Raw genomic sequence first — 41,791 nt, forward strand, 5'->3', positions numbered from 1 at the left:
TAGGCAAGACTTGCTCAAGAGCGCGCTCACCTAGAGCACCGTGACCAATCTCACGACGACCTGGTGCACCGTAACGACCAGTTGAGCCAACTGAGTATTGTGGGAAGTTATAGTGGTGCAAGAAGCGTTTCTTGTACTCATCATCCAAACCGTCGATGATTTGAGTTTCGCCCATTGGGGCCAAGGTCAAAACAGAAAGTGCCTGGGTTTGACCACGGGTAAAGAGGCCTGAGCCATGAACGTTTGGTAAGAAGTCCACTTCTGCATCTAGCGGTCGAATCTCATCGACACGGCGACCGTCTGGGCGGACCTTGTCCTCTGTAATCAAACGACGAACCTCTGCGTGCTCCATGAGCTCCAAGATTTCATGAACGTCACGCATGATGCGGTCAAATTCTTCGTGTTCAGCGTATTTTTCTTCGTAAGCTGCGATGACGGTTTCACGCACGGCATTGGTCGCATCTTCACGGGCCAATTTTTCTTCAACCTGCACCGCTTTTTTCAAATCATCATTGTATGCTGCAACAATCTCAGCCTGCAATTCTGGATCCACTTGAAGAAGTTCCACATCTGCTTTTTCCTTGCCGACTGCTGCCACGATTTGATTTTGGAAGTCAAGGAGCTCTTGAATGGCCGCATGACCTTTCAAGAGGGCTTCCAACATGATGTCTTCGGATAATTCTTTGGCACCAGACTCAACCATGTTGATAGCGTCCTTGTTACCAGCCACTGTCAAGTCAAGGAGGGACTCTTTCATCTGAGCCTTGTCAGGATTGATGATGAGTTCACCGTTGACATAGCCGACCTGCACACCTGCGATTGGGCCGTTGAATGGAATGTCTGAGATTGCCAATGCCAATGAAGAACCAAACATAGCTGCCATTGGAGCTGAAGCATCTGGATCGTAAGAAAGCACTGTGTTAATGACTTGGACTTCATTTCGGAAGCCTTCCGCAAACATTGGGCGAATCGGGCGGTCAATCAAACGAGCTGTCAAGGTCGCATCAGTTGACGGACGGCCTTCACGCTTCATCCAGCCACCTGGGAATTTCCCAGCAGCGTACATTTTCTCTTCATAGTTGACTTGGAGGGGGAAGAAGTCTCCCGTCGCCATTTTTTTGGACATAACCGCCGCAGTCAAGACTGTGGAGTCCCCATAGCGAACGACAACCGCACCGTTAGCTTGTTTGGCAACTTGACCTGTTTCAACGAACAATTTTTTGCCAGCAAAAACCGTTTCAAATACTTGTTTTGACATGAATTGTCTCCTATTTTTTCTGAAATTTTTCTTGCGTGTTTTCTACAAAAGACAATCAAACAAGCTTGTTTCACTCTCTTTTGCACAAAACCACGCATACCTCATATTTTATCATATTTGAAGGAAAATGTGGGAAATTGAGAAAGTAATTTCTGCTAAAATAAGTTGAAAAACGAATGAGTAACTCAAAAAAGAGAAACAGAACTAAAAATCAATACCTTACACAACCTAAAAACGCGGAAAAATGAGAAAACGGGAAAACAAAAAAGAACCTGAAAAACAGGCTCTTTCTGAATTGTTGACACGAACTTTGTTCGCTTCATCTCCAACCTCCAACAGTCTATCCCAAGACTGTATTGACACGAACTACGTTCGCTCCATCTCCAACCTCCAACAGTCTATCCCAAGACTGTGTTGACACGAACTACGTTCGCTTCATTTCCAACCTCCAACAGTCTATCCCAAGACTGTTGGAGCGAGCTAAAATCCTAGCGAAGAAGAAAAACTGCCAATGTCCGAAGACATGGCAGTTTCCTATTTTTCAGTCGTTTTTGACGGCTTTTGTATCCTATCTTAACGACGGAGTCCGAGTGAGTGAATCAATTCACGGTAACGGTTTACGTCTGTGCGGCGTAGGTATGCTAACAAGTTACGACGGCGACCGATTTTTTTCATCAAACCACGGTAAGTTGCGTGGTCTTTTTTGTGTTGTTTGATGTGGTCGTTAAGGTGGTTGATTTCCCAAGTAAGTACTGCTACTTGTACTTCAACTGAACCTGTGTCGCCTTCATGACGAGCATATTGTGCCATGATTTCATTTTTTTTCTCTTTTGAGATTGCCATGATATGTTCTCCTTTGTTTTTGAGCCTAAACCGAGTGACAGGTTGGCGACCTGTAACCAAGAAAAAGCTAGATTTGTCCTTTTGGACCTCATTTATTCTATCAAGGATTGTCCTTTTTGTCAACTGATTTGAAAACTAGCTGAGTAGCTCTGCTATTTTCAAAAAAAGCCAGCTTTCGCTGACTGTTACTTTAACTTATTCTGCTTTTGGCAAGATGAGGTTGAGGACGATACCTACAATGGCTGAGAGGGCTGTTCCTGAAAGGGTAATGGCACCGATGTTAAGAACTGCTCCACCAAGACCCAATACCAGCATTGAGCTTGCAATAATCAGGTTACGTACTTGACCGAAATCAACACGGCTCTCAATTAATACTTTCAAACCGTTTGAGGCGATAACCCCGTAAAGCAAGATAGACATCCCACCAAGTACGGCACTTGGAATAGTTGAGATAAGTGCAGTAAATTTACCCAGGAAGGAGAAGGCAATGGCAATCAAGGCTGCGTTACGGATAACAGATACTGATGCGATACGGGTCATACCGATAACCCCTGTGTTCTCACCGTAAGTCGTGTTAGCAGGTCCGCCGATAAAGGCTGATACAGCAGTAGCCACACCGTCACCAATCAAGGTACGGCTGAGACCTGGGTCTTTCAAGAACTGGCGACCACAGATTTGGCTAAGAACGGTGTGGTCTCCGATGTGTTCTGCGATGGTCACCACTGCAATTGGTAAAATGGCAATCATCTCTGGACCGAAGTAGAAATTGTAGGTTTTGAAGGTCCCTGTTTCAAATGGTAGGTAGAAACCTGGTAATTCAAACCAAGCTGCTTCGAGCACAGGTGTGAAATCCACCAGACCAAGCAAGAGAGCTATGATATAACCACCGATGATGGCAATCAAGAAGGGAATAATCTTGGCGAAGCCTTTCCCTTTGGTATTGACAAAAGCAGCAATCAAGAAGGTTGCGATCGCCACAACGACGTTTTTCCAGTCGCCGTCTGTGACAAAGCCTGCTGAAGTCACGGCAGAGTTGGCAAGACCCAGACCGATAACGATAATCATAGGGCCGATAACAATCGGTGGCAAGAGGGTATCAATCCACTTAGTTCCGATAACTTTGACAAGTGCTGCGATCAACACATAAATCAAGCCGACGAAGAGAATACCAGTCTGAGCTGCTGACACATCGCCGCCCATTTCCTTAATAGCGAGGGCCATAGCTGAGATGTAGGCAAAGGATGAACCCAAGTAAACAGGCACCTTAAACTGGGTCGCTACTTGATAAATCAAGGTTCCGACACCTGAGGCGAAGAGGGCAACCGATACAGGCATACCGAGAATCAGTGGCACCAAGATCGTCGCACCAAACATGGCGAATACATGTTGGAAACTCAACAAAATCCCTTGCAAGGGTGCTGGCTTCTCATGGACATCAAACAAAAGATTGGCTTTTGTACTCATAAATCTCCCTTCTGGGTACACAAAAAGACCCAGACTTTCTAAATATACATAGTCATAGGCCCTTAATTGATTTTTCCTGTTGTCTTTCTCACCTCACGGGATGAGTTTAAAAACCTACGCTTTTGGTATTGTAACACAAAGAGGAAGTTTTTGGCAAGGAATTTTCGAGACTTTTTAGTATTATTCGGGAAAATAGCAGAGCAGTAAACTTAGCTATCACCTGCATCTCTTATCCGTTTCTTAATCTTCTGACTAAACTCAATCATCCTCCGCTTTTCTTCTGGCCAGATTTTAGTCACACGGTCCACGGCAATAATAAACACAATGACCACCGCATAGTCTTTGGCACTATCAATCACACCTAGGTTTTCCAAAATAGTCAAGAGCAGGTAAAAGCTAAACAAGATGGTCCGTTTGGGCAGAGCCATCAGGAATTCAACTCCAGCCTTGTAGCCCAAATAAATCTGCCGATTGAGCCCTCTGGCTTTTTCCAAACGACGATTTAGAAAGGAACGGATACGACTATAAAACCAATCGGACGTAAAAAAGAGGGACTGAATGGCGATGGCAATAAGCGACAGATTGTTAGCATGTTTCTCCGTCATACCAGACACTCTGGCAAAAATGTAAGTCCAATCCCCATTATCAATCCACATCCAAATTGAAAGATATACAACAGCACCTGCCACCACAATCAAGGGAAGAGCACGAAGGTATTTAAGCATGAACAACTACTCCACTATCTTTTTTTCTATTATCAACCGAAAAACCAAACAAGTCAAGAGAAAAGAAGGAGACATCCCCTCTTAAAACTTCCCTAGATTGGTCAAGTCTTTTTTCTCTGGCATGACTTCCTTGTTATCCCAGTGTTCCACAATCTTGCCGTCTTTGAGGCGGTAGATGTCAAAGTGGGCGTAGTCCTGACCTGCAATCCAGACTTTCGAGTAAGCCACCACATAGTCACCTTGTCCCATCACCTTGAAGACAAAGTCGTAGTTGACTTGATTGTCGACAAGATAGTCCTTATAGGCTACACCGCCTTGGGTGATTTCTTGGTTGTGCTGAATCAGGTCCGCTGCCACATAGTCGTCAAACTTCTCGATTTCCCCATTTTGAAGGACATCGACCAAGAAACGACGGACGATTTTCTTGTTGTCCTCGGTCTTGTCTAGGTCAGTCAGTTCAAAGTCTGCGTAAATCGGGTCTGTTTGGCCAATGGTTTTTGGATAGGCATCGATGACATCCCAATGCTCGACGATACGGCCGTTTTCATCTGAACGGAAAATGTCCGCCGTCACCCATTCAGCCTCACCGTCATTGAGTTTCTGGTGGACATGGACAAAGACGAAATTTCCGTCTTCAATGGCACGAACAATATTTATTTCCCGCTTGGGATTGCGTTTGAAAAAATCCGCAAAGAAAGCCGCAAAGCCCTCTTTCTCATCAGGAACACCCGTACTGTGCTGAGTGTAAGTGGCTCCCATATAGTTTTCATGAACTTCCTTGATTTCCCCGTCGCGAATGCCACGAAGGTAAAGATTTTTAGCATTTTCTAGTTGATGTGACATAGTATTTTCTCCTATTTTAGTAGATTTTCTTTCTCGAGGTACTCCCTAGCCACTTGCTCTGCCGACTCGCCTTCCACATCGACCGCATAGTTCATCTGAGTCATTTCCTCGGTCGAGATTTTGCCCGCCAAAGCCCCCAAAACTTGCTCCAACTCAGGATAGTTCTCTAAGGTTTCTTTGGTCAATAGCGGAGCGGCCTGATAGGGTGGGAAGAGCTCTTTGTCGTCTTCCAGGATTTTCAGTTTGTAAGTGACCACCTTGCTATCTGTCGAGAAGGCTTCGACAATTTGCACATCTCCATTTTTAATAGCTTCGTAGCGAAGGGCAGGCTCCATGGTTTTGACACTAAGGTTGAGCCCATAAAGATTGGTCAGACCGACATTCCCATCCCCTCGGTCGTTAAACTCTAATGAGAATCCTGCGACAGCTGTCTGCTGCACTTTTGCCAAATCCGAAATCTTTTCAAGACCATGATCTTGAGCGTAGTCTTCCGTCACTGCCACAGCATAGGTATTTTGAAAGTCTGTCGGAGCTAGGTAGACCAAGCCGTCCTGCTCCAAAATCGCTTCCTTGGCGTAAGTGTAAACCTCCTCAGGGTTATTGGACAGATTAGACGGCGGATTGGTCAAGAGGGTGGTCGTAATGGTACCAGTGAACTCAGGATAGATATCAATCGAGCCAGACTTAAGGGCTTCGTAGAGGAAGCTGGTCTTGCCAAAGTTTGGCTCCAGCTCCACCTCGATATCCGTCTGGTCTTCAATCAAGAGCTTGTACATATTGATGAGGATTTCAGGCTCTGCCCCCAATTTCCCAGCGATGACTAGCTTTTTCGATGAAGACTGGTTGAGCGGAACATAGCTGGCTCCGACTGCCAAGAGAGTCACCAGGAGAGCCGCCAGAATAGTGCGAGGCTTCTTGTCCTGCAAGAACTTGATGACCGAGCCAAAGAGGACAGCCAAGACTGCCGACGACACCGCCCCAATCAAAATCAGAGCCGAGTCATTGCGGTCAATTCCCAAGAGGATAAAAGAGCCTAAACCGCCCGCACCGACCAAGGCAGCAAGCGTTGCCGTCCCGATAATCATAATGGACGCCGTCCGAATGCCAGACATGAGAATGGGCATGGCCAGAGCCAGCTGGAACTTACGCAGTTTTTCCAGCTTGGTCATCCCAAAGGCTGTCGCAGCCTCTTCCAGTGAAGGATCGATTTCCGAAAGTCCGGTCAAAGTCCCCTGCAAAATGGGAAAAATGGCGTAGATGACTAAAGCCACTACCGCAGGCAGCGTTCCGATACCCATAAAGGGAATGAAAAGTCCCAGCAGTGCCAAGGAGGGAATAGTCTGAAATACTCCTGTCACCTGCAAGCTCCACTCGGTCAGCTTTTTCTTGTTAGACAAGACCAAGCCCAGTGGCACCGCAATGGCAATAGCAATAATCAAGGCCAGAAGGGAAATCCGCAGGTGCTCAAAGAGGGCTGTCAGCCAGTCTGCCTTGCGTTCCAGAAAGGTTGTTACCAACTGATCCATTAGGCACCTCCCCGATTTTTCATAAATTCAACAACAAAGTCATTAGCAGGCTGGTTACGAAGTTCATCAGGCGTACCCAATTGAACCACTTCTCCTGCCCTCATCAAGCAGATACGGTCTGCCAGCTTAACCGCTTCGTTCATATCATGCGTGACGAAAACCGTTGTCATCTTGAACTCTTCATGCAAGTCCTTGATCAAGTCCTGCAACTGCCCTTTACTAATAGGGTCTAGGGCTGAGAAAGGCTCATCCATCAGCAAGACCTTGGGATTGGCAATGATGGCCCGCAGAATCCCAATCCGCTGTTTTTCTCCCCCAGACAAGTCCTTGGGCAGACGGTCCAAATAGCTGTCCGGCTCCAGACCTACCTTGGTCAAAAGCTCTCTGGATTTTTTTAGAATATCTTGCTTGCTCATCCCCTTCATCTCAGGAATAAGAGCAATATTTTCAGCCACTGTCATATTTGGAAATAAAGCAATCTGTTGCAGGACGTAGCCAGTTTCCAAGCGTAGCTCACGCAGGTCAAAGTCTTTCAGCCGCTTGCCCTGAATCCGAATATCTCCATCTGTCTGCTCAATCAGGCGGTTGATCAGTTTCAGCGTCGTTGTTTTTCCGCTCCCGCTTGGTCCAATCAGGACAAAGAATTCTCCCTCTTGAATGTCAAAGGTCAAATTCTTCAAGATTGGTCCGTTGACCTGATAGGTCAAGGACACATTTTGGTACTCAATCATTGGTTTCTCCTCCTAAGATTTCCGTCAAGACCTGTCCATAGCGACCAAAGAGGTCCAGTAACTGCTCCTGTTCTTCCAAGCTGAACTGGGACAGGGCTGTTTTTTCCGCTTCTTCCAAGGGGTCCAAAATCCGACAGGCATAGACACGGCCAGCCTCGGTCAATTTGACCTTCTTATGCCGTTTGTCTGCTGGATTTTCCTCAAAAAAAACATAGCCCTTATCCAGAAATTTCTTAATGGTGGCATTGACCACCTGCTTACTAGAGTAAGTCTTCTTACTGACCAAATTCTGTGTCACACCTCCGGGATGATAATAGAGCCACATAAGGATCGATAGGCACTTGCCGTTTAGCCCCTGTCGCCGTGCATAACCCTCGTAGAGCCCGACCTGCTGGTCAAAGATACGGGCCAAGTCTTTACTCCGCTGTCTCAATTCTGTCATCGTCGCTCTGCTCCTGTAATTAGTCATTTTTTTTTACTATTTTACCAGAAAAAGTAAGATAGTCAATATTATTGACCATCTTTTCTCCTCACATATACCCGTAAAATTCCCTGCGGACCACTGCCGAATGCACCCAGTTAATCAAGGTGGTGAAATCGAAGACTGGCAGGCCAGTTGCTCGGTGGAGAGCCGCCGCATAGGGAGGCAGGTCACTACATTCCAGCAAAATCGCCCCAATTTCTGGATGATTGGCACGTAATTCCTGCACAACTGCGATTAGATCCGCCTTCAAGCGACCGTTGTCCAGATAAGGCTTGTTGTAGCGGATAGGAGCAAAGCTCTCCAAGCTACCAATTTCCTTGACAATACAGTCTGAAATAGAGGCATTGGCCTTGGCGAAGAAATCTGCATTGGCCCCCTCTCCGTCTGCTACCAGAACCGCAATCTTCTGGTCTGGCTTGAGCCCCATTTTAATCAAGGGAATCTGAAGAACGCTGGACAGATAGACAGGAACCGCTACCGCATCCCGCACCTGCTCCTGAAAATGATTGAAATAGCCACAGGCACCGACAATAGCCCGCACACCCTTTTTCTCCAGCTTCTTAGCAGCCTCAATGACCATGTCCAACAATTTCTCCTCACCATTGAAGAGGTCTTCTATTTCCAAAACAATGTCCTCATAGACGACCGGGAAGGAGAAGGTGGTCGCATTGGCGACATTACCTGGCAACTTGACATAGTTAAAGTCAATGGTAATAATTCCAATGGAAAATCCTGCCACAGAAGCATCCTGCACCTGATAAAACTGGTCCAGCTGCCCTGCACTCTCAATACTGGCTCTGAAATGTGTCATTTATACCTCCCGCTCTCGAAAGAGTCCTGTTTCCAAGTAAGCCAAGGTCTCCTCCTTGGTCAAATGGGCCAAATCCAAGTCTTCCAAGGTCAAGCCTTCTTCAAAAAATTTTCGACCTGTCATGACGGAGCCCAAGACAATCATACTATCAATAACTGGAGTGGCCACCCCGTATTTCTTACCTAATTCATGATAGATATGGCAACCAACAGGCACATCCTCTGTCACATAGCGGTCCTGAATGGTGAAGGGGCCAGTCCCATAAGCCATCGGAAACTGCTGGTCGAAGGGAACAATGCAGTCATCACCCATATACTCTGGACCCAAAATACTGGTCCGCGACAAAAAATTCTCCTTGGGATAACGAAGCAAATCAACACCAATCGCCTCCGCCAGCTGCACCTGTTCTAGATAGAAGGCATATTGCACTTCTGCCACGGATTCACTGTAAGCGTGCGAATAGATCGAGTACTGGAGCGGATCATTTCCACCGAAAATCCGACCAAAATTCTCCATCACGCTAGCTCCCAAAATCGTACCAGGACAATGCAGGACTGGATTGACATTGCTAAAACCAACATCCAAAACGGTCTGTCCGCCCGTCACACCATCCCCTTCCGTAATGGCATCAAAAGCTCCAATCGCCTGCGAACTTTCTAGGAAGAGTTCTTGGTCGGTCATGGGCAGAGCTGCACCCCGAAGCGTAATGGCCCGATATTTTAACTCGATTTTAGGCGTCATGACCCCGCCCTCCCTGACAATTCGGGCTCCATAAGGGGCACTGGTCCAGCCACCGACAATCACCTGCTTCTGACAACCCAACTCTCTCATCTTCTTACGAAGTTTCAAACTGCCAAAATTATCTGGAATGATATGAACAATCATCCCATCTTCTAAGACAGGCACCAAGGCTTCAAAAAATTGGTCATGGGCAATGGACGGCACCGCCACAATGACAATTTTAGCTCCCGCAACAGCCTCTTCAATGCGGTCTGTCACCAGATCAAAAAAGGCACGGCCGCTACGTTCAAAACCGTAAAGACTATTTTGTCCTCCTGTCAAGGTAATCCCTGTTTTTTCTATATTCTTTAGTGTATCTTTTGCAAATTCCGGCAAGTCAAATAAATGCACACGATTCCCAGCCAATTTAGAATCCGCTCCTACAGCCTTTCCAACCGCACCTGCTCCCAAAATCGCAATCGGTGCTTGTTTCCATTCTTCTACTGACATAAATTCCTCCAATAGTCGTTTCTTCCTAGTATACCAAAACCAAATTCTCTCGGCCAATAGCAAAAAATTATAACTATCTATAAGAATAGACTATCACGAGGATAGCCTATTTCATCTTATTTTTCTTTCAAAACAACATTAAGTAAGAGAGCTGCCAAGGTTCCTGTTGAAATACCAGATGAGAAGACCATTTGAAGAGCTGATGGCAGATGACTCAATAATTCTGGACGAACGGTCACTCCAATCCCAAGCGCAAAGGCAATGGAAATAATCAAGAGCTCACGGTCCCCAATTTTAATCGTTGCAAGAGTCTTAATTCCTTGGGCAGCTACCAAACCAAACATGATAATGCCAACACCACCAAGAACAGGTTGGGGCATGATGGAAATCAAGGCAGATAATTTTGGAAAGACACCAAGTAAAGTAAGAATAATACCCGCAAGAATCATAACATGACGACTAGCAACTTTTGTCAAAGTAATGAGGCCAACGTTTTGTGAGAAGGCTGTATTTGGACCAGCCCCAAAAACACCAGCAATCAAGGAACCAACTCCGTCTGCCAGAACACCATTTGCTGCCCGCTCAGAAGAAATCTTTTGATTTGAGGCTTCTCCAATGGCCATCATAATTCCGACTGTACCAATCAAGGATACGACATAGGCTGGAATGAAGGCTAGAATGGAAGATAGGTCAAATTTTACACCGTAATGGAAAATTTTAGGAAGAGCAAACCAGGCTGCTTCTCCAACAGCCGATAAATCAACTTTTCCAAGAAAAATACACAAGATGTAACCAAAAACCATCCCAAAGAAAACAGAGGCTGTTTTCAGCATTCCTTTACCATAATGATTTAAAGCCAAGGTAAAGACCAAGACGGTAAAGGCAATACTGATATTTTCAACAGAAGCATAGTCTGAAGCGCCAGCTCCACCAGCTGCCCAGTCCATACTAACTGGCATGAGGGTAATACCAATGAGGGAAACAACAGTTCCTGTAATCAATGGCGGAAAGAAACGCATCAAGGGTTTCACAAAACGACTCAAAATGATTTCTACAAATGAACCAGCAATGGTTGCACCCACGATACCAGCAATTCCCAACTGACTACCAACGCTGATCGCTGGATTGGCAAAGGTAAAGTCCGTCCCCATCATACCAGAGACACGTGAACCTACTGGGCCAATACCTTTCGATTGCAAAATGGTGGCAATACCAGCAACAAAGATTGAAGCCGATACCATAATAGACGTATCTTCTACCGATAATCCCAAGGCACTTGCAACGACAAGAGGCACTGCGATGATTCCTGCAAAAGCTGCTAAAATATGCTGAAAAGCAAGCAAAACAGCCATCCCTTTTGGTGGTTGTTGATCAATTCCGTATAGCATTTCGGAAGACTGCTCCGTTCTTGTTTTCTGAGACATGATTTCTCCTTCATCATTCCTAAATAATGGTTTTAGTTTATCAGAAAAAGAAATCCATTTCAATACGTTTTTATAATTTTTAATAATAATATTCGTTTTTTATCCATTTAAAAAGAATACATACAAATATTTGAGTTAAATGTTCGTTTTTTTGTTTGTAATTAGGTGAAAAAATGTTATAATACACCAAAGTATAGCGAAAAGGATAGAATAGCCATGAAAACATTAGAAGAACGTATTTTAAAAGATGGTCAGATATTAGGAGAAAACATCTTAAAAGTTGACTCATTCTTGACCCATCAGGTTGATTTTCGCTTGATGAAAGAAATGGGGCAGGTCTTGGCAGATGCCTATCGCTCCAAGGACATTACTAAGGTCGTCACCATCGAAGCCTCTGGAATTGCACCGGCGGTCTACGTCGCAGAAAGTCTGGATGTTCCTATGATTTTCGCTAAAAAACACAAAAATATCACTATGACAGAAGGGATTTTGACTGCTGAAGTCTATTCCTTTACCAAGCAAGTCACCAGCACGGTCTCCATCGCTAGCAAATTCCTCAGTCCAGAGGACAAGGTGCTGATTGTCGATGATTTCTTGGCCAACGGACAGGCAGCCAAGGGCTTGATTGACATTATCCAGCAAGCGGGCGCTACCGTGGTCGGTGTCGGCATTGTCATCGAAAAATCCTTCCAAGACGGGCGTCAACTGCTCATTGATGCCGGCGTTCCTGTCACATCTTTGGCTAGAATTGACCGTTTTGAAAATGGACAGGTCGTCTTTGCACCAGCAGATATTTAAACTAGAAATCGGTTGTTCTGACCGATTTTTTTCTTTTGTTTTGGCAAATGGCAGAGCTTCCTAGACGACTTGCTCTGTTTATTTTTTATCCTTTTTTAATAAAAATATATCATTTTTCATTATTTTTTTATTGAAATTCGATAAATTCTGTGGTATGCTAGAGAAAAATCACAAAGGAGTTTTTATGTCACAACCACATCCGACCTATGAAGACTGGAGTATCAGTCTGACCAAAACTTGTTTAATCCTTCTTTTCTTGGCCTCCATCCTGCTCATGTGCACGGGTACATGGGTAGTTGATTTGGTTATCATCTACCCTTCTCCTTTGCTCCAAGGAGACACGCGCTACTTGACCCTGCTGATTTTCGGTTATCTTTTGGGTTTTTTGGCGCTGATTTTTCTCTTCCATCTCCACCAATTGGTGGCGCGCATCGGGAAAAATCAAGTATTCGTCGCAGAAAATGTCCGCAGTTTACAAGTCTTGGGCTGGGAAATGGCGCTTGCTACCCTGATTTCATTCGGTCTGGGGGTCACTTGCTACGTGCCCATGCTCTTAATTACAGTTGCTGGTCTCGCCTTGACCTTGGTCATTCGCGTTGTTCGCAATGCCTTTGGTAAAGCCGTCGAACTGCAAGATGAAGTCGACTATACGATTTAAGGAGGGCTTATGATACAAATCAATTTAGATATTATTATGGCTCAAAAGCGGATTAGCGCCGGTCGTCTGGCAGAATTGATTGAGCTGACGCCTGCCAACCTGTCGATTTTGAAAAATAACAAGGCCAAGGCCATCCGTTTTTCGACCTTAAATGCCCTCTGCCGTGAATTGGGCTGCCAACCGGGGGATATTTTAGAATATGTCCCCGATGAGGAGGATGAACATGAAGGTTAAAAGCATTTCTGACCAGACCATTTCCCCAATCAATCCCGCTCTTTCCCCGACAAAGAACCGGATTGCCCAGCTGACTCCGGCTGAAAGACAGGTCTTTAACACTGGACGCTGGCTCAGCTACCTACTGGCCTATCTCTATATCTATATTTTCTTCGATTACCAGCCTCGACTTCTCCTTCTCTTTAGCTTGGGAATGATAGCGCTGGTGGAGCTCGGACAATTTTTATCCACGGAAAAAAGATTAAACAAGCCTAACTTAGAAAGTATCATCTTTGCCAGCTCCTGCCTGCTGCAAGCCTTAGCCCTATCGATTTGGGACTTTCGCGAATCGATTGAGATGTTACAACTGCTAGCTCTCCACACCAGTTTCGTCTGTTATGTTCTCGCACGAAATGGTTGGCTGGCACAAGGACGAATTGGTGTTCTCTTCTGGTATGATGTGCTACAAGGTTTTATCCTCTTGCCCTTCAAACACTTCTTACTTCGCCTGCATTTTGCGACTTTTAAAGAAGATAAACCAGAACAGACCGGACAATCACTTGCCCGCTTCCGCTTTATCCTTCTCTTAACTGTCAGCTCCATTCTCACCTTTTTCCTTGTTTACTTTGTTTGGCAGCAGCTGTCGCAGGTATCACAAACCTTCTCTCTAGCAACTAGCGACCTCGGGAAATGGATTGACAATTTCATTCAAGGTTTGCTTTCTGGCTGGGATTTCAATCTCCTTTTCGGACGCTTTATCTTCTCTCTACCTGTCGGTGCTTGGTTATTCGGCTTGGTAGCTGGCAGCTTGCTCTATTATCCGAAAAAATCACTGACCTATTCGCAATTTCAGGACCAACTGAAACCGCTACGTATCTTTCCTACCCTGTCTGTCTATCTCCTACTGGGCAGTTTATTGACCATCTACCTGCTCTTTTTCGTCACCAGTTTGACCGAAATTGGGGATTTGCTGGCACTCAATGGCATTTCTCCTCAGACTGCCTCGACAGTTGCCGTTACAGGTTTTTGGCAATTGGTCCGGGTCTGCTTGGTCAACTTTGCAGTCTTAGCAGGGGCCTATATCTTTGCGGACAAACCACTCTGGGAGCGAAAAAGCACCCGCTTGCTCCTGACCTTGGTCTTTATCAGCGCCAGTCTCTTTGCCCTATTAGCCGCTTGGAAATTGTTTGGCATCTATATCTACCTCTACGGACCAACACCCCTGCGACTCCTATCAGGTTGGTTCATTACCGTTCTGATTGTTTGGTGCGCTTTGGCTCTCATCCGTTTCCACAAACCTATCCAAGCCATCCGCTACGCCATCTTCTATGCCCTCATCAGTTTTACCCTCTTGACCTATCTCCATCCCATTATTTTGGGATAAAGAAAAATCTGCCAGTGAGCAGATTTTTTTCATTTACTTCAAAGTAGGCATAGAAGCCACAGAGTTTACAGCTCCACTCCGAATCCTTCCAAACTGGTCAACTCCTCCACTGTCAACCTTCTGTAATCTCCCAGAGCCAATTGCGAATCCAAGCGTAAGGGTCCCATGGACAAGCGTTGTAAATCCGTAACCGTCTTACCACGCGCCTGCACCATACGTTTGACCTGGTGAAATTTGCCCTCTCGAATCGTGATGCGGACGGTAGATTGATTTTTTTCCTCATCTAGGGCAAGAATCTCCAGCTTGGCTGGTTGACAGGAAAAATCTTTCAGCTCAATCCCATTTTCAAAAGCAAGCCTATCTGCCTCATCCATGATTCCGTCAACCTGAGCTTGATAGATCTTATCCACGTGTTTCTTGGGCGACAACATGACATGAGCCAAGGGACCATTATTGGTCAAGAGCAGGAGTCCGTGGGTGTCAATGTCTAGTCGCCCAACTGGAAAAACTTCCTTGCGGCGATCCGTGTCATCCAGCAAATCCAAAACCGTCCGATGCTTGTCGTCATCTGTCGCCGAAATGACACCCTTAGGCTTGTTGAGTAGATAGTAGACATATTTTTCATGCGTCAATCCTTGACCTGCAACTGCTATCTGGTCAGCCTGCTCATCGATCTGAGCCTTGGGCGACGTCTCCACTTGTCCGTTGACCGTGACTTGCTTGCTTTTCAAGATTTTTTTGACCTCGGTCCGACTGCCGACACCGCAGTCCACCAAAAATTTATCTAATCGCATGACATTTCCTATTTCTATTTACGAATTTGTTTATAAATCAAACCAGCACTAATCAAAGCACAGCCGATGGCGTAAATCCCAAAGGCACCTGTTGGGGTTGGATTGAGTTTTTCCAGATAGGTCGGCAAGATGGCAGATGTCGCCCCACCTATATTGCAACCCATGAGAACGATGGTCATGACCGCATTGAGCAAAGCCTTGGGCGCCCGGTCTGTTACCTGACTAAAGACAATGGTTAGGATGATGCTGTAGAAAAATCCTGACACCATGCCACCGAGTCCCAGCACCCAGAGATTATCCGCAAAGGCAATGCCGACAACCGCTAGTCCAAAGACCACGTAGGAAACAGCTAAAAGCCAGCCCTTCAAACGACCAACCAAGCTACTAAAGACCGTCCCTGCCACAATCCCCATGACCTGCATAAGACTGAGAATCAGACTGGCTTGCTGAGCAGTACCGATGCCCTTGGCTAAAACAATCTGAGGAATACGAATGGTCAGGAAGGTATTGACATTGATAACAAAGAAGGCTAAGAATGCCAGATAAATGCCCATCATCCACATGGGCTTGTCCAGTTTGACCTTGGGCGCGTTCTCCTCAATCTTTACCTCCATGCGAGCCAGCAATTCCTCCTTGGGAACAAAGAGAAGGAAGAGAGCCAAGATGACCAAGGCAAAAAGGTAGACCAAGAAGGCAGGTTGCCAACCAAACTGGGTCAACCAACCGACAAGAAGGGTAAGCCCTGCGCTTCCCAAAACCTCTGCTGAACCACGCAAGCCCATCATCTGCACCCGTTCCTGACCGGTGAAAAAATTACCGATGATATTAATAGCACGCGCATTGATCAAGCCAATCCCCAAACCAAGCAAGATACGAGCCAATAAAATCAGAGGATAGGCGGTTAGAAACATGGGCAAAGCTCCGCCGATGGCCATAAGCAAAAGCCCTGCAATGATAATGTTTCGTTCAGACAAAAAACGGACAACTAGACCGTTTGCCAATAGAGTAACCATAATAGCAAAAGAGGTCACCGTAATTAAGTTTTCCACCTGGGCCGCTGCAATTCCCTGCTGGGCAAAATGCTCAATCATCTGTGGAATAGCTGGCGAGACAGCAAATGTCGAAACCAGCATGGTGGACAGGGCCAGCAAACTGGCTTTTTCTAAAATTCTTTTCATTTTTCTCCCTTTCAACGTTCGTCTTTTACTAGTATAGCAGATTCGAGACAGAATAGATAGGTGACTGAGACTTTTATTCTCCTAGATTTCATGCTATACTTAATTTATCGATATCCAAAGGAGAGAATCATGTCTGTTATTGAACGATTGACAAAAGCTGCCCATTTGATTGACATGGATGACATCATCCGTGAAGGGCACCCAACCCTACGCCAGGTCGCTGAAGAAGTTGCATTTCCTCTATCTGATCAGGAAATTATTTTAGGCGAAAAAATGATGCAATTCCTCAAACATTCCCAGGATCCAGTCATGGCGGAGAAGATGAAACTCCGTGGCGGAGTTGGTCTAGCAGCACCTCAGATTGACGTTTCCAAGCGCATCATCGCTGTCTTGGTCCCAAATCCAGAAGATGAGGAAGGCAATCCACCTGCCCAAGCCTACTCTCTTCAAGAGGTTATGTACAACCCTAAAATCGTGGCACATTCTGTCCAAGAAGCGGCTATGGAAGGGGGCGAGGGCTGCCTATCCGTTGACCGCGAAGTCCAAGGTTACGTAGTCCGCCACGCGCGCGTGACTGTTGACTACATGGACAAAAATGGAGAAACACACCGTATCAAACTCAAAGGCTTTAATGCCATCGTGGTCCAACACGAAATCGACCACCTCAACGGTGTCATGTTCTACGACCGCATTGATCCGGAACACCCATTTGCCGTTAAAGAAGGCATGCTGGTGATTGAATAAAGATAAGAAACTGACTGAATCTTTTTCAGCCAGTTTTTCTTTTTCACGAAAATAGCAGAGCTAACTGCCTAAAGACCTCCTGCCCATCCAAAATCAGATCTTGAAAGAGGAGGTAGTCCAGCAGAGCCAGCAAACCAGCTAGTAGAATGAAAACCACTAGGCGATTTGAAAACCGAACTTGCAAAAGATGATTGAGACTGACTAGAACAATTTCCAAGACAAGCAAGCCAAGCACCATCCACAAGAGATAAGGAGCATTGGGAAGGAAGTAAGCCCAGAGTTCTTGCCCCCTCAGGAGTTCAAGAAAAATACCCCTCTCCGAATGCGAAAGCAAGATAAGGCCATCTTCCAGATAACCGATTCCTCCGACCAGACTATTGACTAGGAAAAGACTAACTAGAAAGAACAGCGTAAAACCTAGTGCCTGACCCAGTCCCAGCAACCACTTGGTAAGCAGAACCTTGCGCAAATCCACAGGCTGGGTCTGATAGAGACGCCAGTTTTTTCCAGCGACTTCCACCGCCTTGCCCCGACTGCCAATCCAAATCGCCAGCAATAGCACCACCAAATAGGCCGGACCATCAAAAAGAGAGCGCAGGCTGCCGATACCTGACAAATCTCTGGAACGGTCCCAGGAGGGATCGTCTACTGGAACCAAGGCATCATTGGTATCAAAACGATTTTCCAAGCTAGTCAAAATGACATCCTTGCCCCGCTTAGTTGCAGGCACCCCATCCTCCATCAGCTGCTGCCAGTAATACTGACTGACCTGATTGCGGGTCTGGTAGCGACGAAGATTATCCACCGTCTGGCTGGCCCCAATATCACCATTGGCAAATGCCTTCTCCTCTCTAGCCCAGAGATAGACCTGCTCTGCCTCCAGCAAAGCAAGGTGACTAGCCGGCAGAGCCTTAGGATTGTCCTGATAAACCTGCCACTGCTTGACATAGAGGTCCTTATAGACACGATATTCTTGCAAGAGACCAAGCCTCAGCTCCAACTCCTCCTGATAGCTCACGTCCTCTTTGACCAACTGCCTCAGACGGTTGATTTCCGACTGCAAAACCTCCACATATGCCCCATCCTGCTCATAGGACTGGGCAACCAACTCCATCGAAACTCTCTCCTCCTGGGCAACCTCTTGCTTTTCTAGTCCCGTCAGTAGGGAAAATAGCAGAGCTAATAGCAAGTTGCCCAAGACGAGCCCTTTCCAAGAATTGAGCCGACTAAGGATGAGAACATCAAAAGACCAAACCTTGTCCAAACGCCCTGTGTCTAACTCCTTCTGATGCCCCACGGTCAGGACCAGCCTTTTCTTTTCTGTCAGCAGATAATAAGCAAAGAAAAGCCCAATGGTCAGCAGGAGCAAGACATCCACCTCTACAAAGACCTGTGAAAATCCAGCTGTGTCTAAAAAACTAGGAAAGGCCAGCAAGGGAAATACTTGACCTGACCAACCAGCTACTGCACCTGCCTGATAGGAAAGCCCCAGAGCCAATAGTAACCCCGTCACCACAAAAGTTAGCCGACTGGCTAACAAGTGGTCCAAAAATCCAAAAAGTAGGCGAATAGCTAGGAGTAAGATTAGCCAAAAACCAATCAAGATAAGCCCGTAAAGCCAAGAGCCAACCAACTGACTCTGACCCAAAATCTCAACAGGAGCTTGAACACTAGATACAGCCAACTGACCTGTCAGCCCATCATAGACCAGGATAAAGAGCAAACCTATCCCCACAGCCAGCAAAAGCGAAAGCAAGGAAGCAACCAAACGCCTCATCCCCTGCAAACTCAGACTATCCCATTGCCGCAACTGCCAAACTTGATGCGCCAGTGTCTTTTCTGCCAGCTGATTGGCAAGCAGAAAACCAAGCACCAAAAATACAGGAAGAAAACCAAACAAACTTTCTAAGTAGGCTTGAACAATACGCCCTGTTGACCAAGCTTGATTTTCAGGACCATCAGGCAATTGGTAGGCAAGCAACCAATCATTCCATCTGGCCAAACGCTCGACTTCACTAAGCGTCAAGGATTGCCGCGTTTGAAAAAGCTGTCGATTGCGACTGATAAAATAGTCCAAATCCTGATACATGAGCTTTCGATAGTTGGGGATAGCTTCAAACTTTCCCTCATCCAAGGCCTGAACGACACTTTCTATATCGGATTTCAAACCCAGCATTCGTGGTGCTTCTTCAGAATCCTCCTCAATTTTTATATCTGCCAAGACACTGGCCAATTCACTCAGTTCTTTTTTATAGGTTTCCACATAGGTCGCTTGGTGGACTTGGCGCTGAGAAATAGGAAGGTAAGCCAGACCCAGAAAACCCAGCACGAGCAGGCAGTAAAGAGGCGACCTGAGGATTTTCTTGATTTCAAAGTTCAGCCTCATGTCTCCTCACCACCTTCCTCCACGTAGAGATCACGATAGAGGGACTCCATATAGTCGCTGGCTTTTGTAAGACCTACCAACTGCTGGATTGGAATACGATCCAAACAATCCAGTAAATCTCGCTCAGGCAAGAAGATTTCCACCAGACCCTGCTCTGCCTTTTTCCACAAGAGTTGAGGATAATCCCGTAAAAATTCCTGAACCTGCTTGGAGTTTTCCACAGCAAGATGGTAATCATAATCAGCAGTCAACTCCACTTCTGTGGCAATCAACTTGCTGGCCTTGAGGAAATAAACCTGATTGGTCAGCTTCTCAATCTCCGACAGATGGTGAGAAGAAAGCAAAATCGCAACCCCTTCTGCTTGTAGGTTTAGAAGAAATTCCCGCTGCTGGATGATATTGGTCGGATCCAAGCCGATATGGGGTTCATCCAGCAACAAGAGCTTAGGCTTGGGAAGGACAGCCATGGCAAAGAGAAGTTTCTGCTTCATGCCCATGGAATAGCCAGCCACCCGTTTTTTGACATAGTAGCCCATCCCCAACTCTTCCACCAGGACATCCACTTCCTTCTTCCCCATCTTATGGGTCGCAGCCACATAGGTCAGATGGTCGTAACCCGTCAACTGCGGATAAAGGGCTTGGGCGTCCAACATGACAGACATATCTTGAAAAATCGCTCGGTCATTATTGGGTCTACCATTGATGGTTACTGACCCACGGTCAGCTGTTTCTGTATTGCTGATGATATTCAGGAGGGTGGATTTTCCCACACCATTGGGACCGACTAGGGCAACCAAGTCCCCCGCTTGTAGCTCAAAGGACACATAGGACAAGACCTGATGGCTACCATAGCATTTACAGATATCACGAACTTTTAGCATAGAAACTCCTTTCTTGGGAAATGGCAGAGCGGTACAGCAGACTTTCATCAGCTTAGTTAGCTCGACTACTTCTTGAGAGCCTTGTATAGCAGGTAAAGCCCCACAAGAAAGCCTAGACTAGCAACAGGTTTTAAAAATAGCACATGAATAAATGAATTTATCTAGAGCCAAATCTCTCTATCTACAATCCGAATCGGGTCCATATGAAATAATAGGACACTACACGAAAGAACAATAACTGCACTTAAAAATAAGGTGTTTTTATCAATCTGTTTCATTATGTTACACACCGTAAAATAAGTTTATGGGGATGTTTCAATCCCAAATTTTTAATAATTGTTATAACCTATTGCAAGTTTTCCAGAACAATAGAGTCATGGAATGGACTCATGGTGGTGTCTTTTCCTCCTTGTCATAACTGACTGATTCCAATTCAAGTCTACACCCTTGTAAGCTATTGATACAATGATAACACTTTTTATTTGAGTAAGCAAGGAAAAAAAAGGATTGCTATAGCAAAAGAGAGGACTGTAACAATCTTCTCTATCTGGATATTGCATTTTCTATTCTTATTAAAACTACATTTTCTCTACAGGTCTTCCATACGAACTACTACATCTGCTTTTTCCCAAACAGCAGGATTATGTGTAGCGATAATAATGATTTTATTCTCTGTTTTGAGCGAGGTCAAGAGTTCTATAACTTCTTGAGAATTGACAGGATCTAAGGAAGCCGTCGGTTCGTCTGCTAAGATTAAAGGAGGATTTTTTAAAAAGATTTTTGCCAAGGCAACCCGTTGTGCTTCACCACCTGAAAGTTCATATATTTTCTGATTTAAGGTTAGATGGGAGAGATTTACCTTCTCTAAAACTTCCAATTTGCGAGCTAGCTTATCCTTTTTGGAAAGTTTTTGACCAATAAATCCTAATTCCAAATTCTGACCAATTGATTCATTTTCAATTAAACCAAAATGTTGAAATAAATAGCCTAAGTAATCACGATAAAATATATGCTCATTAATCTTTTTGATGTCTTTACCATCATATTCAACTGATCCATCATCAAAAGGGATTAGCTTGGCAATGATATTCAGTAGTGTTGACTTCCCACTCCCGCTTTTGCCAATAAGAGCATAAATTTTTCCCTCCTCAAAAGTCAAATTGATTTTTTCCAATATCACTCGATTGGAAAATTGCTTCTGTAAATTTCTAATTTCAATCATATTATCCTCCTTGCAAGACTGTATAGGCTACCATACTTTCTTTTCTTTCTTGTAGAAACAAAATCAAGAATAAATTGGTTAGGAAAATAGATCCAGTTCCAACACTCAATCCCAGCTCACTTGTTACGAAAAGCAAACCGAGCATTCCGACTCCAAGCACTAAAAGCTGAGTAATTAGATAGATAAAATGAAGTTCTATGAACGTCATACCTGCTAGACGACGAATAAAAATTTCCCTACGAAATTGTTCAAAATATACCAAATTCATTGTATTAAATAACAGTATGGAGGTAGCAATACCAATCAAGGCTCCCAACAAAAGAAAGAGAAACTGATTCCGAATAGTATTCAAGTTTTCATAGTATGTAGACTTACTATTTAGCAAATAGGAAACCCACTGATAAACACCCTGCTCTTTCAGTAGCTGGACACTCTGCTGATAATCTAACAAGAAAAGGGATTGGAGGGAAGTTCCCCAGAGTATTTGCGATGCCGGAGTATCCCCTGTTGATTCTGGTGTTATGACTACAATAATCGGGTCTATCAGATGTTGTTCTAATATATAGGGTACTGTATTGTAGAGAAATCTACTCTGATTACTTTCTACATAGCTTATATAAGGTTTAAATTCAAATAATTGTGAACTCTCTATATCAAGATTCTCACGACCAAATGAATTCAAGTAGTCTACATAAAGTTGAACCAGCGTTTCTTCTTGTCCTTTCAATTTATCAGGAATAATCAACCCAAACTCCCCTTGTTGTAAGGAGGACATTTTGCTCTTAAATTCTTCTGAAACCTGTATATTCTGAAGTTCTAAATAGTTGGGAGTAACAAAGATTGTATGACCAGAAGGAGCGTAATCAAATTTGTTGATTCCATCCGATTCATCACCTTGTAAATATCTGTTCAAATTATTCTTAACAAATAAGGCACCGTGGTTTTGTATAGCCACCTTAGCAAACTGATACCAACGACTATCTTGCTCTTCTTTGCTCATTTCTCCATTAAAAGCAGCACCATAGCTGTAAGAAGCTTGGTAGTAGTCCTTATTCTTATCCCATGCTTCCACACCTTTCTCCACCGTCTGTAATTCATTAAAGTGTATGAGTGTTCGATTTACCGTCCAGCCAACAACTAAAATCGAAGCTAATTGACCTAACAACATGAGAGCCAGCAAGCGTTTTAACGGAAGTTTCCCTTTTAAAACTTCAACTAAAGTTATAACCTTTAAGCCTAGAACATATACTAAACTCAAGGAAAGAGATAAGATAAACAATGTCACCACAAACAGAGCAATACTTAGTAAAATTATTGAGAGAGTTAAATCATTTAGCAACTGTAGATAAAAAAGAATTGATACTGCTAGACTAGCATTGATAAGATAAGTCAATCCCAGTATCACTCCGTCTGTCGTTAAGGGCAAAAATATAATTTTTGCAAAACTCTGTCCGGACACTCTTCGGATTCCTGCGCTTCTTAAGTCTTTGATGCGATAAATTAGGGTCAATGAAACAAAGGTCAAGAGACAAAGAGCAATACTGACGAGAAATTCTTCGCTCATCAAGAGTGAATAAATAGAATAATAAATAGAATAGCCTGACGAAATCCAGGGGCTATAACCTTCCTGTTTGATTACCTCAGCTAATTTGTCACTTGTCAGAGAACCAGATACAATCAAATAACTATTTACTAGGTCACTTGTCTCCACACTGACTTTAGAAGCACGCTCCCAACCTTTTGGTAAACTTCCTTCTCCGTACACTTCGTATACAAACTTGACCTTTCCATTTTCTTGTGGCTCGACAATACGCCTTGCAATAACGCTATCTGTCTGAATTGCTAAGCCGTTTAAAGCATCTGTAAATTCTTCGCGACTGGATAATTCTGAATTGCCACTACGACCGACAATATCAACAGCATTGTAGCTTAAAAATTGTAATTGTTGATTTTCCTGCTGGATTCTGATCACTATAAATACAGATAGCAACACTGTTGATAGGAAAATAAACCACTTCCTCATCTCTATCTCCTTACTTAAAAAAAAACAGCTAGGCTAAGAACTACTCAACCTAGCTGTTGCTAATAATATCACCAGTAATTGTAATAAAATGCAGCGGGTTCCCCAAATTCGGTTCGAATATAGGCACGAGAAGTTTTACCAGGATCTGCGAACGCTTTCGCTGAGTTAGAATTTTTACGGCTAACTACTGTCGAACTATGGTGCTTACTGCCGTGATAGTAATTAGAAAAAGCTCCATTATTTGTAGCTCCATAGGTCCAAACACCACCATCAGGATACTGTACCGCTGCAGCTACTGTTGGAATCACTGTAAACATTGTCAAAATAGCACCGAATAAAGCGAATGATTTTTTCATAATAGTCCCTTCTTTCTATTTCTACCAATTTAAGTATATAGTTACCCCACCAGATGAGTTGTCGATTGGGTTTCTAATGGATTTTCTTCTGGCAGACCAAAAATACGAATGACCGAGATAAGTAAGACCAATATAGCAATTGTCATATATGCAACCTTCTTTTTCATCCTTCCCCTCCTCCTCTCTGATGGGATCTTTTCTTGTATACCTCAACTCCTACCAAGAATATCGTTTCCGCTCTTCTTTTTCCTTCCTACTTGATAGAAATCTCTGTATATTTTCTATCAATATGATATACTATTTTTATAAAGCTTATTCATTTTGTTGCATATAATCACATTTTTTCAAGGAGTATATTATGCGGTGGGATTACGGAAGTGTTTATAAGAGCATTCGGAAAAGCAAGCATTTGAGTCAAGAGCAGGTTTGTGGTGATTATCTCAATCGGACTACTTTGGTTCGTTTTGAGAAAAATCAAACCATTCCTAGCTATGAGCTCATGCGTTTTTTACTCAAGCAAGTAGATATGACCTTCGAGGAATTTGAATACCTCTGTAACTACTACCAACCCAGCCAACGCCAACAATTGCTCTATGATATAGATAATCTCAGAAATCCAACCACTAAGACCATGGAGGATTTGATAAACCGTTGCCAGGACCACTTGAAAAAAGAGCCCAATGATGTTCCTATCCGTCGAAAATGTCAACTTTTAGAAACTGTAGTAGCCGTTCGAAACAGTACTTCTGTCAATCAACTTTCCGACGAGGCTGAAGCCCTGTCCAAACTCCTCTGGTCCCAACTAGAACGATATGACAACTGGTACCATAACGATATTATCTTAGTAGGCACTCTTTTGTCCAAGATTTCTTCACTTGATACCCTTGAAGAAACTGCCAATCTTCTTCTAAAACGATTGGAGAAATACAAGGATTACAAGAGAATCCAGCCGACCATACTCTCACACTATCAATCTCTTTCTTATTTTTTCTTGGAACAAAAACAGTACAACAAGTCTACTTTTTTTGCCACCAAACTCATGAACCTAGCCAAGAAAGAAAAACGCTATGACCAACTAGCCCGTGCCTATGTCTATCTAGGTATAGCCCAAAACAAGCAAGAACTAATGGAAAAAGGGTTACAAATCTTAGAACTGACAGACGAGAAAAGGCTAGTCGACAACCTCCAATTTCTTATCAAACAGCACAAAACTGACTGAAATATCGGTCAGTTTTTTCTGTTAGAAAAAACGACCCTTTCGGATCGTTCCTATTTATAGTTTATAGTCTTCAGTTTGTTTTTAGTACTTGCTCTAACTGTCTGGGAGACAGTTAGAGGTTGGAAATAAAACGAACACTGTTCGTGTCAACGAGCTGCAGACAGCTTCAACAGTCAGAGTAGTGACTGTTGAAGTTTAGAAATCATACTTACGATAGTAAGTAACGCTTGTAAAGTACGGCAAGGTGAGTTCAAATAATGATGAAATTATTTGAAGTTGGAAATAAGGAAACGGAGTTTCCTCGTTCGTCGAAGTAATAAAAGATAAACTAAATGACGATATCCTAGTAATATTCCCCTTGTCTGTAGTCCCAAGAGTTGAAATGGTCAGACAAGTGCATCATGATTTTATCGATGTCCAGACCCTTACGGATGACAACTGGACATGGGCTGATAGAACGGCTATCTGCACCTTGTTCTGGAATCAGTTTACCATCTTTGTCTACCATAGACACCATAACCCCTTGCTCATAGCGGGTTTCAATGGTCTTGTCTGGCTGGATAGATGCCACATAGTCATCCGCCTCGATAATCAAGTCTACTTTAGACGCGATACGCTCACCGATACCTTCTACCTTACCACGATTTCCCTTACCTGATGGATTGGCAGATGAAGCGTAGACCATACGGCCTTCTTTTTCCCACATTTCCTTAGCAATCTGCTCGCCTGCCACCCCAAACTTGATAACAAAGCATGAAGTACCGCGCACGTCAGTCATCAACTCTTCACGACCATCGCCATAAGCCTGCAACTTAGCGTAAGCTTCTGGTTTCCAAGGCAGGATACAGCCCAACAAAATGTCCTCATCCCAATGTTTTTGGTAGAAGGCATCAATCTCAGGAGTCAACTGAGCCAACTCACGAAGCTCCTCCATGCTTCCACAAAGGACCACGCCCGGCTTATTACGCTTGCGCTCTTTGGCATCAAACTTACGCTCCAAGCCAGCCTTGTCAGCAGTCATGATGATGTAACCAACCTTCGTCGGGCAGACAATCACGCCTCCCTCACCCTTAATAATGTCAAATCCTTCTTGTGAAAGTGCGCCATCCCAGTGAATTTGTTTCGTCATAATAGTTTCCTCTTTTCTTTTGTTTCATAGCAGAGCGATCTGCTTGTTTTTTTCATATTTCGTAGGAGTCTTTCAGTTTGCTTTTAGTACTAGCTCTAACTGTCTGGGAGACAGTTAGAGGTTGGAGATAAAACGAACATTGTTCGTGTCAACGAGCTGCAGACAGTACTAAAGTACGGCAAAGCGAGTTCAAATAATGATGAAATTATTTGAAGTTGGAAATAGGGAAACGGAGTTTCCTCGTTCGTCGAAGTAATAAAAGATAAAATGAAAGACTCTATTCTTGCCAGTAGCTTGGGCGATTCCCCTCATACTCCTCAATCAAATCCTGATACTGAAGGGTAATCCCAATATCATCTAGACCGTTGAGTAATTTGTGTTTCCAATCTGCATCGATTTCAAAATCAAATTCTCCGACTGGTGAGATAATCTTTTGCTGGTAGAGATCCACAGTCACCTCATCAGTTGATGCCAGCGCAGCCAATTTCTCCCGAACCTCACGGGGCTGAACGATTGGCAAGATGCCATTGTTGAGGTCATTGTTATAATGAATATCCCCGAAGGAGCCTGCAATGATAACCTTGAAGCCATAGTCAGCTAGTGCCCAAGCGGCGTGCTCCCTAGACGAACCTGCCCCAAAGTTATCCCCTGTAATCAAGATCGTTGCCTGACGATATGGGGCCGTATTGAAGATAAAATCAGGATCCTCAGTGTACTTGTTATCCAAATAACGCCACTCATACATGAGGTACTTGCCAAAACCCTTCTTGTCAATCAGCTTGAGAAACTGCTTGGGTAAAATCTGATCGGTATCAATGTTGTCATTCATGAGTGGAACGGTCGTCCCAGAGTAGATTGTAAACTTTTCCATCAGACCACCTCCAAATCACGAACATCTACAAAGCGTCCTGCAATAGCTGCCGCTGCTGCCATGGCTGGACTGCAAAGGTGGGTTCGCGATCCAACACCCTGTCGATCCTCAAAGTTTCTGTTACTGGTTGATGCGCAGTGGACACCTGTCGGCACCTTGTCTGGGTTCATCCCCAGACACATGGAGCAACCAGGATCCCGCCATTCAAAACCAGCTTCCAAGAAAATCTTATCTAAGCCTAGTGCTTCTGCAGCCGACTTAACCGGTCTCGAACCAGGAACCACAATTGCAGTCACATGATCTGCTACACGTTTGCCTTCAACAATCTTTGCGGCCACCTGCAAGTCAGAAAGACGGGCATTGGTACAGGACCCCAGGAAAACATAGCCAATTTCAATATCCTTTGGACTTTGTCCAGGCTGTAAGTTCATGTACTTATACGCTCGTTCATCATTCATATCGCGAACTTCAGGAAAGGTCTCATCAAAGGATACCCCCATGGAAGGGTTGGTTCCCCATGTTACCATCGGTGCTAGATTCGAAACATCCATTTCGATAACCTTGTCATAAACTGCATCCGGGTCGGATACCAATGTCTTCCAATCAGCCACCGCTGCCTCAAAGTCTTTGGGGCGTTTTTCCTTGTCCGCTAGATAATCAAAAGTGGTTTGATCAGGGTTCATAATCCCCATCTTGGATCCGAACTCGATGGACATGTTACAAATCGTCATCCGTTCTTCCATGGTCAGAGCATCAATAGCCTCACCCACATACTCGACTATATAACCAACCCCTAGTGCCACACCATACTTAGCAATCAATGCTAAGACATAATCCTTGGAGTATATCCCCTTTTTCGGCTTACCAGTAAACCGTACTAAGAGCTTTTTGGGTTTGACTTGCCACAGGGTTTGAGTTGCAAAGACATGCTCTACTTCTGTTGTCCCAATCCCAAAGGCAATGGCGCCGAAAGCCCCGTGGGTTGCCGTATGGCTATCTCCACAGACGATGAGTTTCCCTGGCTGAGTCAAGCCAGTCTCTGGCCCCACCATATGGACAATGCCTTGATTGGCAGACCCATGTGGCGCATGTGGAATACCGAATTCCACCACATTGCGAGCTAAGGCATCCATCTGAGCCTTGGAAATGACATCACGAATATCATAGATATTAACCGTTGGAACATTGTGGTCAAATGTACCAAAGGTCAACTCTGGCCGACGGACCTGACGTCCAGCCTCTCGCAAACCATCAAAAGCCTGGGGACTGGTCACCTCATGGATATAGTGTTGGTCCACATAAAGGAGCTGGGGCTGACCTTCCTGCCCTGTAATCACATGGCGGTCCCAGAGCTTATCAAAAATAGATTTACCACTCATATCTACCCACCTCCAATCTGGGCAATAATGGCCTCCGTCATTTCTTTGGTAGAGGCAGTGCCACCTAGATCTTTAGTGAAGATACCCTGTGCAAAGACCGCTTCAACGGCTTGGCGAATGGTTTGACCAGCTTGAGCCAAATCAAAACTTTCTTCTAGCATCATGGCGACAGATAGAATCATACTGACAGGATTGGCAATGCCCTGGCCAGCAATATCTGGTGCCGAACCATGGATAGGTTCATAAAGACTAGGACCTGCCACCGCATGACTGGCTGACGGCAAGACGCCCAAGGTTCCTGTCAAAACACTCGCCTCATCTGACAAAATATCGCCGAAGAGATTTTCCGTTACCAGAACATCAAAGCGACTAGGATTGGTAATCAAGAGCATGGCTGCGCTGTCGACCAACTGGTGTTCCAAGACCACATCTGGATAGTCCTTAGCCACCTCATCCGCTACCTTACGCCATAATTTTGACGTCGCCAGTACATTTTGTTTATCAATGCTGGTGACTTTTTTTCGTCTTTTTTGGGCTAGGTCAAAGGCAGAGCGGACAACTCGTTCGATTTCCTCAACTTGATAGGTATTGCTATCGCTGGCTTGGTCAGTTCCAAGGATATGCTCTCCAAAATAAATCCCGCCTGTCAACTCCCGTACCATGACCAAATCTACACCGTCCAAGCGTTCCGCTTTCAGTGGAGAATGGTTTTTGAGACTGTCAAAAATCTTAACAGGACGGATATTGGCAAAGAGCTGCAATTCCTTGCGGAGCTGGAGCAGGCCTTGCTCTGGACGAACCGCTGCACCGTCATACTGGGGGGCTCCAATGGCCGCTAGTAAAATCGCATCGGCCGTCCGACAGGCTGCCAAGGTTTGGTCTGGCAAGGGATGACCGGCCTGGTCAATGGCCGCTCCACCAAAGGCATGCTCCTCAACCAAATAGTCAAAGCCGACCTTCTTGGCAACTGTCGCTAAGACCTCTAGACCTGCACCCATGATTTCTGGTCCAATACCATCACCAGACAAGGCTACAATTTTTTTCGTCATACTTCCTCCTAGATGTGTGGTAAGTCTTTCTCTGATAGTTTCCTATCTATCTGTCCGCTATTTTCTTTCTGTACCATGACATTGGCATGAATATAGGCAATGGCCGAAGCCTTCAGTACGTCAAAGTCAATACCAGAGGCATTGAAGATAGTTTCCGTTGCCTTGTTTTCTACAGCAACCAGTACACGAGCTTGGGCATCGATACCGTCAGTAATAGCGTCGATATGATACCGTTCCAAGCTGATTTCCTGCTGGAAGAATTGGTCAATGGCATTAAAGACAGCCTCAACCGAGCCCTTGCCTGACTCTGCAACAACCACTTCTTCCTCATCTTGATTGATGAAAATGACCTGAGCCTGAATACTTCCGTCAGACTGACTATCCAAACGCAAATCTTTAAATTGGAAGCCATCACGATTGCTGATTTCTGTCCCAGCTACCAAGGCACGAATATCTGCATCCGTGATTTTTTCCTTCTTGTCTGCCAGGTTTTTGAAACGAGCAAACAAGCTAGTAACGTCTCCTTCTTCAAAATACAAGTCTAATTCCTTCAGTTTTTCCACAAAGGCATGGCGTCCAGATAGTTTACCCAGTGGCAGAGAATTTTTCTTGACCCCTACCAACTCAGGTGTAATGATTTCATAGGTCAATGGATTTTTCAAGACACCATCTTGGTGGATACCTGACTCGTGTGAGAAGGCATTGCCACCGACCACTGCCTTATTGCGTGGAATGGCAATTCCAGAAAAGCGAGAGACCAATTCCGAAGTATTAAGGGTTTCCTTGAGGACAATGGGACTGGTTACGCCATAAAAATCTTTCCGAATTTCAAGGGCTACAGCCACCTCTTCCAGTGCCGCATTTCCAGCCCGCTCCCCAATACCATTGATAGTACCCTCGACACGACCAGCTCCATTTTTAATAGCTGAAAGGGTGTTGGCAACAGCCATACCTAGGTCATTATGGCAATGGGGACTGAAAATAATCTCACGGTCCGATTTGACATTAGTTGTCAGATAACGGAAAATTTCACCGTAGTGTTGTGGAGTGGTAAAACCAACTGTGTCTGGAATATTGATGTAAGTCGCACCCGCATCTACCGCTGTTTGCACCACTTGAAGCAAGTAATCCAACTCCGTCCGCGTCGCATCTTCTGGCGAGAACTCGACTACCTCAAAACGCTCACGGGCATAGCTGACATGTTCAGTGATTTGCACCAAAATTTCTTCTTTGGTCTTTTGCAGTTTAAATTCACGATGGATGGGACTGGTAGCAATAAAAACATGGATCTGCGGATACTTGGCATCTTTCAGAGCCTCATAACAAGCATCAATGTCTGATTTGACTGACCGAGCCAATCCTGTCACAGCCGTCTTGGTCATCGCCGCCGCAATCTGACGGACCGCTTCAAAAGAATCAGGACTGGCCGCTGGGAAACCCGCTTCGATAGCAGAAATCCCCCATTTTTCCAACTGCTTGGCAATGGTCACTTTTTCCTTGATAGAAAAATTCACACCCGGCGTCTGTTCACCATCCCGTAAAGTCGTATCTAAAAATTCAATCACACGCATAAGAATACCTTTCTAAATAACCCTAACCTTACTATTAGGTTCTTTTTCTTAGTTTTGTAAGTAAACCAAGTAAAAAAGAAAACACCTCGAGGACTCCTACCCGCGAGATGTTGTCAACAGCGCCCGCTTGGTAAGCCAAACAGGACTAATGCATTCTTTCAGCACTAGCCCGACCGTCGCAACAACAAAGCAAAGAATTTTGTAGTGACAGGTTTCATTTGACTTTTCCTCTCTGTATTTTACTTGTTGTCTATGATAACGCACTTTTTTTCACTTGTCAACAGAAAAATGGAAATTTTCTGAAAAATCCGAACAATGCGTCAATTTGCACAAATTCAGGCAATGAAAACCGTGCTCCAATTGAAGCACGGTTCAGGTGTTTAGTTCCGTCTAGAACTAGAAAAAATTGCCACCAATAAAACGGCTCCTAAAACAGATGGTACAACTGCCATTTCGCCGAATTGTGGACCCCAATCACCAAAGAGCAACTGTCCAATCCATGAACCTGAAAGACCAAGGATAATATTTCCCAGACAGCCACGACGGTCATCTGATGAGGTCAAAGCCCCAGCAATTAAGCCAATAATAGCACCTGCGATAATACTTGATAACATTCTGTATTCCTCCTTATTTACAAAATGGGAGTGGGAAAGAACTCGACTAGGTCAAAAAGAGTTCGTCTTCCCACCCCCGCACAGTTGATTAGGTCAGATTTGGAGTGCAAAACACGAACAAATCTGCCAATCAACCACTGCGCTGAGATGTTGATACGAACTCTGAGAAGTGATCCTGGGCTTTTTGCCCAGTTTCATTCAAATATCATTAGATAGCCCACTCGCCGTCACGGAAGATTGGTACACGGGTTCCATCTTCACGGATACCGTCAATGTTCATCTTGTTGGAACCAATCATGAAGTCCACATGGACATCTGAACGGTTGAGACCAGCTTCTTTCAGCTCTTCTTGGCTCATTTCTGTACCACCTTCGATAGAGAAGGCATAGGCTTGACCAATCGCCAAGTGGTTTGAGGCATTTTCATCAAAGAGAGTGTTGAAGAAAGTCACACCTGATTGAGAGATTGGGCTCTTGTCTGGCACAAGGGCAACTTCACCGAGACCGCGTGCACCGGCATTGTCAAAGACCAATTTCTTCATGACTTCATCGCCTTTTTCAGCCGTTACATCCACGATTTCACCATCTTTGAAGGTTACTTTGATGCCTTCGATGATGTTACCGTTGTAGCTGAGTGGTTTTGTAGAAGTTACATAGCCGTCTGCCACACGGTAGTCAGGTGCTGTGAAGACCTCTTCTGTTGGCATGTTGGCAATAAAGTGCTCACCTTGGGCATTGATCGATCCAGCTGCTTCCCACAAGTGATTTTTCGGCATACCGAGTACCAGGTCAGTTCCTGGTGCTGTATAGTGTAATTTGACAAACTGCTCGTCGTTAAGAACCTTAGCCTTAGCCACCAAGCGTGCCTCGTGCTCTTCCCAAGCTTTGATTGGATCTTCTTCGTAGATACGGCAGGTCTTAAAGATTTGGTCCCAAAGGAGGTCCACTGCCTCCTCGTCAGAGGCTGCATTTGGGAAGACTTTTTTAGCCCATTCCAAACCAGAGGCTGCACCAAGTGTCCAGCTGATTTTGTTGGCTTGCGTTGCTTGACGCATTGGGTTCAAGGCCTGGCTAAGAGCACGGGCGTTGCGAGACAATTTCTCTGGATCCACACCGTCGTAAGCACCTGGATCATCTGACAAGACCACCAAACGGCTTGCCTTGCGCTCCAAGAGGTAGTTCATTTCTGTAATGCGTTGTGGGTGAACCTGTTCCAAGAGTTCTACATCGACATTAACCAAACGCTCACGCGCAATCACATCGTCCAACCAGTTGACCAAGACTTCAGCCGCACCGTGCGCATAAGCCTCTTTAACAATTAAACGAGCCAATTCAGCCTGTTCCACACCGATTGTCAATTGCACCGTGTGACCTGGCTGCACATTGATACCAGTTGAAACCAAGAGTTTCGCATATTTAGCGAGATTTTCTTTAAAATTTGGTAGTACCATTTTATTCTCCTTTGAAATGTAATACTAGATTATTGTACCATATTTTCTCATTTTTCTGACAAAAAAAACAAAGCCCTCCAATCCAAAGATTAGAGGGACTTGGCAACAAATAAATTTGGGAGGCGATAATCAGGAATACACTATCTTAGCCATTCCGTAGGTAGCTCAAACAGTCTGGGGGACTGTTTGAGGAGTAAACCCAGAAACAAGAAAGTTTACTACCGTCCGACATCATCTCAGGAAAGTCTGAAAAGAGATTTTGTCTACAAACTCTTTTCATTTTCTTCCTGACTATTTTTAAAACAAATCATCAAAGAGGCTGAGTTGGTTATCCTCTGGCATTTTACCGAGGATACCCATCTCGTCCATTTTTTCAACCAGCGTTGTGGACAAGCCACCCCGTTTGCGGAGCTCTGTTTTGGAAAGGAATTCCCCTTCTTCACGGGCTGCAACCAATTGCTTGGCTACGTTTTCACCCAGACCGTCCATGGCTACAAAAGGCGGTATCAAGGTATCCTCTTCAATCAAAAACTCGGTCGCATGGGACTTGTAGAGGTCCAGCTTGCCAAACTTGAAGCCACGCTCCAGCATTTCATTGACCAATTCTAGGGTAGTATAGAGATCTTGCTCGACGTTGGAGGCCTCGTTATTCTTCTTCTTGAGGGTGATTTCTTCCATCTTGGCCTTGACCCGGTCCAAACCACCTGACATCGTCGCCAAATCAAAGGCCTTGGCACGGATAGAGAAATAGGCCGTGTAGTAATAAAGCGGATGATGAACCTTGAAGTAGGCTACCCGCAGGGCCATCATAACGTAGGCCGCCGCATGGGCTTTGGGGAACATGTACTTGATTTTTCCACAGGATTCGATGTACCAGTCCGGCACCTTATTGTCCTTCATGGCTTGGATGTAGCCGTTGCGCTCTTCCTCGGAAATTTTCAGCCAGAGGCCCTTCCGCACCCGCTCCATGATGTTAAAGGCCATTTTCGGTGGCAAACCAGCATGCATGAGATAGACCATAATGTCATCCCGACAGCCGATGACGGTGGATAGGTCGGCAATTCCCGCCTTGATCAAATCCTGGGCATTGCCCAACCATACGTCCGTACCGTGAGATAGTCCAGACAGCTGGAGTAATTCAGAGAAGGTGGTCGGCTTGGTTTCCTCCACCATGCCTCGAACGAAGTTGGTCCCAAACTCGGGAATCCCCAACATACCGGTCGGTGTGCCAATCTGCTCTGGGGTAACTCCCAGAATTTCCGTGCCAGAAAAGAGGGCCATGACACCTGGGTCATCCGCCGGAATAGTCTGTGGATCGATGCCAGACAAGTCCTGCAATTTACGAACCATGGTCGGGTCATCGTGCCCTAGGACATCGAGCTTGAGAACGTTCTCGTCAATATCGTGGAAGTTGAAGTGAGTAGTCTGCCAGTTGGCGGTCACATCATCGGCCGGGTACTGAACAGGCGTAAAGTCATAGACATCCATGTAATCAGGGAACACGATAATCCCCCCTGGATGCTGGCCTGTCGTCCGTTTGACACCAGCCGCTCCTGCCGCTAAGCGCTCCACCTCTACATCACGGTAGAATTTACCATAATCCCGCTCATAGCCACGGACAAAACCGTAGGCTGTCTTGGCCGCAACCGTACCTACCGTTCCTGCCCGAAAGGCATTTTCCGCGCCGAAAATATCTCGCACATCCAAGTGGGCAGAGGGCTGGTCATCACCAGAGAAGTTCAAGTCAATATCGGGTACCTTGTCCCCATCAAAACCAAGGAAGGTCTCGAAGGGAATATCCTGTCCGTCCTTGTTGTACTTGTTGCCACACTGGGGACAAGGCTTATCCGGCATATCGAAGCCCGAACCATAGGAACCGTCTGTGATAAATTCACTATGCTGGCAGTTGGGGCAGACATAGTGAGGAGGCATAGGGTTTACTTCCGTAATCCCAATCATGGTAGCAACGAAACTGGAGCCGACAGACCCCCGTGAACCAACCAGGTAGCCCCGCTCATTTGACCGTTGGACCAACATCTGCGATGCCAGGTAAATCACGGCGAAGCCATTACCCAGAATGGACGTCAACTCCTTCTCAATTCGCAGATCGATAATATCTGGCAGAGGATTGCCATAAATCTCGAAAGCCTTCTGGTAGGTCAACTCCGCCACTGTCTCTTCTGCCTTTTCAATATAGGGCGTGTAGAGGTCAGGCTTGACCACTTCCACATCCTCGAAACGATCCAGCATGGCATTTGGATTAGTGATGACAATCTCACGCGCCTGCGCCTCGCCTAGGAAGGCAAATTCATCCAGCATTTCACTGGTAGTACGGAAATGCGCCTTGGGCAGGGGAGCAGGCTGGGCAGTCTCACCATTGCCGATAGTCCAGTTAATCGGCGAACTTTGGCCCAAGGCCCGCACAATAATTTCACGATAAATTTCTTCCTCGGGGTCAATATAGTGGACATTACCCGTCGCAAGAACAGGCAGATTAGCCCTGCGACCGACCTCAATCAACTGCTTGATGGTCTCCTCAATCTCGCCCATGTTCTTGAATTGCTCCTTGGCAATCATGGGCGCGTAGAGAGCTGGAGGCATGACCTCGATAAAGTCATAGTAGGTAGCCTTCTTAACCGCATCGTCAATGCCCTTGGACAAGAGTTCGTCGAAGATTTCACCCTCTTGGCAGGCCGTTCCCAAAATCAAGCCTTCTCGATGAGCATCCAGCACCGTCCGCGGAATCCGAGGAACACCCTCAAAATACTGGGTATTGGACAGGGAAACCAGCTTGAAGATATTTTTCAGCCCGACCTGATTGATCACATAGACCGTCGCATGCTTGACGCGGGCTTTTTTGTAGGAATCCTCAGCAATCAGGTCACGATTGAGCTGATTGAGATTGGTAATAGCGTGCTTTTCGAGTGCATCTTTCAAGAAAATAAAGAGTAGACGACCAGTCGCCTCGGCATCGTAGTTGGCCATGTGGTGGTGCTCCAAGGCAACCCCAAACCGCTTGGTCAGCGGCCCCAAACCGTGCCGTTTGAAATCTGGATAGAGATTGCGGGCAAATTCCAGCGTATCAATGACCGGCTGCGTAATGGTCGGCAGACCCGCCCGTTCATAGTTGACATCCATAAAGCCGACGTCAAAGCTGGCATTGTGGGCAACCAGAACGCTGTCCTGACAGAATTCCTGAAACTCCCGCAGGACCTGCTCCAAGGGCTTGGACCCCTGCACATGCTGGTCCGTAATTCCCGTCAACTCGGTCGTGAACTGGCTGAGTGGGTGCCCCGGATCAATAAATTCATCAAATTCTGCAATGATATTGCCCTTGTACATCTTAGATGCCGCAATCTGAATCAGAGCATTGTTGACCGCAGAAAGTCCGGTCGTCTCCACGTCAAAGACTACATAAGTCGCATCTAACAAAACCAAATCCGTCTCATTGTAGACAATAGGCACCGAGTCCTCAACGATATTGGCCTCCATCCCGAAAATCGGCTTGATACCCGCTTTTCTGGCAGCGTGGTAACCATGAGGGAAGGACTGGACATTGCCGTGGTCGGTAATAGCAACCGCCTTGTGCCCCCAGGCTGCAGCCCGTGCCACCAAGTCCTCAACGGCAGGAAGGGCATCCATGGTTGACATGTTGGTATGGGCATGAAATTCGACCCGTTTCTCACCTTCTGGCATCAGGTCCTTGCGGATTTCCTTCTTGACTTCTTGGATTTCCTGGACATTCATGGTCAGATCACGGGTGAAATTGTTGGTCTCCACATTTCCCCGCACCCGGAGCCATTGCCCCTTCTTTATCATGCTAAATTTCTGGGCCTCTTCCTCATTTTTAGCCCATTTTTGCAGGGTAAACGAAGAGGTATAGTCGGTCATCTTGAAGTTGATAATGACCCGTCCCGTCTTGGTTGTCTTGTGCTCCGCTTCAAAGACTAGCCCCTCAAAGACCACGCGGTTTTCCTCACTGTCAACCTCAATCATAGGCGTAATCTCCGCCTTATCGATGGCTACCTTGGCAGGCCGGTTGGTCTTCTTATATTCTGGGACAAATGGCTGAGCTGCCTCTGGTGGTGGCGCCATCTGTGCTAGTTGTTCCAGAGCAGCCAGATTTTCCTCATTGGCCTGCTGGTAAATTTGCTCATTCTGATTCTGGAAGTCCGCAGCCTGTTGCTCGGTCATGGTTTGACAAACTTCGATGTCCACCTTGAGATTTGCAAAGCCAAAACGGGCGTATTGCTCGACTAGATTTGGCAGATGATTCTTGCGAAAATGAACCGTGTCAATGGTTTCAGGTCCCTTGATCCAGAGAACACCATCCCGATAGACGACTTCCAGCGGCTGAAAGAGGGCCTTGAAACCAGCACTCTGGCAGAGCTCCTCCGTAAAGGCCTCCGGATAGTAGGCCACCAGCAAGTCACCGTCGTAGGCTTCCAAATCCGTCACAATGGCAAAACGGACCCTATTGCCCATCTTTTCAAACTCAGTAGCTAGCCTTGCCTTGAAAAGCTGATAATCCAGAAGGGGCAAGGGAGCAGGTAAGCGGAAGGTAAATTCCCAGAGCTTGCTGACCTTGTGAAGGACAACCTTCTCAATCTTTCCAGATGAAAAAGCCTCTGATTGCCGAGCATCAAGAGGCATATTGATCTGTTGGAGCAAGAGTTGAAATTTATCTGACATGTTGATTTCCTTTGAATGTTGTTAGGAGTATTTTACCACAATCCAGCCCAATTTTCGAGGGGAAGACTATGGCAAGTCCTGACCACATTCACCTTTCTACCAGGCAGCCGCATCCGTATCCGCTAGCAGATAATCCAGCCACTTACGGTCTTTCAAGCGACAGAGGGTCACCGAAATCCCAGCCATGTCTAAGCTGGTCATCAATCTTCCCTGCTTGATAAAAGGAAGCTGCAGGCCCTGCAAATCTAGAAATTGGCAGATAGCATTCGTGAAGATTCCCAATTCCAACTCTGAAACGGTACCCAAATTGTTGACCAAAAGGATATAATCTTCACCCTCTCGCCAGTGGAATTTTATCTTTAATTTGTTGACGATTTCATTGGCCAACTGCTCAGCCGATTCAAAAGTGACCGTCCGGTAACCTTCCTCCCCGTGAATCCCCATGCCATAGGAAATCTTGCCCTTTTCCAGCTGAAAGAGGGGTTGGTCATGCCCAGGAAAATGAGCAGACCTGGTCGCAAAGCCAATGGTAGCAATCTCCGTCGCCAATTCTAGGCCAAGGGCCTCCAGTTCAGCCAAACTGGCCCCAGCCTGAGCCGCAGCACCTAAGATTTTATGCAAGAAAATAGTGCCAGCCAGCCCCCGATGCCGCATCTGAAATTGCTTTTTGGGCTCGACAGAAATATCATCGTGGGAAACAATATAGCGGACATCGATTCCTTCCTGACGCGCCTGTTTAATGGCCTGGCCGAAGTCTGCTAAATCAGCCTCGAAATTCTTGACAATGACAAAGACACCCTGCCCTCTATTGATATGGCGGATAGCTCTTAAAATCTGCTCTGGAGTCGGCGGAATAAAGATTTTCCCATAGACAGCGGCAGTCAGCATACCCTGGCCGACAAAACCAATATGGGCCGGTTCATGCCCGGAACCACCACCCGACAAAATCGGCACCCGGTCCTCGGCCTGATGTTTATCCACAATAATGGGATAATTCTCCAGTTGCTCCAAATGAGGATGAGCCAGCAAGAGCCCATCTATATAGGATTGTAGCAAATCTTCCTCCTGATAAAATAGTGGCAATTGACTCATTGTCCTCTCCCTCCTTCAAGTGATTGCAACAAGACGGAAACTAGGTTCCGATAGGAAGTATGTAGCTGGCGATGGGGGTCAACCACCCCCGCCTCAATAAAGCCCACCAAACCCTTAGTATGGTAGTCTAATAGGAAGAGCCTTAACGCCCCTACTACCTCTACCTCTTGCTTAACAGACCACTCATCTATAATTTTTTCCAGCAAAAGCCTAACATAGTCAGATAAATAGCTCCTGAAGTCATTCTGCTCATTGACTGAAAAAATCCGTGCATAAAAAGACTGGTTGCTGTCGAAATAGTAAAGTAACTCATCCAACAACTTCCATCCACTAATATAATTCAAATTATCCGTAATCTGCTCTTCCAGCTCCGTCTTAAAAATCCAATCTAAGAGCTCATACTTGTCTAGGAAATGATTGTAGAAGGTCTGGCGACGGATAGCAGCCTCCTGCATAACCTCTACCACAGACACCTTCTCAAATCCCTTTTCAATCAACTGCTTTTTAAATGCCTTTGCGATGCGCTTTTTGGTCAGCAATGAAGTGCCCATGCTGCCTCCCTTCTGGTCTCTCCTATCTTATTATACATTATCAGATACACTTATGTAAAAAAAGGGACAAAATTGACCAATTGTCCCTTTAATTTGTCTACACAATACAATATAATAATCTTAGTATTATATCACGGAGGTTTTCTCATGAAAAAAATTATCAATCAACCTGAAAATGTTGTTGACGAAATGCTCAATGGCCTGGTCTTTATGCACAATGACCTGGTAGAACGTCTAGAGGGCTTTGAAGTCATAGTCCGCAAGGCAGAAAAGACTGGCAAGGTCGGTATCATCTCTGGAGGAGGCTCTGGCCACGAACCATCTCATGCAGGCTTTGTCGGTAAAGGTATGCTGTCTGCTGCTGTCTGTGGCGCAGTATTTACCTCCCCAACACCGGACCAAATCCTAGAGGCAATCAAGGCAGCTGATGAAGGTGCCGGGGTCTTCATGGTCATCAAGAACTACTCTGGTGACATCATGAACTTTGAAATGGCCCAAGAATTGGCAGAAATGGAAGGCATCGAGGTTGCAAGTGTAGTTGTCGACGATGATATTGCCGTGGAAAATAGCCTCTATACCCAAGGTCGACGCGGGGTTGCTGGAACCATCCTAGTTCATAAAATTCTCGGACATGCTGCTGAACAAGGCCAGTCTCTCACTGCCATCAAAGAGTTGGCCGACAAATTAGTTCCACAGATTAAGACAATTGGTCTGGCCCTATCTGGTGCAACCGTTCCTGAAGTAGGAAAACCTGGCTTCGTTTTAGAAGAAGATGAGTTTGAATATGGGGTCGGCATCCACGGCGAACCTGGCTATAAGAAGGAAAAATTGCAACCGTCCGCAACATTGGCAGCCGAATTGGTTGAAAAATTAGCTCAAGGCTTTGAGCTCAAAGAAGGCGAACATTACGGTCTTCTCATCAATGGTCTAGGCGCAACCCCACTCATGGAGCAGTATGTCTTTGCCAACGACGTAGCTAAACTATTGCTGGAAAAAGGCATTGAGGTAGACTACAAGAAAATCGGCGATTACATGACATCAATTGATATGGCTGGCCTATCATTGACCCTTATAAAATTAGAAGAACCAAGCTGGCTAGAGGCTCTAAACGCCCCTGTACAAGTAGCCGGCTGGTAGGAGAAAAACTATGGATGTAAGAACAGCATTGGCTTGGATGACACGATTCAACGAAAAAATTCAAGCAAACAAGGATTACCTAAGCGAGCTGGACACCCCTATTGGTGATGGTGACCATGGAGGCAATATGGCCCGTGGGATGGCTGCTGTTATGACTGAACTGGATGGCAAGGAATTTGCCAGTGCGGACCAGATTTTCAAAATTGTAGCCATGCAACTGCTCAGTAAGGTAGGTGGTGCCTCTGGTCCCCTCTACGGTTCGGCCTTTATGGGTTTGTCCAAGGCTAGCCAAGCTGGTGCTGAACTGGCTTCTATGTTACAAGAAGGCCTGGATATGATTCAAAAACGCGGCAAGGCGGATCTGGGCGAAAAAACCATGGTCGACGTCTGGACCCCTGTCATCTCTGCCATTAGGGAAGACAAACTCACTCCTAATCTGATTCAGGAAATTGTCCAAGCTACTGCTGATACACTTGCGACTAAGGGACGTGCTTCCTATGTTGGCGAACGTTCTGTCGGCCACATCGATCCTGGTTCTTACTCATCTGGCCTACTCTTTGAATCCCTCCTGGAGGTGACAGGTTCATGACAAAAACTGGCATCTTACTAGTCTCCCATTCCAAAAATCTTGCCCAGGGGATTATCGATTTAGTCTCGGAAGTAACTCAGGACGTTTCTTTGACCTACTGCGGTGGCTTGGAGGATGGTTCAATCGGCACTAGCTTTGAGACCGTCCAGGAAAAGTTAGAAGAAAATGATGCAGACACCATCTTAGCCTTTTTCGACCTAGGAAGCGCTCGGATGAATATCGAAATGGTTGCTGATTTTTCAGAAAAAGAAGTCCTGATTCAGACTGTTCCCGTCGTTGAAGGCTGCTATACAGCTGCCGCTCTCCTACAGGCAGGAGCCGATTTAGAAACCATTCTGCACCAATTACAGGAGCTTGAAATCAAAAAATAGATTCATTATTAAAAGAGCCTGGGCAAGACATCCATGATGGCTTCGCCCTCACCCACAGAATAATGAAAACGAACATAAAGCCCTCACTAGGTGTATAATCT

General features: G+C 45.5%; 37 protein-coding genes (1 of these 37 running past the window's edge). 9 read left to right on the plus strand and 28 right to left on the minus strand.

From position 1 onward, the window contains the following. The 11 genes from pnp to ACHBIE_RS05570 all read right to left on the minus strand — a co-directional run. Positions 1-1,258 carry the 5' portion of a polyribonucleotide nucleotidyltransferase gene (pnp, locus tag ACHBIE_RS05520; protein WP_394732894.1) on the minus strand. Its footprint begins 962 nt before the window's first position, so the window shows 1,258 of its 2,220 coding nt (coding positions 1-1,258); the start codon lies at positions 1,256-1,258; its stop codon lies beyond the left edge, outside the window. A 573-nt stretch (positions 1,259-1,831) separates the two neighbouring features. Beyond that, the gene (gene rpsO / locus ACHBIE_RS05525; protein ID WP_002938849.1) at positions 1,832-2,101 is read right to left on the minus strand and encodes a 30S ribosomal protein S15; all 270 of its coding nucleotides are present in this window, start codon (positions 2,099-2,101) and stop codon (positions 1,832-1,834) included. 195 nt (positions 2,102-2,296) lie between these two features. Further along, the gene (locus tag ACHBIE_RS05530) at positions 2,297-3,565 is read right to left on the minus strand and encodes a solute carrier family 23 protein (protein WP_105122645.1); all 1,269 of its coding nucleotides are present in this window, start codon (positions 3,563-3,565) and stop codon (positions 2,297-2,299) included. Positions 3,566-3,774: 209 nt separating this feature from the next. Continuing rightward, complete coding sequence (locus ACHBIE_RS05535) at positions 3,775-4,290, minus strand: hypothetical protein (protein WP_105122644.1); 516 nt, start codon at positions 4,288-4,290, stop codon at positions 3,775-3,777. A gap of 81 nt (positions 4,291-4,371) precedes the next feature. After that, positions 4,372-5,133, minus strand: a complete 762-nt coding sequence (locus ACHBIE_RS05540; RefSeq protein ID WP_105122643.1) for a nuclear transport factor 2 family protein — start codon at positions 5,131-5,133, stop codon at positions 4,372-4,374. Positions 5,134-5,144: 11 nt separating this feature from the next. Beyond that, on the minus strand, positions 5,145-6,659 hold the full coding sequence (locus ACHBIE_RS05545) for an ABC transporter permease/substrate-binding protein (RefSeq protein ID WP_105122642.1): 1,515 nt from the start codon (positions 6,657-6,659) through the stop codon (positions 5,145-5,147). Further along, positions 6,659-7,390: an ABC transporter ATP-binding protein gene (locus ACHBIE_RS05550; protein ID WP_105111277.1), complete on the minus strand. Its 732-nt coding sequence runs from the start codon at positions 7,388-7,390 to the stop codon at positions 6,659-6,661. Before ACHBIE_RS05550 ends, ACHBIE_RS05545 begins: the two co-directional genes overlap by 1 nt. Continuing rightward, positions 7,383-7,832 carry a MarR family winged helix-turn-helix transcriptional regulator gene (locus ACHBIE_RS05555; RefSeq protein ID WP_105111301.1) on the minus strand — a complete coding sequence of 150 codons (450 nt, stop codon included), beginning with the start codon at positions 7,830-7,832 and terminating at the stop codon, positions 7,383-7,385. Before ACHBIE_RS05555 ends, ACHBIE_RS05550 begins: the two co-directional genes overlap by 8 nt. An 88-nt stretch (positions 7,833-7,920) precedes the next feature. After that, positions 7,921-8,685 (minus strand): aspartate/glutamate racemase family protein, encoded by a 765-nt coding sequence (locus ACHBIE_RS05560; RefSeq protein ID WP_105122640.1) that lies wholly within the window; start codon positions 8,683-8,685, stop codon positions 7,921-7,923. Continuing rightward, on the minus strand, positions 8,686-9,915 hold the full coding sequence (locus ACHBIE_RS05565) for an NAD/NADP-dependent octopine/nopaline dehydrogenase family protein (protein WP_105122639.1): 1,230 nt from the start codon (positions 9,913-9,915) through the stop codon (positions 8,686-8,688). It abuts the gene before it with no gap. Between the two features lie 116 nt (positions 9,916-10,031). Then, positions 10,032-11,339 carry a nucleobase:cation symporter-2 family protein gene (locus tag ACHBIE_RS05570; RefSeq protein ID WP_105160298.1) on the minus strand — a complete coding sequence of 436 codons (1,308 nt, stop codon included), beginning with the start codon at positions 11,337-11,339 and terminating at the stop codon, positions 10,032-10,034. Between the two features lie 216 nt (positions 11,340-11,555). Between ACHBIE_RS05570 and ACHBIE_RS05575 the strand changes: the two genes are divergently transcribed. The 4 genes from ACHBIE_RS05575 to ACHBIE_RS05590 all read left to right on the plus strand — a co-directional run bounded on the left by ACHBIE_RS05575 (position 11,556) and on the right by ACHBIE_RS05590 (position 14,392). After that, positions 11,556-12,137 (plus strand): xanthine phosphoribosyltransferase, encoded by a 582-nt coding sequence (locus ACHBIE_RS05575; RefSeq protein WP_105160297.1) that lies wholly within the window; start codon positions 11,556-11,558, stop codon positions 12,135-12,137. Between the two features lie 184 nt (positions 12,138-12,321). Next, on the plus strand, positions 12,322-12,795 hold the full coding sequence (locus tag ACHBIE_RS05580) for a DUF2975 domain-containing protein (protein WP_105122636.1): 474 nt from the start codon (positions 12,322-12,324) through the stop codon (positions 12,793-12,795). Between the two features lie 9 nt (positions 12,796-12,804). Further along, positions 12,805-13,029, plus strand: a complete 225-nt coding sequence (locus tag ACHBIE_RS05585) for a helix-turn-helix transcriptional regulator (RefSeq protein WP_105111283.1) — start codon at positions 12,805-12,807, stop codon at positions 13,027-13,029. Further along, positions 13,019-14,392 (plus strand): DUF4153 domain-containing protein, encoded by a 1,374-nt coding sequence (locus ACHBIE_RS05590; protein ID WP_161943358.1) that lies wholly within the window; start codon positions 13,019-13,021, stop codon positions 14,390-14,392. Before ACHBIE_RS05585 ends, ACHBIE_RS05590 begins: the two co-directional genes overlap by 11 nt. A 65-nt stretch (positions 14,393-14,457) precedes the next feature. Here ACHBIE_RS05590 and ACHBIE_RS05595 read toward each other — a convergent pair whose 3' ends face one another. Continuing rightward, on the minus strand, positions 14,458-15,186 hold the full coding sequence (locus ACHBIE_RS05595) for a pseudouridine synthase (RefSeq protein ID WP_105122634.1): 729 nt from the start codon (positions 15,184-15,186) through the stop codon (positions 14,458-14,460). A gap of 14 nt (positions 15,187-15,200) precedes the next feature. Further along, positions 15,201-16,364, minus strand: a complete 1,164-nt coding sequence (locus tag ACHBIE_RS05600) for an MFS transporter (protein ID WP_394732897.1) — start codon at positions 16,362-16,364, stop codon at positions 15,201-15,203. 129 nt (positions 16,365-16,493) lie between these two features. Between ACHBIE_RS05600 and def the strand changes: the two genes are divergently transcribed. Then, positions 16,494-17,108, plus strand: coding sequence for a peptide deformylase (gene def, locus ACHBIE_RS05605; RefSeq protein WP_023371605.1), 615 nt, complete (start codon positions 16,494-16,496; stop codon positions 17,106-17,108). Between the two features lie 43 nt (positions 17,109-17,151). Here def and ACHBIE_RS05610 read toward each other — a convergent pair whose 3' ends face one another. From ACHBIE_RS05610 to ACHBIE_RS05630, 5 genes are all read right to left on the minus strand, one after another. Further along, entirely contained in the window at positions 17,152-19,494 is a 2,343-nt protein-coding gene (locus ACHBIE_RS05610) for a hypothetical protein (protein ID WP_394732899.1), read from the minus strand. After that, positions 19,491-20,375 (minus strand): ATP-binding cassette domain-containing protein, encoded by an 885-nt coding sequence (locus tag ACHBIE_RS05615; protein WP_105138371.1) that lies wholly within the window; start codon positions 20,373-20,375, stop codon positions 19,491-19,493. The genes ACHBIE_RS05610 and ACHBIE_RS05615 overlap by 4 nt, the downstream gene beginning before the upstream one ends. Before the next feature lie 589 nt (positions 20,376-20,964). Beyond that, entirely contained in the window at positions 20,965-21,597 is a 633-nt protein-coding gene (locus ACHBIE_RS05620; RefSeq protein ID WP_318830507.1) for an ABC transporter ATP-binding protein, read from the minus strand. A gap of 1 nt (position 21,598) precedes the next feature. Beyond that, positions 21,599-23,620, minus strand: coding sequence for a DUF1430 domain-containing protein (locus ACHBIE_RS05625; RefSeq protein ID WP_167785596.1), 2,022 nt, complete (start codon positions 23,618-23,620; stop codon positions 21,599-21,601). 68 nt (positions 23,621-23,688) lie between these two features. Continuing rightward, on the minus strand, positions 23,689-23,976 hold the full coding sequence (locus ACHBIE_RS05630; protein ID WP_105138368.1) for a lactococcin 972 family bacteriocin: 288 nt from the start codon (positions 23,974-23,976) through the stop codon (positions 23,689-23,691). 358 nt (positions 23,977-24,334) lie between these two features. Between ACHBIE_RS05630 and ACHBIE_RS05635 the strand changes: the two genes are divergently transcribed. Continuing rightward, entirely contained in the window at positions 24,335-25,195 is an 861-nt protein-coding gene (locus tag ACHBIE_RS05635) for a helix-turn-helix domain-containing protein (protein ID WP_394732901.1), read from the plus strand. Between the two features lie 343 nt (positions 25,196-25,538). On the opposite strand, the gene ACHBIE_RS05640 is transcribed toward ACHBIE_RS05635, so the two are convergent. From ACHBIE_RS05640 to dhaS, 10 genes are all read right to left on the minus strand, one after another. Further along, positions 25,539-26,324 (minus strand): L-threonylcarbamoyladenylate synthase, encoded by a 786-nt coding sequence (locus tag ACHBIE_RS05640; protein WP_014638675.1) that lies wholly within the window; start codon positions 26,322-26,324, stop codon positions 25,539-25,541. A 277-nt stretch (positions 26,325-26,601) separates the two neighbouring features. Further along, a complete protein-coding gene (gene leuD, locus ACHBIE_RS05645) occupies positions 26,602-27,195 on the minus strand; it encodes a 3-isopropylmalate dehydratase small subunit (RefSeq protein WP_125265922.1) in 594 nt (197 codons plus the stop codon). Continuing rightward, entirely contained in the window at positions 27,195-28,574 is a 1,380-nt protein-coding gene (gene leuC, locus ACHBIE_RS05650) for a 3-isopropylmalate dehydratase large subunit (protein WP_394732903.1), read from the minus strand. The genes leuD and leuC overlap by 1 nt, the downstream gene beginning before the upstream one ends. Positions 28,575-28,576: 2 nt before the next feature. Further along, the gene (gene leuB / locus ACHBIE_RS05655) at positions 28,577-29,623 is read right to left on the minus strand and encodes a 3-isopropylmalate dehydrogenase (RefSeq protein ID WP_394732905.1); all 1,047 of its coding nucleotides are present in this window, start codon (positions 29,621-29,623) and stop codon (positions 28,577-28,579) included. An 8-nt stretch (positions 29,624-29,631) separates the two neighbouring features. Further along, positions 29,632-31,194, minus strand: a complete 1,563-nt coding sequence (locus tag ACHBIE_RS05660) for a 2-isopropylmalate synthase (protein ID WP_257117133.1) — start codon at positions 31,192-31,194, stop codon at positions 29,632-29,634. Between the two features lie 380 nt (positions 31,195-31,574). Continuing rightward, complete coding sequence (locus ACHBIE_RS05665) at positions 31,575-31,808, minus strand: GlsB/YeaQ/YmgE family stress response membrane protein (RefSeq protein WP_394732908.1); 234 nt, start codon at positions 31,806-31,808, stop codon at positions 31,575-31,577. Positions 31,809-32,016: 208 nt separating this feature from the next. Continuing rightward, positions 32,017-33,258 carry an aminopeptidase gene (locus ACHBIE_RS05670; RefSeq protein WP_105122621.1) on the minus strand — a complete coding sequence of 414 codons (1,242 nt, stop codon included), beginning with the start codon at positions 33,256-33,258 and terminating at the stop codon, positions 32,017-32,019. Positions 33,259-33,555: 297 nt separating this feature from the next. Next, the gene (locus ACHBIE_RS05675; protein WP_105122620.1) at positions 33,556-37,950 is read right to left on the minus strand and encodes a PolC-type DNA polymerase III; all 4,395 of its coding nucleotides are present in this window, start codon (positions 37,948-37,950) and stop codon (positions 33,556-33,558) included. A 96-nt stretch (positions 37,951-38,046) separates the two neighbouring features. Next, entirely contained in the window at positions 38,047-39,042 is a 996-nt protein-coding gene (gene dhaQ, locus ACHBIE_RS05680) for a DhaKLM operon coactivator DhaQ (RefSeq protein WP_105111698.1), read from the minus strand. After that, positions 39,039-39,593 (minus strand): dihydroxyacetone kinase transcriptional activator DhaS, encoded by a 555-nt coding sequence (gene dhaS, locus ACHBIE_RS05685; protein WP_105111699.1) that lies wholly within the window; start codon positions 39,591-39,593, stop codon positions 39,039-39,041. Before dhaS ends, dhaQ begins: the two co-directional genes overlap by 4 nt. Positions 39,594-39,740: 147 nt before the next feature. Here dhaS and dhaK point away from each other — a divergent pair, with 147 nt between their 5' ends. Genes dhaK through dhaM form a run of 3 tightly spaced genes read left to right on the plus strand, consistent with a single transcriptional unit; the run spans position 39,741 to position 41,690 of the window. Further along, entirely contained in the window at positions 39,741-40,730 is a 990-nt protein-coding gene (gene dhaK, locus ACHBIE_RS05690) for a dihydroxyacetone kinase subunit DhaK (protein WP_394732911.1), read from the plus strand. A gap of 10 nt (positions 40,731-40,740) precedes the next feature. Continuing rightward, positions 40,741-41,319 (plus strand): dihydroxyacetone kinase subunit DhaL, encoded by a 579-nt coding sequence (gene dhaL, locus ACHBIE_RS05695; RefSeq protein WP_172059185.1) that lies wholly within the window; start codon positions 40,741-40,743, stop codon positions 41,317-41,319. Continuing rightward, entirely contained in the window at positions 41,316-41,690 is a 375-nt protein-coding gene (dhaM, locus tag ACHBIE_RS05700) for a dihydroxyacetone kinase phosphoryl donor subunit DhaM (RefSeq protein WP_125265913.1), read from the plus strand. The genes dhaL and dhaM overlap by 4 nt, the downstream gene beginning before the upstream one ends. The last annotated feature ends 101 nt before the right edge of the window (positions 41,691-41,791 follow it).

It is taken from the genome of Streptococcus sp. A23, from assembly GCF_043674155.1.
GTDB classification, from domain to species: domain Bacteria; phylum Bacillota; class Bacilli; order Lactobacillales; family Streptococcaceae; genus Streptococcus; species Streptococcus suis_V.

What these genes read in the sequence shown, in the direction of transcription:
- rpsO (WP_002938849.1), bottom strand. Translation starts at nt 2,101, where the DNA reads ATGGCAATCTCAAAAGAGAAAAAAAATGAAATCATGGCACAATATGCT.
- ACHBIE_RS05530 (WP_105122645.1), bottom strand. Translation starts at nt 3,565, where the DNA reads ATGAGTACAAAAGCCAATCTTTTGTTTGATGTCCATGAGAAGCCAGCA.
- ACHBIE_RS05535 (WP_105122644.1), bottom strand. Translation starts at nt 4,290, where the DNA reads ATGCTTAAATACCTTCGTGCTCTTCCCTTGATTGTGGTGGCAGGTGCT.
- ACHBIE_RS05540 (WP_105122643.1), bottom strand. Translation starts at nt 5,133, where the DNA reads ATGTCACATCAACTAGAAAATGCTAAAAATCTTTACCTTCGTGGCATT.
- ACHBIE_RS05545 (WP_105122642.1), bottom strand. Translation starts at nt 6,659, where the DNA reads ATGGATCAGTTGGTAACAACCTTTCTGGAACGCAAGGCAGACTGGCTG.
- ACHBIE_RS05550 (WP_105111277.1), bottom strand. Translation starts at nt 7,390, where the DNA reads ATGATTGAGTACCAAAATGTGTCCTTGACCTATCAGGTCAACGGACCA.
- ACHBIE_RS05555 (WP_105111301.1), bottom strand. Translation starts at nt 7,832, where the DNA reads ATGACAGAATTGAGACAGCGGAGTAAAGACTTGGCCCGTATCTTTGAC.
- ACHBIE_RS05560 (WP_105122640.1), bottom strand. Translation starts at nt 8,685, where the DNA reads ATGACACATTTCAGAGCCAGTATTGAGAGTGCAGGGCAGCTGGACCAG.
- ACHBIE_RS05565 (WP_105122639.1), bottom strand. Translation starts at nt 9,915, where the DNA reads ATGTCAGTAGAAGAATGGAAACAAGCACCGATTGCGATTTTGGGAGCA.
- ACHBIE_RS05570 (WP_105160298.1), bottom strand. Translation starts at nt 11,339, where the DNA reads ATGTCTCAGAAAACAAGAACGGAGCAGTCTTCCGAAATGCTATACGGA.
- ACHBIE_RS05575 (WP_105160297.1), top strand. Translation starts at nt 11,556, where the DNA reads ATGAAAACATTAGAAGAACGTATTTTAAAAGATGGTCAGATATTAGGA.
- ACHBIE_RS05580 (WP_105122636.1), top strand. Translation starts at nt 12,322, where the DNA reads ATGTCACAACCACATCCGACCTATGAAGACTGGAGTATCAGTCTGACC.
- ACHBIE_RS05585 (WP_105111283.1), top strand. Translation starts at nt 12,805, where the DNA reads ATGATACAAATCAATTTAGATATTATTATGGCTCAAAAGCGGATTAGC.
- ACHBIE_RS05590 (WP_161943358.1), top strand. Translation starts at nt 13,019, where the DNA reads ATGAAGGTTAAAAGCATTTCTGACCAGACCATTTCCCCAATCAATCCC.
- ACHBIE_RS05595 (WP_105122634.1), bottom strand. Translation starts at nt 15,186, where the DNA reads ATGCGATTAGATAAATTTTTGGTGGACTGCGGTGTCGGCAGTCGGACC.
- ACHBIE_RS05600 (WP_394732897.1), bottom strand. Translation starts at nt 16,364, where the DNA reads ATGAAAAGAATTTTAGAAAAAGCCAGTTTGCTGGCCCTGTCCACCATG.
- def (WP_023371605.1), top strand. Translation starts at nt 16,494, where the DNA reads ATGTCTGTTATTGAACGATTGACAAAAGCTGCCCATTTGATTGACATG.
- ACHBIE_RS05610 (WP_394732899.1), bottom strand. Translation starts at nt 19,494, where the DNA reads ATGAGGCTGAACTTTGAAATCAAGAAAATCCTCAGGTCGCCTCTTTAC.
- ACHBIE_RS05615 (WP_105138371.1), bottom strand. Translation starts at nt 20,375, where the DNA reads ATGCTAAAAGTTCGTGATATCTGTAAATGCTATGGTAGCCATCAGGTC.
- ACHBIE_RS05620 (WP_318830507.1), bottom strand. Translation starts at nt 21,597, where the DNA reads ATGATTGAAATTAGAAATTTACAGAAGCAATTTTCCAATCGAGTGATA.
- ACHBIE_RS05625 (WP_167785596.1), bottom strand. Translation starts at nt 23,620, where the DNA reads ATGAGGAAGTGGTTTATTTTCCTATCAACAGTGTTGCTATCTGTATTT.
- ACHBIE_RS05630 (WP_105138368.1), bottom strand. Translation starts at nt 23,976, where the DNA reads ATGAAAAAATCATTCGCTTTATTCGGTGCTATTTTGACAATGTTTACA.
- ACHBIE_RS05635 (WP_394732901.1), top strand. Translation starts at nt 24,335, where the DNA reads ATGCGGTGGGATTACGGAAGTGTTTATAAGAGCATTCGGAAAAGCAAG.
- ACHBIE_RS05640 (WP_014638675.1), bottom strand. Translation starts at nt 26,324, where the DNA reads ATGACGAAACAAATTCACTGGGATGGCGCACTTTCACAAGAAGGATTT.
- leuD (WP_125265922.1), bottom strand. Translation starts at nt 27,195, where the DNA reads ATGGAAAAGTTTACAATCTACTCTGGGACGACCGTTCCACTCATGAAT.
- leuC (WP_394732903.1), bottom strand. Translation starts at nt 28,574, where the DNA reads ATGAGTGGTAAATCTATTTTTGATAAGCTCTGGGACCGCCATGTGATT.
- leuB (WP_394732905.1), bottom strand. Translation starts at nt 29,623, where the DNA reads ATGACGAAAAAAATTGTAGCCTTGTCTGGTGATGGTATTGGACCAGAA.
- ACHBIE_RS05660 (WP_257117133.1), bottom strand. Translation starts at nt 31,194, where the DNA reads ATGCGTGTGATTGAATTTTTAGATACGACTTTACGGGATGGTGAACAG.
- ACHBIE_RS05665 (WP_394732908.1), bottom strand. Translation starts at nt 31,808, where the DNA reads ATGTTATCAAGTATTATCGCAGGTGCTATTATTGGCTTAATTGCTGGG.
- ACHBIE_RS05670 (WP_105122621.1), bottom strand. Translation starts at nt 33,258, where the DNA reads ATGGTACTACCAAATTTTAAAGAAAATCTCGCTAAATATGCGAAACTC.
- ACHBIE_RS05675 (WP_105122620.1), bottom strand. Translation starts at nt 37,950, where the DNA reads ATGTCAGATAAATTTCAACTCTTGCTCCAACAGATCAATATGCCTCTT.
- dhaQ (WP_105111698.1), bottom strand. Translation starts at nt 39,042, where the DNA reads ATGAGTCAATTGCCACTATTTTATCAGGAGGAAGATTTGCTACAATCC.
- dhaS (WP_105111699.1), bottom strand. Translation starts at nt 39,593, where the DNA reads ATGGGCACTTCATTGCTGACCAAAAAGCGCATCGCAAAGGCATTTAAA.
- dhaK (WP_394732911.1), top strand. Translation starts at nt 39,741, where the DNA reads ATGAAAAAAATTATCAATCAACCTGAAAATGTTGTTGACGAAATGCTC.
- dhaL (WP_172059185.1), top strand. Translation starts at nt 40,741, where the DNA reads ATGGATGTAAGAACAGCATTGGCTTGGATGACACGATTCAACGAAAAA.
- dhaM (WP_125265913.1), top strand. Translation starts at nt 41,316, where the DNA reads ATGACAAAAACTGGCATCTTACTAGTCTCCCATTCCAAAAATCTTGCC.